Genomic DNA, 57671 nt, shown 5'->3' with positions numbered 1-57671 from the left:
CCGCGTCGCCAATGCCCGCGCCTACGACACCTTCTACCAGGCCCTCATCTCCGAGGTGAAGGTCCACAACGTCACGGCGCTGCTGTCGATGGAGGAGATCAAGTCCACCGTGGCCCTGCCGCTCTGATCCCATTCATCTGGCCAGATAAATTCCCGCCGGAGGCTTTGGCGCAGCCAAAATCAGGCCGCTGCAACCTGCACTGTCAATCGCTCCAATCCGTGGAAATGGTAGACGTCCGCATAGACGGGGCGCGCCACCACTGCCAGCGCCGGGCACCTGTCCCACAGGACCTCCAGTGCAATCTGCAATTCCATCCGCGCCAGCGGCGCGCCGACACAGAAATGTGCGCCGCCGCCAAAGGCCACATGCGCTGGCCCGGTGCGGTCCGGGTTGAAGCGACCGGGACGGTCCCAGACCTGCGGATCGCGGTTCGCGGCCCCCAGCAGGCACGCGATCCGGTCACCGCGCCGGAACGCCCGACCCGCGATGTCGCAATCCTCCAGCACCCAGCGGGTGAACATGTGCAGTGGCGGATCAAGGCGCATGATCTCCTCCACCGCCGCGGGATCGCTGCGCCGCTGGTGCGCCGCCACCATCGCCGCGACCCCGTTGCCCAGCGTGTGCACGGTCGCCTCATGCCCCGCGTTCAGCAGCAGGATGCAGGTCGAGATCAGCTCCGCCTCCGACATCTCGGCCCCGATCAGGGTCGAGATCAGGTCGTTTCCCGGGCTCCGTCGCTTTGCCGCCAGATGATCCTTCAGAAAGGCGGTGAAATCGGCGGTCGCCCGTTCCGCGTCCGCCATGATCGCGGGCGTCAGCCGGGCCTGATACATGGCCACCATCGCGTTCGACCAGCGCAGCAGGTCATTCGCCGCATCGGTCGGCACCCCAAGCAGGCGCGCGATGGTGATGACCGGCACCGGACGCGCATAGGCATCCAGCATGTCGAAATTGCCGGTTGGAAAGCCATCGATCAGCTCGTGGCACAGCGCTCTCAGATCCTCTGCCAGCACGGCGATGGCGCGGCTGGTAAAGGCGCGCAGGACTGACCCGCGCAGCCGCGCGTGGACCGCCCCGTCCAGTTCCAGCATCGAATGCGCCTCTACCGCATCGAACCCGGCCCGCGCGGGGACCGGCTGCGGTGCCAGCTCTGCCGGCACCTGTCGTACCATCCGTCTGTCCCGCAGGACCGCACTGACCGTCGCGTGACTGACCGCACAGGCCATTGCATAGTCGTCCCACCAGACCAGCGGTCCCAGGGCGCGCATCCGGTCGTAGAACGGATAGGGATTCTGCACGAAGGCGGGGTCGGTCGGGGACTGGCTGATCTGCTTCATGGGCGCACCTTTCACGCTTTGCTGCGGTGCCGCAAGACGGGTTGCGACATTCTGACGCACCACGGTCCCCGGATGAAGTGCTAGCTTGGGCATACAACCGGATACCGAGGGGCAGCTTCCCTCTACCCGCAAGGGGTTATCCAGTTGAAGGGGGAACACGACAAACGGGGGTGAGTCCTGATGGCCAGCCAGCAACGGGACGACGACGACCTTGATCGGCACGCCTGGGCGCAGGCCCATGACCAGTTCCAGCGCCTTCAGACGCACCTGCCAGAGGCGGCTGTCGGCAACGTCGCCCGAGAGGTGGTGCGCCGCCTTGCCTTTCGGATGCCGCGCTTCGGTGCTGGCACCGAAGCACCCGAGCAGACCGATATCGCCCGATTCTGCGCAACCCTGACTGCTACCCACGAGGAGGAGGCCGAACGCTTCGTGCGAAAGCTGCGGCGCAGCGGTAATTCGGTGCAGACCATCTACCTGTCCTACATCGCCGCCGCGGCCCGCGAACTGGGTCGCCAGTGGGACGAGGACGAGCTTTCCTTTGCCGACGTCACGATGGCGTCCGGCAGGCTCTACAGGATCATCCGGGGCCTGCGGCACGTCCTCGACCGCGATGGGCCGCAGACCGCCGAACAGGACCGGGTGCTGCTGACGCTCATCCCGGGCGACAACCATACGCTGGCCAGCGAAATGGCGGCCGACCTCTTCCGCCGCGAAGGCTGGGACATCGACCTGTCGGTGGGCGAGGATCACGACGCCGTCGTGACGCGCGCCGATGTCACGCGGTTCGCCGCCATAGTCCTGGTGGCCAACGGAGTGCACGCGCTGCCGCAGTTGACCCGCCTTGTGATCGGGCTGCGCATCGTGGCCCCGATGACCCCCCTGACGCTCGCCGGAAAGATCCTCGACACCCCGGGCGTGGCGGAATTGTGCGGCGTCGATGCCGTGATCACGACGCTGGAATCCGCGCCGCAGCGTCTGCGTGAAATTGCGCGCCAGCCCGCCGGGCCGGGATCGCAACCACCGGTGCCGCAGCGCGACACGGTGCCGCGCCGCAGCTAGGCCCCTGAAATGCAGGTCCATTAGTTCTTGTCAGGTCCCGTCAATCGTGTAGGAATGACCGACCATTTCGGCAAAAGACCGAAGATTTCATATCCGATCTCTGGGAGGAGACACCATGACGTTCCTGAAAACTGCCGCTTTCGCGGCCGCGATGTCCGTTGCGGCAACTGCCACATTGGCACAATCCGCAGGCTGCGATGCCGGTGAAACCGTCGTGAAGTTCAGCCACGTCACCAACACCGACAAGCACCCCAAGGGCATCGCCGCCCAGCTTCTGATGGAGCGTGTGAATGCCGAGATGGACGGCACCATGTGCATGGAGGTGTTCCCGAATTCCACGCTCTACACCGACGAACAGGTGATCGAGGCGCTGCTGCGCGGCGACGTGCAACTGGCCGCCCCGTCCCTGTCGCTGTTCGAATCCATCACCAAGGCCTATCGCCTGTTCGACTTGCCGTTCATGTTCAAGAACATCGAGGCCGTGGACGCCTTCCAGGCCTCCGATACGGGCAAGGGCATGCTGGACATGATGCAGCGCCGCGGCCTGCAGGGTCTGGGCTACTGGCACAACGGGATGAAGCAGTTCTCGGCCAACAAGCCGCTGATCGTCCCCGCCGACGCCAACGGCCTGAAGTTCCGCGTGCAGCCGTCCGACGTGCTGGTCGCGCAGATGAACGCACTGGGGGCCAGCCCGCAGCCGATGGCCTTTGCCGAAGTCTATGGTGCCCTGCAGACCGGCGTTGTGGACGGTCAGGAGAACTCCTGGTCGAACATCTACGGCCAGAAGTTCTTCGAGGTGCAGGACGGCATCACCGAGACCAACCACGGCATCATCGACTACATGGTCGTGTCGTCCACCGATTTCCTCGACAGCCTTGACCCGGCGGTGCGCGATCAGTTCCTGACCATCCTGAACGAGGTCACGACCGAACGGAACGCCGCCGTGGCCGAAGTCGACATGGAAGCCCGCCAGGCGATCCTCGACGCCGGCGGCACCATCGTGGAGCTGACGCCGGAACAGCGTCAGGCCTGGGTCGATGTCATGATGCCGGTCTGGACCCAGTTCGCCGAAGAGGTGGGTCAGGAAAACATCGACGCCGCACAGGCGATCAACGAAAGCATGTAAGTCGCGCGCCGGGCGGTTCGACCGCCCGCCACGGCATGCACAGGCACGGCCCGGACCTGCGTTCGGGCCGTTTCATGATCGTATAGGGCAGAAAGCAGGGGGGCGGGATGAGCCAGCACTATCAGGCCAGGGGCATCGTCGGTGCTGCCGTCAACGGCTTCGAAGAAGGCGTGATAGCCGCCCTTCTGGGCCTCATGACCCTTCTGACCTTCACCAACGTCGTGTTGCGCTATACCGCCGGCACATGGTTCGAATACCTGACCGACGGAATCTTCTGGGGCGTCAGTCGCCTGTTGCACCCGATCTTCGGCACTGCAGTCGTGGATGCCGCGCCTGCGATGATCATCTGGAGCCTCGAAGTCGTGCTCGTGATGTTCGCCTGGCTCGTGCTGTTCGGCATCGCCTATTGCTTCAAGGTGACGGCGCATCTGGGCGTGGATGCCGTCACCAACCTGCTGTCGCCGCGCCCGCGCAAGATCGCGGCGCTGATCGCAGGCGGGCTGTGCATCGTCTATGCGCTGCTGTTCCTGAAAGGGGCCTACGACTACTGGGCCCCCTTCGCGGACCTGCCGCCGACGGCCGGGCGCTGGTTTCCGCTTGGCTTCGACACCTCCGTCCGGTCCGGGTCCTTCTTCGAGACGGACCAGATTCCCATGCCCGACTGGCTGCGGTTTCTTGAACCGATGATCAACTACGATGAACGCTACTCGAAACTGCCGCGCATGATCCCCTATACCATGCTGCCCATCGCGGGGGTGCTGATCCTGTTCCGCGTCTGTCAGGCGGTCTGGCGGGTCTGGACCGATCAGTCGCCCAGCCTGATCGTCTCTCACGAAGCGACAGACGCCGTGGCCGAGGCCTCCCTTCTGAACAAGGACCGCTGATCCATGGAAGTCCTGCTGCTTTTCGTCATGATCATGGGTCTGCTGCTGATCGGCGTGCCGATCGCCGTATCGCTGGGCCTCGCCTCGATCCTGTTCCAACTCTGGTTCTCGGATACTTCGCTTGGCGCTGTCGCCCAGGCGATCTTTCAGGCGATGGCCGGGCACTATACGCTGCTGGCGATCCCGTTCTTCATCCTCGCCTCCAGCTTCATGTCGACGGGGGGCGTGGCAAAACGCATCATCCGTTTTGCCATCGCCTGCGTCGGCCACCTGCAAGGCGGCCTTGCCATTGCGGGCGTCATGGCCTGCATGATCTTTGCAGCGCTTTCGGGATCGTCCCCCGCGACCGTGGTCGCCATCGGGTCCATCGTCATCGCCGCCATGACCAAGGTGGGCTACACCAAGGACTTCGCCGCTGGCGTGATCTGCAATGCCGGCACGCTGGGCATCCTGATCCCGCCCTCCATCGTGATGGTCGTCTACGCCAGTGCCACCGACGTCAGCGTCGGGCGGATGTTCCTCGCGGGTGTGATCCCGGGCCTGCTGGCGGGCGTCATGCTGATGATCACGATCTACGTCATGGCGCGGATCAAGAACATGCCGCGCGGCGAATGGCTTGGCTGGGGCGAGATCACGGATTCCTTCCGCGACGCGCTTTGGGGACTGGGACTGATCCTGATCATCATGGGCGGCATCTACGGCCACCCCTGGATCACGCTGGACCCGCCGGGCCTCTACTGGAAATCCGGGGCCTTCACCCCGACCGAGGCCGCCGCCGTTGCCGCGATCTACGCCTTCTTCGTCGCCAGCTTCATCTACCGCGACATGGGCCCGCTGCATGTCGGCCCCGGCCAGCGCCCGCTGCCGCTCTGGCGCAAGCCTGTGGCCATCGTCACCGCCTTCTTTCATCGCGACACCCGTGCGACGCTGTTCGAATCCGGCAAGCTGACGGTCACGCTGATGTTCATCATCGCCAACGCGCTGATCCTGAAACACGTGCTGACCGACGAACAGGTGCCGCAGCACATCGCGAACATGATGCTGACCGCCGGCCTCGGCCCCATCGCCTTCCTGATCGTCGTGAACGTGATCCTGCTGATCGGCGGTCAGTTCATGGAACCCTCGGGCCTGATCGTGATCGTGGCCCCGCTGGTGTTTCCCATCGCGATCCAGCTTGGCATCGACCCGATCCACCTTGGCATCATCATGGTCGTCAACATGGAGATCGGGATGATCACGCCGCCGGTCGGCCTGAACCTCTTCGTGACGTCGGGCGTTGCAAACATGTCGATGATGGCCGTCGTCCGCGCCGCCCTGCCGTTTCTGGCGGTGCTCTTCGTCTTCCTGATCATCATCACCTACATCCCGATCATCTCGACCTACCTGCCCAATTCCGTCATGGGGCCAGAAACGATCATCAACTGATGAAAAGGGCGCGGCACCGCCACCCGGTGCCGCGCCCCTCGTTCATCTGGCCGGTAAACTCCCGCCGGAGGTTCCTGCGGCAGCCACCAATACGTGATATCCGAATCAGGCGACCCGGCGCCTGCTCCATGTCTTGAGGGATTTGCGACAGGCTCGCGAGATCAGGCGTTTTCCAGCGCCGTCACGATGGGCGAGAAGTCGGCCGCCGTCAGACTGGCCCCACCGACCAGCGCCCCGTCCACGTCCGGCACACTGAAGATTTCCGCGGCATTCGCCCCCTTCACCGATCCGCCATAAAGCAGCCGCACCCCCGACGCTTCGCGCATCAGGTCGCGCAGGGCGGCGCGCAGCGTGCCATGCACCTCGCCGATCTGGTCCAGCGTCGGCACGCGGCCGGTGCCGATCGCCCAGACGGGCTCGTAGGCAATGACGGTATTGGCCGCCGTGGCACCCTCGGGCAGAGACCCCTGCAACTGTGCCGTCACCACCGCCAACGCATGGCCCGCCTCGCGCTGGTCCAGCGTCTCGCCGATGCAGATGACCGCGATCAGTCCCGCCGCATGGGCGGCTGCCGCCTTGGCGGCCACATCGGCGTCCGTCTCTGCGTGATCCGCGCGACGTTCCGAATGGCCGACGATGACATGGGATGCGCCTGCGTCCTTCAGCATGGCCGCGGCGATGTCGCCGGTATGCGCCCCGGCCTGTTCCGCATGGCAGTCCTGCCCGCCGATCTGAAGCGCGTGGGTCCCGCGCGCCCAGGCCATCTGCGCGATCAGCGTCGCGGGCGGACACAGCAGCAGGTCGACGTCAGGGTCCGGATGCGCGTCGGTCAGCGCCTTCACCTCGGCCAGCGCATCCGTCAGCCCGTGCATCTTCCAGTTCCCGGCGGCAAGTTTGCGGCGCATGATCGATCCTTTGCGGTTGCGTGACACCTTGGTAGCAACTGCGCCCACGGATCGGAAGGGCTCACCGCGCCGTTACGCAGGCATCCAGAGCGCCGCGACGCTCGCAGGATACGGCACACCACCACACCGCAAGCGGTCGGTCACTGGGCTTTCAGCGTCTCGTCGAACTTGATCGACTCGCCGCAGCCGCAGGCGTCCACGACATTGGGATTGCGGAACTTGAAGCCGCTTTCCAGCAACGACGTCTCGTAGTCGATTTCCGTGCCGAACAGGAACATCTGCGCCATCGGCGCGATCATCACGCGGGCTCCCTCGACCTCGACCACCTCGTCCAGCGGGTTCACATCGGTCACGTAGTCCATGGTGTATTCCATGCCGGCACAGCCGCCCTTCTTTACGCCGACGCGCAGCCCCTGGTGCCCGTCGCGGGCCATCAGTTTCGCGATCTGGGTTGCGGCCTTCGGCGTGATCGAGACGGCTTGTTTTCCGGGGATACCGAACATGGCATGTCCTTTCAGGTCACCCCCAATGTAGGGTCTGCGGCCGCAAGCCTCAAGGGGGTCATCCGGGGTTGCCTTCGCCTGTCGCAGGACTGCCGATGCCCATCCGGGGCAGATAGGGGATATCGTCCTCCCTCTCCATACCGGCGGCAAAGCCCAGCATTTCCTCGCGTATGTCGCATTCAAAGTCCCAGCCGACCGTCGGGTCCTTGATAGGTGCTGCGAACCGGACGTGCATTCCGCTGTCGCCCTGACCTACGACCACGCAGGAGATGTCCTCCGGGTCGCCGTCGACCCGGTCGTCGACCTCGCACCAGTCGCGGAAATGGTCGCGCAGTCGTGTGACGTCGATCTGGGGCGCAAGGATCAATGTCGCATTGCGCAGCATGCCATAGGTCCTGGTGCTGCGGTTGATGAAAGCATCCGAGATGAACTTCGATACCGGCACGATCAGCCGCGTATCGTCCCAGACCTTCAACTGCACATAGGTGAAATGGATGCGCTCCACCGTGCACAGATAATCGTCGTAGACCAGTTGATCGCCCACCTTGGCCGACCGGTTGAGCGAGATCTGCAGCGACGCCATGATGTTGCCGAGGACCTCGCGCGCCGCGAAGCCAAGCACGAGGGCAAGACCGCCGGCACTGACAAGCACCGACAACCCGGCACCGCTGAAGGCCGGTGTCGCGGTCAGCACGAGGGCCGCGCCGACGATGATCGCGAGCACGATCGCCATCCGCCGCAGCGCGGCCACGGTCGTCGCCTGCGCCCGCTGATCGCCATACTCCGGCGAGGCGAGGTCATCCACGTCCAGCGCGACCGTCAGGCGCTGCAGCGTCGCGTCGATCACGTTGATGGCCAGGATCATGATCGCGACGACGTAGAGGATCACGGTCAACGGCTCGGTGATGGCGTCGACGATGCCGGAGACCGCGAAAACCCGCGACGTCGTGAGCGAGACGGTCAACGCGAGAATCGTGAGTGTGCCGGGCAGGCGCGTGGCACGGATCAGTTCGCTGACCAGCGGTGACGGCTGATGCCGCGCGATCATGTTCAATCCTCGCCAGGTCGAAAGTGCCACCGACGCCGCGATCAACACGATGATCGGCAGGCCGATGACCTCCCACCACTGCATGCCCCAGAATGCAGGCTGACGCAGGATGGCGGGCAGCGCCTCCTCCATCCGGCTTGGACCATAGAGGGCATAGAGGGCGGGAATGTTGTCGACGCTGTCGCGCGAAAAGACCCACACCGGGTCGGCTTCCCCGGCTTGCAGCCGGTTCAGGCGCAGGGCCACCATGCGATCGTCCCGTTCCAGGATGCCGATCAGGATGCTTTTCTGCGCCTGTCCCACCATGGCACCGTCGCCCGTTGTCATCATGGCGTCCGGACGTTCCAGCAGGTCGGCCCAGTCGATGACGACCTTGCGGTCGATGATAGTGGCGAGTCTGTCGGCAAGCAGCGGCCCGGTCAGGGCCTGTTGGTCGGCCGGAATGTCATTGAGGTTCAGAACATGCGCGGCACCCGACAGATCGCCGCTCTTGACCAGATCGAGAAAGCTTTCCAGCGCCGCCTGGGGGGTGTCCCGGTCCACGGACGCGGCCGGTGCGGGCAAGCCGCTGTTCAGCCGATCGACCGGAAAGATCGCGTCCTGCGCGCCAAGCGACAGGGGCCAGAGCAGCAGCAGAAGAATCAGGCGGGGCAGGGCGCGGTGTGTCGACATGACGCGGGACATAAGGTGCCCCGCGCAAAAGGCTACATGAAACCGAGTTCCAGACGTGCCTCGTCGCTCATCATGTCCATGCCCCACTGCGGCTCGAATGTCATTTCGACATCGACGTGCTTCACGCCGGCCAACGGCTCGACGGCATCCGCGACCCAGCCCGGCATCTCGCCCGCGACAGGGCAGCCGGGTGCCGTCAGCGTCATCACGATCCGCACGGCAGAGTCCGCGTCGATCTGGATGGTGTAGATCAGGCCCAGGTCATAGATGTTAACGGGGATTTCCGGGTCATAGACCGAGCGGCAAGCCTCGACCACCTTCTCATGCAGCGGATGTTCCGTGCTGGACGGCGCGATCAGCGGCGTTCCCTCTAGTGGCGCAGTCTGGGCGGTCTGGTCGGTCATGGTGCGTTCCCGTCTATTCCTGACGGAACATATAGGGATTGTGGCCGCCGGGGTAAAGGGCCGCCCCGTCTAGCGACCGTCACCCGGACGCGGTGCGGTCAGCAGCCGGGCCAGCGCCGTCAGAGCCGCGCGGATCGGCGGGTCGTCGCGGGCGGCGTGATGGCTGACCAGCCATTCCTCGTGCGCAAGTTCAGGCACAGGGTCGCCCACCTGCACCAGCCCGGTGTTGTCGGCCCCGGCAAAGGTCGGTAGCACCAGCCGCCCGATCCCCGCCCGCGCCAGATCGAGGGCGAGGCTTTCGTGGTTCGCCGTCGTCACGATCTCTTCCGCGTGGGTCGCCCGCAGCCAGCGCTCAGCCGGCGTGCTGGGCGCGCCCGACGGCAGCGCGATGTAGCCCTGCACGTCGCTGTCGCGGGCGAAGGCGGCATGACGCACCGTGCCTGTCTGGCGGCCTGCCAGCCAGCTTTGCGTCGGGCGGCTGGACCGAATGCCGATGTCCGCCGCCCGCCGCGCGATATCCAGCAATGCGTTGGCCGACAAAAAAGCCGGCGTCCAGACCGCCCCCGGCTGCCAGACCTGCCCGATATGCCGCGCCAGAAAGCGGCTGGTCCAGCTGCCTGCCGTGATCCGCACGGGCAGGGGGCCGCTGTCCGCCGTGACCCATCGCGCAATACGATCCTGCAATTCCGTCAACGGCGCGGCCGTTGCGGCCAGATCGCGGCCCCGCGCCGTCAGCGCAAAGCCCGTGACGCCCCGATGGAACAGCCGTCCCGTCTGCGTTTCCAACGCCGTCATTCGGCGGCTCAGCGTCGGGGCGCTGACGCCTGTCGTGGCAACAGCCCCCTGCAACCCGCCGGCGGCTATCACCGCCAGGAACAGGGCAAGATCGTCAAGGCGCAGGTCGTCTTTCATAAATGAAACTCTGGTTGCCGAAACGCGCGTAGATTGCGCGCAAGATATGAAACAACATGGTCTCATTCCATCATAAATGAAAGGAATGACCATGTCGTCGTTCATCTTCCCCGGCGCCCTGCCGCGCCCCGTCCGCCCTTCGACCGAGGCTGACATCATCACGGGCCGCGTTGCCAGTCGCGCCCGCTGGGAACGCCGCAGGTTCTGGCTGCGCCTGCGCAGATCGCTTCTGTCCGGCCCCGGCACAGCCTGCCGCTCGGTGTGGTCACTGATCCTCAACCAATTGAAAACGCGCCAAGATCATATGACATAATACGTATCGCATGCGAAACATTCGGTTTTTGATATGTAGTCGGGCGGCTCTTTCCATCCGGGCCGCTGGGGGGCAAAAGGGGGCGATCCCAGCAGGACCGATCCCATGACCACGCCCTTTTCATTCGACCTGACCGCCACCGACGGCGCGGCGCGCACCGGCGTCATCCACACGGCCCGCGGCGACATCCGCACGCCGGCCTTCATGCCGGTCGGCACGGCGGCCACGGTCAAGGCGATGCTGCCCGAAAGCGTCGCGGCCACCGGAGCCGACATCCTGCTGGGCAATACCTATCACCTGATGCTGCGTCCGACGGCGGAACGCATCGCGGCCTTGGGCGGTCTGCACCGCTTCATGAACTGGGACAAGCCGATCCTGACCGACTCCGGCGGCTTTCAGGTCATGTCGCTGGCCGACCTGCGCAAGCTGACCGAAGCCGGCGTGACCTTCAGATCCCACATCGACGGCAGCAAGCACATGCTCTCGCCTGAACGGTCGATGGAAATTCAAAAGTTGCTCGGCTCCGACATCGTGATGTGTTTCGACGAATGTCCCGCCTTGCCTGCCGACCGTGACCGCATCGCTGAATCGATGCGCCTGTCGATGCGGTGGGCGCAGCGGTCGCGCGATGCCTTCGGCGATCGTCCCGGACATGCGCTGTTCGGCATCCAGCAAGGCGGATTGGAACGGGACTTCCGCGAGGAATCCGCCAAGGCGCTTATCGACGTCGGCTTCGATGGCTATGCCGTCGGTGGCCTTGCGGTCGGCGAGGGACAGGCGGCGATGTTCGGCTGCCTCGATTTCACGACCGACATGCTACCGCGCGACAAGCCGCGCTACCTGATGGGCGTGGGCAAGCCGGACGACATCGTCGGCGCGGTGAAGCGTGGCATCGACATGATGGACTGCGTGCTACCCAGTCGCTCTGGGCGAACCGGGCAGGGGTTCACGCGTCACGGCGTCGTCAACATGAAGAACGCGCGCCACGCCGACGATCCGCGGCCCTTGGACGAGGCCTGCACCTGTCCCGCCTGTCGCAACTACTCGCGCGCCTACCTGCACCATGTGTTCAAATCGCAGGAGATGATCTCGGGGATGTTGCTGACCTGGCACAACCTGCATTATTTTCAGCAGATCATGGCTGAGATGCGCGGTGCAGTTGCAGCAGGCACGTTCGCCGCCTGGGAGGCCGATTTTCACGCCAACCGTGCGGCGGGGGACATCGCGCCATTGTGAAATCACCAAAGAGTCTTGCGGTTTACGTCGAATTGACAAAAAGCGGATGAATATGTCGGTCAGCAAAAGGGCCGACCACATGACCGACATCCTGTTTCTGGGAAATTGCCAGATCAACGTCATGCGTGGTATCGCGCGGGGCATGTTTCCGAAGATGCCGTGCGACTTCCGCACCATCACACCCTATTGGGGCACCTTCGACGAGGATGAAATCCGGGCGCGACTGGCCAAGGCCGATCTGGTGATCGCTCAGGCCATCGCGAATCGCGACACGCCCTTCAATGTCGACGACGTGCGACAGGCAACACGCGGGCAAATCGTGTTCATGCCCTACATCTACATCGACGGGATCGCCGGGCTCGAGATCGTGGCGTCCAAAGGGCGTTCGGTGGTGAAGGGCGCGGAAGCGATCCTGCGGGCCGCGGTCGGTCGCACGCCGCTGAAGGTGTTCGAGGAGTATTGTGCGGGACGGATCGACCTGCACAAAGCCGACCGGGTCGCCACATCCATGCGCAAGCTGAGGGAGAAGGAGGCTGCGGACTGCGACATCGTCCTGTCCGACTACATCGAGGCGACCTGGCGGGGTGAACCTGCGCTCTGGGCGATCAATCACCCGACGCAGCATATCCTGTTCGAGGCGTTCCGCCGCCTGTGTCACCACGTCGGCTGGACCTATGACCCCCGGTTCCGCGACAACGCCGTGGCCTGGGACCAGCGGGCGTTGCCGCGCGCGACGCGGGCGTTGTCGCCGCACGACGTGGCAGCCCTCAACCTGTCCTATGCCCACGACAGTCACTGGTATGGGCAGGCGCACAAGCTCATCATCAAGGCGATCAAGTCCGCGGAACAGGCGGCTGGTACCCATTTGCCGGTGGGCGGTCACCCGGGACACGCCGAGGCACTTGGCCTTGGGGAGCCTTGGACCGACCTGGCGCAGACGACCCATGCGGCAGCCAACAAGGCAAGTGGCATGTGGTCCGAGACGCGGCCGGCAACCTGACAATCGAAACATGTCCTGAGGCGGGACAGCGACGAAGGCAGATCGGCTGACGAAGCCAGAGGCGTTACGGCACCCGCTCTGGCACGGGACCCGTCAAAGCGAACCGCCATGTATCGCGATATGTGGGACCGACCGCAAAACCGTGCCGGTTTCACCGATTGTTCTCGACTCTGGTGCCATGGTCGCAAGAAGCGGGATGCATCGATGCCGCAACGGACAGGGTTTTACACAAATGTCATCTTGCAGCCCGTGGTCTGCGGGTTCACCATCGGATGCAAATCTTGCGGATTGTCGGCACCCCCGGGTCATCACACGCAAGATGTTGAAAAGGGGTCCGGGTTGCCCCACATGTCTGATACGGAAACGCCCCAAGGGTCGCCAATGCGGGACCGGGACGTTTTGCCACTGAAAAGGAAGAAACGCATGCAAGAGCCTCTTGCCACATCCTACCCCGTCCTGCCGCTGCGCGACATCGTGGTCTTTCCTCACATGATCGTGCCGCTGTTCGTCGGACGGGAGAAATCCGTGCGTGCGCTTGAAGAAGTCATGCGCGACGACAAGCAGATCCTGCTGTCCAGCCAGATCGACCCCGGTGAGGACGATCCCGCACAGGACGGCATCTACAAGGCCGGCGTGCTGGCCAACGTGCTGCAACTGCTCAAGCTGCCGGACGGCACCGTGAAGGTGCTGGTCGAAGGCCGCGCGCGGGTGCGCATCGTGGACTTCGTCGAGAACGCCAGCTTTTTCGAGGCGTCGGCCGAATACCTGACCGAAATGCCCGGCAACGAGGACGAGATCGAGGCGCTGGTGCGCACGGTCGCGGCCGAGTTCGAGCGTTACGCCAAGATCAAGAAGAACATCCCAGAGGAAGCGATGGCCGCCGTCAGCGAGACGACGGAACCGGCGAAACTTGCCGATCTGGTCGCTGGCCATCTTGGCATCGAGGTCGCGCAGAAGCAGGGCCTGCTGGAAACGCTGTCGGTCTCTGAGCGGCTGGAGAAGGTCTATGGCCTGATGCAGGGCGAAATGTCCGTGCTGCAGGTCGAGAAGAAGATCAAGACCCGCGTAAAGACCCAGATGGAGCGCACGCAGCGCGAATACTATCTGAACGAACAGATGAAGGCGATCCAGAAGGAACTGGGCGACGGCGAGGACGGTGCCAGCGAGGTTGCCGAACTGGAAGCGCGGATCAACGCGACGAAACTGTCGAAGGAAGCCCGCGAGAAGGTCGATGCGGAGCTGAAGAAGCTCAAGAACATGAGCCCGATGAGCGCCGAGGCGACGGTGGTGCGCAACTACCTCGACTGGATCCTGTCCGTGCCGTGGGGGACGAAGTCCCGCACGAAGAAGAACCTCGTCCACGCACAGAAGGTGCTCGACGACGACCACTTCGGGCTGGATAAGGTCAAGGAACGCATCGTCGAATACCTTGCCGTTCAAAGCCGCAGCGCCAAGCTGAAGGGCCCGATCATGTGCCTTGTCGGCCCGCCGGGTGTAGGCAAGACGTCGCTGGGCAAGTCGGTGGCACGGGCCACGGGGCGCGAGTTCATCCGCATTTCCCTTGGCGGCGTGCGTGACGAAAGCGAAATTCGCGGCCACCGTCGGACCTATATCGGATCGATGCCGGGCAAGATCATCCAGGCGCTGAAGAAGGCGAAGACCACCAACCCACTGATCCTTCTGGATGAAATCGACAAGATGGGGCAGGATTTCCGGGGCGATCCCGCGTCTGCGATGCTGGAGGTGCTGGACCCGGAACAGAACGCGAGCTTCGTGGACCACTACCTCGAGGTGGAATACGACCTGTCGAACGTGATGTTCCTGACGACGGCGAACTCCTACAACATGCCGGGGCCGCTCTTGGACCGGATGGAGATCATCAACCTGTCTGGCTATACCGAGGACGAAAAGCGCGAGATTGCCAAGGGCCATCTGCTGCCCAAGGTCATGCGCAATCACGGCCTGAAGGCCAAGGAGTTCAGCGTCGACGACGCGGCGCTGACCGACATCGCACGGTATTATACCCGAGAGGCCGGCGTGCGGAACTTCGAGCGTGAGCTGGCCAAGATTGCCCGCAAGGCGGTGACGAAGATCGTGAAGAAGGACGTCGATGCGGTGCATGTGACGGCCGATAACCTGTCCGACTACCTTGGCGTGCGCAAGCATCGCTACGGTCTGGCGGAAAAGGACGATCAGATCGGCGTCGTCACGGGCCTGGCCTGGACCAGTGTGGGGGGTGAATTGCTGTCGATCGAGGCACTGCGCCTGCCGGGCAAGGGCCGGATGAAGACGACGGGCAAGTTGGGCGATGTGATGAAGGAATCCATCGACGCGGCAAGCTCTTACGTCCGGTCCATCAGCCCCAGCATCGGGGTGAAGCCGACGAAGTTCGACACGACGGACATCCACGTCCACGTCCCCGACGGGGCAACGCCGAAAGACGGGCCGAGTGCCGGTCTGGCGATGGTCACTTCGATCGTGTCCGTGCTGACGCAGATCCCGGTCCGCAAGGACATCGCCATGACGGGCGAGGTGTCGTTGCGCGGCAACGCCATGCCGATCGGGGGGCTGAAGGAAAAACTGCTCGCCGCGCTGCGCGGTGGCATCAAGACGGTGCTGATCCCCGAGGAGAACGAAAAGGACCTCGTCGATATCCCGGACAACGTGAAGCAGGGTCTGACGATCATCCCTGTGTCGCACGTCTCTGAGGTGCTGGAGCACGCGCTGGTCCGCAAGCCGGAGCCCATCGAATGGGACGAAGCGGCGGAAGAGGCCCGTGTCGCTGCCGCCCTCGCGGCCCGGACCGAGAATGTCGGCGCCGGCATCCACTAAACGATACTGAAAGGCGCGCCCCCGTGGCGCGCCTTTTTCCTGTCATGGCCTGGCATTGCCATGATATGCGGACAGGGTCTTTCAACGGCGCTTTTTGCACGCCACGCAGGCTGCGCCCGATGAGAAGCTGCCGCCGCCGAGATCCCAGGGAAGGAAGCCATCATGACCGCGAAACCCGAGACTCCTGCAGACGGGACCGTCCGTCTGAAGGTGGCGACACCCAAGGTCCAGGTCACGGCACCCGGCGGCGCCAGCAAGACACCGGCACCGCGCGTCGTGGGCGCGGCAGTCGACGTGCCCGCCGGCGAGGCGATGAAGAAGGCCGAATTCATCGACCGCGTGATCGCCCGCGCCAACCTGAAGAAGAAGGACGCCAAACCCGCGATCGAAGCGGCGCTGGCGGAACTGGCCGACATCCTGGCCGCTGGCAAGGAACTGATCCTGCCGCCGATGGGCAAGATCAAGACCGTGAAGGTCAAGGACCTGGGGATGGGCGCGCAGATGCTGACGCTGAAGCTGCGCACGCAGAAGGATGGCGCAGGGCAGGGCGACGGTGCGGGACGAAATGCGAAATCCGGGGTTGCGGTGGCCGACGACGACAGCTAAATGAGCGCCCAAGGGTGATTAGCTCAGTGGTAGAGCGCTTCGTTCACATCGAAGATGTCAGGAGTTCAAATCTCTTATCACCCACCAGACTTCAGGGGTGTCGCCGCAGGGCGGCACCCTTTTTCATGGGGAGTGTCGCATGACGCCTGACCTCTACATCCTGCGCCACGGAGAGACGGTCTGGAACCGCGAAGGCCGGATGCAGGGGCGATTGAACGCGCCGCTGACGGACCTGGGCCGCGCGCAGGCCGCGCGTCAGAGCCGGCTGCTGGCGGGGCGCGATCTGGCAGGGTTTGCATTTTTCACCTCTCCCATGGGGCGTGCGGTGCAGACGGCGGGCATCGCCCTGGCAGAGGTTGCGACCGAAATCCGCACCGACGACCGCCTCCGCGAGATTGACGTGGGTGCCTGGTCCGGTCTGCTGCGCCGCGACTTTGCGCCCGATGCCTCCAGCGAAGGCCCCGACGGCGATCTTTCGGTCTATGCCCGTGCGCCCGGTGAGGGGCTGGCCCGGGTCGCTGCACGCGCACGGTCTTTCGTCGCCGGTCTGGACGGGCCTGCGGTGATCGTCTGCCACGGGATCATCAGCCGCTTTCTGCGCTGTGCGGCACTGGGACTGGACGACTCTGCTTGGACCGACCTTAAGGGCGGGCAGGGCAATGTCTTCTATCTGTCGCAGGGGCGGATGGAGGAGTTGCGCTGAGGCGCAAACTTGCGTAAATCGGCGCGGCGGGTGGTTAGCTCAGTTGGTAGAGCGTTTCGTTTACACCGAAAATGTCGGGGGTTCGAGCCCCTCACCACCCACCATAAATCAATCACTTAACGACTCCTTGCCCGGTCGCGTTCCCTCGCTCTGCATGAGCACGACGCCCGGCAGGGGCTCCCGTCGATGACGCCGCGGGTGATGCCTCAGCCAAGGATCGCGCCGATCGTGGCCTTCCATCGTCTTTTCATCCAGCAGCGACCGAAGCCGGTAGATCATGCCGTTCCGTGGCGCGCGGAACTTTCGTCGCGTGCAGTGGGTCGGTCGATTGCGGTGATGTGGTGCTGGTCGACGCCTGCAGGGGTCTGGTCGGCGAGGGCCGAGTGCAGCCGCGCGGCGTAGCAGTCGATGACCCGAGTCTTGGTCAGATCGCGAGTATGGGCCACGTTGCGGCAGCGTCTCGTACAGAAGCGCGCCCCCGACCATGCCGTTGGAGCACTCTGCAAAGCCCTTATGCATCGGCTTGCCTGGCGCGATGTCGTGCCATTCGATCTTGTGCTCGGCGCGCCCATTCAAGCTGGCGTTCGACGTCAGTTCCGTCCGATAGTCGCCGACGATCATTCCGGGCTTACGACACAGTGCGATCAGTGTCGTCAATCCCCACGCCATGCGGCGGTCCGAAATCCAGTTGCTTGTCAGCGCGGGTTTCAGGAACTCACCAACGCGCTCATCGATGAGACGCCGCCATCCCGGGTGTACTGAAGCGAGACCTTGTTCGCCATTGATGCAAGATTAACGGTCAGGCGCGATCAGCATCTGCTCAGAGGTTTGCACGCTTTGCGAACTTCCGGGATATAACTGCCTTACCGTGAGGTTCAGGTTCGTCGATGAACAGCGCGGCACCTTCTTGATCGACCGATTGTTGCGGGTCATGAACGACGGCCCGCGCGAGACGGGCTAACCGACGGGACCAATGCCGCCACGCTGGAGATGGGCAGACGCGTCAGTACTCCCGCAGCCGTGCGAGGACGTACCGACGCGAATTCGGGTCGGGCCGATCCCACAGCAGAACCTGCAGCCCGGCCGGGTCGAGATTGACCTCGCGCTGGGATGCCGTTGCGGCGATCAAGCAATTTTCGACCGAATGGGCACGTCGCCATCGGTCGCTGGCCGACGGCCGCACGGACGTGACCGAAATCGTTAACTGCGCTGGCGCATATCTGAGGCAACAGCTGCCGATCGCGATGAAAGCAGTCCACTGACGTGGTCCGCACCAACGCTGCCGCACAATTCGCCACGACGGTCAGAGTTGCTGACGGCGGCCCTCTGCCGCCGCACGACGCCCCAATGTGAACCTTGCCCCGTGCAGTCCCGCTGCGCGCCAGTCCCGATGTCAGGGCTGTTTTCCTTCTCTTTATCCCTTCAGCCAGAGGATCAATGCCATGCCCGCCAAGAACCCGTTTGCCGCCAATATGCCCACGCCGACCGGTCTCGGCTTGGGGTTCGCGATTGTCGTTCCGGCCGATGCTGACCTTGAGACGCAACTGCGCGAGATTCGTGTCGGGACTGCCCCGGACGGTGGGGGCAGTCTGAGGGTCACTGGCGTGAATGGCGTCGTTGCCAATCTGCTGAACGTTCAGGCCGGAGAACTGGTCACAGGACCGTTTATCCGGATTCATGCAGGCGGCACGACCGTTTCCGAAATCGTCGGGTGGATCTGATGGTCGGCCAGGTCGGCGGCCTCCGCCGGGTCGGCCAACGTGGCGAGCGAAGGGTCAAGATCGGCATCCCGCTGTTATCGACGCCGAACCCAATCACGATTGACACCGTGACGTTCAGCAACCCCGGCAGTGGTTTGGCTGCTTCCTTCGGTATCGACGCGCACTACACCGGGGCTGGCACGCTGACCCTGACGCTCGCGTTTCGCGATGCTGGTGGTGTCACTTTGGATTCGCTGACACGTACTCCGTTCGCCAATGACGGGACGCCCGTATCGTTCAGTGGCCTTGAGGCGGCGGCAGAAAATGCCGTCGATGTCGTGGTTACGGTCACGGATGGCACGTTCATACGCACCGCAACGGTCGCTGTGTCCGGTATCGACGCGACCCCGCCCTATGTCGTGTCCTATGCCCCGGACGATGCAGCGGTCGATGTACCGACAACGGGCAATTTCGTGGTCATGTTCGATACCCCGATTTTCGAAGGCGAAGGGTCCATCACGTTCGGCGGCGTGTCGGTGGCCATCGGTGCCTGCACCATCAGCGGTGCGGTCCTGACGATCCCCTACAGCGGGCTTGCGGCTGCGACAGCCATTACACCAGCATGGCCTGCCGGTCTGGTCGTGGACGATTCCGGCAACCAGTGTGGAGTGCTGACGGACGAAGTGACATTCATGACGGCAGCGGAGATAGCACCGACTGCAACTGCGACTTGCACCTTCGTCGGCAACACGCCTGTCGCGTCTCTTGCGTCCACGCATACCATCGGCAACGGCTATGTCACGGGAGACGAGTTCATCATATTCGCCACGCGCGGCGGTGGCGACACGACGCCGGACGGTTCGATGATCTTCGCTGGCGCGACCGTGACTCGACCGACAGGCACCGTTGGCATCAACGGTGGAGCGGGTATGATTACAGAGGTATTTCGCGCCGTCCTGACCGCCGACGCTCCGGGTGGCATCACCATCGGCTTCACCGATCCCGGCGGATCATCGTCCGAGACATTGGAAGTATTCAAGGTCGTGATCCCGGCCGGTTCGACTGTCGAGGCGGTGGCCGCGGCGAAAGGCAACGTCTCAGGTGACGTCGCATTGAGTGTCGCTATAGGTCAAAACGGCTTTGTGGTCGCGGCTGCGCAATCGTTGCAGTCCAGCGGCACCCTGACATGGACCGGGCTGACCAAAAATTCAGACATTGTTGGGGTGGCTTCGCGAAAAGCCAGCGTGGCAAGCGGTACGACGACAATAGCCGGAATGCTCGCGGTCAAGCTGGCAACGGGGGACTCCGCCGCGACTTCCGTGATCGCCGTTTCAGTCATTCCCACGTAAGGACCCATCATGCTCACATCAATCTCGGTATTTGCGCGGGCGGCCAGTCTCACAGCACCCGACATTCCCGACCCGGAGCCTTTGCCGGTGCCGGAGACAATCGACATCGAGACCCGCAGGGACGGGACGCAGGTTGCGACGGTTGTGGACGGTGCCGATGTGACCGTGACGGGTGCGGCGGGGTCGAAGTATGCAGGGCTGTCGCGCAGGTTCGATCCGGCGCTGCTGGCATCCGGTCCCGTCGATATCGGGCTGTTGGCACCTACGCCTGCCGGACCCTACAGCATCGGCAACAAGATCACCTTCGACCTGGGGCTGTGGGCGCACGACCCAGACCTTGGCCTTGTGACCTTCGCCAGTGTCATCACGCTCGTCAGCACCGGTGCCGTCTTGACCGCTGATCTGAAACTGACGCTGCCCATTGCCAGTGGAACCATCCGCCAGACCGTGACCGCAACGCAGGGGGCCAACGTCGTGGCGGCCACCCGCGACACCGTCCTTTAAGGAGCAAGACATGCCCAAACTTTCCCTGTCCGGTGGCGTCTACGGCAAGACCGGCACCGCAGTCTCACTGGCGCAAGCGACCGACACCGGCACCCTTGCAGCACCGGCCCTCGGCTGGAACGTCGCGCGGGGCAACATCGCCGTCACGATATCGGAGGCTCCGACACATCTGCCGAAGTATGCACCCTATTTCTGCGAGTTTGACATCGTGGCTGACGGCGTGACCGACCAGATGGTTTCCGTCGATGCCTGGAACAAGCGTTACCAGTCCATCTTCTTCAAGACGACATTCGGCGATCCGGGCAGCCTGCACCGCACGACGAAGATCCTCAACCAGCACCGTGACCGTAACGTCAGCTTTACCCCCGGCAAACCGGCGCATGTCTACGAGGCCCCCGGCACCTACACGGTGACGAGCGAGCTGTGCGACCTCTCGGGGAACACCGGCAGCGCCACGTATTCCTTCACCGTGATCGACCCGGAAGACCCGGTTCTAGGCTATCCGGCCAACCGCACCATCGTTGTCGATACGGCCGGCAACTTCACCGGCGCGCCCCTGTCCGACGCGAACAACAAGGTGACGACATGGGAGGCGGCGCTTGCGCGGGCTGAAAATATCTACGCCACGACTTCGGGTGCAGCCGTCCGGATCATGCTGCGCGGCGGTCAGACGTTTGCCCATACGATCAACCAGAACGGCTCGCTTCTGCGCGACAACGACCACATCTGGATTGGGCGATGAGGCAGCGCAGAACGTGCGCAGATCAGCTTCCTTGGGCTGACGACTGAAAATTCGTCAGTGTTCTCCGCTGTGGCTGCCAATCAGATGTAGCACACGGACGTTGACATTCTGGGCCCGTGGGACGAGGAGGCGGAAATCTGGACCAGCCACTCCCGGTCGCTGTTCTTCAGCCAGAAACACGCCTGCGAAGTGCTATGCCACAACGTCACGTTCAAAGGCATCAACACCTGTGTTACGCCGTCTTCTGTGAGCGAAGGGTCCGCTCCGGTCACGGGCACCGGCAAGGTGTTCATGAGCAACGTCGTGGCCGACGGCAACAAGGACTTCATCTGCCTTGCAACGGGCAAGGGCTACGGGGTCCACTTCCTCGGGGTTGAGACGATCAAATCCCCGACCGACCGCCCACAACGGGGCCGAAACGCGCTGGAACACCAATATCCCCGGCACTGTGGGGAACCGAATGGCGCTGCCGCACTCGACGACCGCAACCGCTATCCACGTCATGCCCACCAAGGCTATCGTGGCGGTGGCGTCCGGTTCTGCGAGTTCGACGGGTGCGCGATCAGCCAGACCCACGGATGGACGGGCGGCAGTTTCTCGGACAACGCCTGCATGCGGGTCGATACCGCTGCCAGCAAGGATCAGAACATCTACATCTCGCGGTGCAATATCCTCGGGTCCGTCAACTATGCCGATGCCAGCGGGACGACGGCGGTGAAATCTCCGTCCACGAACGCGCTGTTCCAGATGTGCGTCTTCTCGCAGAACCCGACGCTGGGGAACATGATCTACCTCGAAGGGTCCGGGTTCACCCTGCGATCCTGCATGTTCCTTGCGCCGCCGACGACAAGCGGCGGCGACCTGCGCGAGTTTATCAACCTCACCGATGGGGCCGGGTGGGACGCATATTCCAACCTCTATCCCAATGTCCTGAACGGCAACACCGAGGTCATCACCGTGAAGGGGGCGCAGATCGGCTTCTACACACCGATGGACGATCCCGCCAAGCATCCGCTGTAGCCGATCAAGCGCATCACGGACAACATCTGCCTGTGTCCCGAACTATCGATAGACGACGGCCCCTGGACGACGCAGGACAGCGGCAAGCGGTTCGCCTACCCCGGCGTGTCTCGCGGTTGGGAGCAGCTGTCCACCACGCTCTCGGCGTCAGTGGCGTCTGGGGCCAAAGTGTTGTTCCCCTACTGGAATGACTGGTTCGGCGCACCGCTGACGCAGGCCAGCTTTGCAGGACAGGACAACCGCCACGCCATCACCATCGGGTCGGTGCATCACAATTACACTGTTGCGGGTGTCGATGGGTCTGGCGTCACTGTTCCGCAGAACCTCACCGTCTCATTCGGCGCATTGGGTGTCACGGTCACGAACCTGTCCGGCGTGACCTGGGCCTCGGGTGCGGCCGTGAAGCTCTGGGTGTCCCGCGGCACGACCGGCATGGTGAAGGACATGTCCTATGCCTATGACATACCACTGACCCTGCGCGCGCCGACTGTCGGATCACCGGCTTACCAGACCGCAGACGCGGCGACGATCTGGCTGGTCGATCTGCTGGGCAACTACCGCCCCGGCACGAAGCACCCACTGTCGCCAGCCGGCCTGCCGTCGAAAGGTGCGGTCGAGCCTGCATCGCTGGCCTGACCCCCAGCCCACGTCGGGGTGGGCTACCACATCAGCAGATCAGTTGTGCGATATGTCTGTGCATCCCGGTCATATTCGAATGTAGCCTCGAATGATGACGTCCCGGCACGACCCGTCACAGAGAACGTGCAGCCCGGCCCGCGGACAGAAGCCAGGTCGGTGATTTCATCAGTAACGGATACACGGCTGAAGGCCGCTGCCTCGCCATATGGCCCTGCGGCTAATGCATCGCCACAACCTTCAATGTGGGCCGTTTGCGTGCCGTAGACCATGGCCGACAGCATAGCGACGGCAAAGATCAGCGCTGCTAAATTTCCCAAAAAATATAATCCTTAAGCAATGGATCCACTCTCATCAATTACCGGTTGAGGTCAAAGGCGGTAACCCGCGCCTTTTGCCAGCCATCGATACGTCAGAGGCCCGCGTGTCGCCGGTCGATCGACCGGAATGGCCAGCGCAAGCGCCGGGAAGGGGGCGAGGAACCGGGCTGCGTGATCCAGGCTCTGGAAGTGATAGGCGGTGGCGTCGACACCGATGGCCGTCGCAGATGACTTGCCGTGACCATCTCGGCCGAACTCCCGATCCAGCCACATCTCCATCTCGACCAAGTGCCCAGCCCTGTCGGTGGAATCACTACCTTCACGCGGACCGGAAATGGCCGATCGGCTTCGATGGACGAGCTGACGCTCCGACGGGTCATTCTGAAATCACGACGAAATTGCATTTTCAGGATGGGACTCTCGGAAAAAATCGGTCCCGGAATTAGCATTCCAAAAAACGCGATATGTTCCTGATCGATCCTCGATTTTCGGCACAATCGCAGGAAACGATAAGCGACTAAAAACCTGATGTTTGGGAAAGATAGATTTCGTTGACACCGAAAATGTCGGGGGCTCGAGCCCCATACCACCCACCATTTCCGTTCGAGGTGCGCGGCGTCATGTGCGGAACTTCGGGCTGTCCTTTGGCAGGAACAGGACGTCGTAGGCATTGGGCGGTGCAGGTCGCACGACGTTCATCAGGTTGTAGAACAGAAACCCTTTATCGTTCATGATCGATACGATGTCGCTGAAGGTCTTTTCGCCCTTGAAGCGCTGCCGGACGCTGACCTCCATCGAGACGAAGGCGATACGGCCGAGCTCTGACGTCAGGCCTTGCAGGGCGAAATGCTCATAACCCTCGATATCGATCTTCAGCCCGACCTGATCGGCGGTCGTGCGGTCTTGCAGAATGCGGTCAAGAGTCATGACCTCGACCTCGTAGGATACGTCAGCCGGTGTCGCCGCAGCTTCCGTCCGGTCAAGGAATGACGAGCGTTCGTTGCGGGCCTGCAGGGTCAGGCGGCCCGCTTCTGGCCCGACTGCCACGTTGAGACACTCGAAATGGGTGGGCCGCGATTTCAAGCGGTCCTGAAGGTCCCGCTGCGGTTCGACCAGCAGAAACTTCGCATCCGGAAAGGACTGATACAGCCAGGGGGTGCCATCGTGGACGCCGACGTCGACGACCTCATAGACCTTGATGCCGAGATGGCGAAAGACCAGGGTTTCGGTTGCGGCGATGTCGTAACCGTTCCTGCGCGCAAATTCGAAGAACCGTCCCCCGAAATCCGGTGCTGGCATGTCCGTGAAGGCGTTCGGCACGGCAAAGCCGAGGTCCGTGACGAACCGTTCGAAAGCGACTTTCATGGACATGGTGTGGCACTCTTCCCTGTTCTAGGCTGCCGCAACGTCATCGTTTTTCGCATGCCGTCGCAAGCGAAAAGCGATGCGGGCCGCTGCGGCGAACCTTCGGGAAATCACTTGACCCCGGTGACGGTGCCGCCCGACAGTTGGCGGATGTTGACCCTGCACCCGACCATCGACCAGACCCGTGCCGCGTTCCGCTGGGACATCCCCGACCGCTACAACATCGGCGTGGATTGCTGTGATCGGAACGCGGCGCTGACACCGGATGCGCCAGCGATCATCGACGCGACCGACGGGACGGTGACGACATTTGCAGGGTTGCGCAGCCTGTCGAACCGGTTGGCACATGCGCTGTCGACGCTGGTCGGGCCGGGCGACCGGGTTGGCGTGCTGTTGCCGCAACGGGTCGAGACGGCGGCGGCGCATGTTGCCGTGACGAAGATGGGGGCGATCTCGATCCCCCTGTTCAAGCTGTTCGGCCCGGATGCCCTGCGGCACCGGCTGGGAGCGGCAGGGGCGAAGGTGGTGATCACCGACGCTGCTGGGGCGGCGACATTGGTAGGGCTGCGCGACGCACTGCCGGACCTGCTGCGTGTGGTTTCGGTCGATGACGATTTTCCGGATTTCATCGCCGGTCAGAGCCCGGATTTCACGCCGCACGACACCGGCCCCGACGATCCGGCCATCCTGATCTTCACTTCTGGCACGACCGGTCCGCCGAAAGGTGCGCTGCATGGTCACCGCGTGCTGCTGGGTCATCTGCCGGGGGTTGAGATGAGCCACGACGGTTTTCCGCAGGCGGGCGACCGGATCTGGACACCGGCAGACTGGGCCTGGATCGGCGGGCTGCTGGACGTGTTGCTGCCGGCTCTGCATCACGGTGTTCCGGTGGTGGCCAGCCGGTTCGATCGGTTCACCGCGGAATCGGCGTTCAATCTGATCCGCGATCATCATGTGCGCAATGTGTTCTTGCCGCCGACTGCGCTGAAGATTATGCGCCAGCTTGATGATCCGCCCAAGATCAACCTGCGATCCGTCGCTAGTGGAGGCGAGACGCTGGGGGCGTCGCTGATCGCCTGGGGACAGGACGTGCTGGGCTGCACGATCAATGAATTCTACGGCCAGACCGAATGCAACATGATCGTGAGTTCCTGCGCGGCGATTGCCCCGGCAGAGCCGGGGGTCATGGGCTACGCCGTGCCGGGGCATGACTGCCGGGTGATCGATGACTCCGGGGACCCATGCGGGGTGGGGCTGGAAGGCGACATCGCCGTGCGTGCGCCCGATCCGGTGATGTTCCTGCGCTACTGGAACGATGCAGCGGCGACGGCAGAGAAGTTCAGGTGCGACTGGCTGATCACCGGCGACCGCGGGATACTGACCGACACCGGGCGCATCCGCTTTCGCGGGCGTGCCGACGATGTCATCACCAGCGCCGGCTACCGCATCGGCCCGGCCGAGATCGAGGATTGCCTGCTGACCCACCCGGCCGTGCGTATGGCCGGTGTCGTGGGCCAGCCCGACGATCTGCGCGGCGAGGTGATCGTTGCTTTTGTCCAGCTGGCCGAGGGCCAGGCGGCAAGCGACGATCTGGCGCGCGCCTTGTCCGATCACGTCCGCACGCGCCTGGTAGCCCATGAAGCGCCGCGTCACGTCCATTTCATCGACGCCCTGCCGATGACCACGACCGGCAAGCTGATCCGCGCCGATCTGCGAAAGCTGTGCGTCCCGTCCTGATTTCTTTTGGTCAGAAATACTTAGGGGGTGCCGCGGGCCGGGGCAGCGCCCCCTCCAGGCCCGCACAATCGCGGTGCGGCCCTTGTGACTTCACGTCACCGGCCGGCGGGACTACCCTTGTTTCAGCAAAAGGAGACACGCCATGAGCTGGAACCCCGCCCTCGACCCGCATTGCCCCGGTGGGCGACGACATCGACGCGATCGAGACGGTGATCGTGCCGCGCGCGCGCGATCTGGGCGGCTTCGCGGTGCGCCGCGCGTTGCCGGCCCCCCGGCGGCAGATGGTCGGGCCTTTCATCTTCTTCGACCAGATGGGCCCGGCCGAGTTCCTGACCGGCGAAGGCATCGACGTGCGCCCGCATCCGCACTTCGGTCTCGCAACTGTGACCTATCTGCACAAGGGCGCAATCCATCACCGCGATTCGCTGGGCACGGACCAGTGGATCAGGCCGGGGGCTGTGAACCTGATGGTCTCGGGCCACGGCATCACCCATTCGGAACGCATGGACGAGGCAGAGCGGCAGGCACCGCACAGTCTGCTGGGCATCCAGACCTGGGTGGCCTTGCCGGCCGGGGCCGAAGACGGCCCTGCCAGCTTTCGCCATGCGGGCAAGGACGAATTGCCGGTGCTGGACGGTGAAGGCAAATCGGTGCGCGTGATCCTGGGCGAGGTCTATGGCGCGTCGGCCCCGGTCGAGACGACATCGGAGATGTTCTATGCCGACGCGGTCCTGATCGCAGGGGCCGCCATTCCCCTACCGGACAACCACGAGGATCGCGGGGTCTACGTGCTGGAAGGATCGGTGACGGTCGCCGGGCAGGATTTCGACGCAGGCCGCATGATGGTCTTTCGACCGGGTGACCGGATCAGCCTGACGGCCGGGCCGCAGGGCGCGCGGCTGATGTTGCTGGGCGGGGCCACGCTGGAAGGGCCGCGTCGTATCTGGTGGAATTTCGTGGCCTCCAGCAAGGAACGGATCGAGGAGGCGAAGGAGGCCTGGCGGCGCGGTGACTGGGCGAACGGCCGCTTTCGCCTGCCGCCCGGCGATGATGCGGAACATATTCCGCTGCCGTGACGGTTTTTGCGCGCGCCCCGCTTGACGGGGCTGGGGGGCTTGCATAGAAGCGCGACACGTTCGGTGCAGACGCCGGACGGGTCAAGGGCGGTTGTAGCTCAGTTGGTTAGAGTACCGGCCTGTCACGCCGGGGGTCGCGGGTTCGAGCCCCGTCAACCGCGCCATTGACCCCGAAGATGTCTGCCACGTCGTTGAAATGCGCGGTTGTAGCTCAGTTGGTTAGAGTACCGGCCTGTCACGCCGGGGGTCGCGGGTTCGAGCCCCGTCAACCGCGCCATTTCACCATCTTTTCCTGATCTGACCGTTCGATCCGATTTTTCGAGAGAAATCGGAGGGGGACCAGCCCCCCCGGCCGCGGTGCGGACTCCCCCGATATTTTTGACACCCGAAGAGGATGCGGCGCGGCGCGGAACGCCGGGCCGCGCGTTTGTCAGGCGGTCATCGCGTGCAGGATGCGGGCCCAACTGCGTGTGCCCTTGTGGAAGGACGACAGGTCGTATTTCTCGTTCGGGGAATGGATCTGGTCGCCGTCCTTGCCGAAGCCGATCAGCATCGCGTCCATGTCGAGATACTGCTTGAAGTAGGCCGCGATCGGGATCGAGCCGCCGCAGCCGACATAGGCAGCGGCATTGGGCCATTCGTCGGACAGGGCACGGCGGGCCTGATCGAAGGCGGGGTGGGTCGTGGACATCTGGCCGGCGGCAGAGGCACCGTGGCCGTGGAATTCGACCCGGCAATCGGCAGGGATCATGTCGGTGACCATTTGGCGAAAGCTGTTGCGGATCGCGTGGGGGTCCTGTGTGCCGACAAGGCGAAAGCTGATCTTGGCACGGGCCTGCGCGGGCAGGACCGTCTTGAAGCCGTCGCCGGTGTAGCCGGCGGTCATGCCGTTGACCTCGCAGGTGGGGCGGGACCAGATCATTTCCAGAGGGCGACGGCCCTGTTCGCCGGCGGGCAGTTTCAGGCCGACTTCGCCCAGAAACTTCTCGGCGTCGAAGTGCAGGTCGTCCCAGGCGGCGGCCAGTTCGTTCGAAAGCTCTGGCACGCCGTCGTAGAAGCCTGGCACGGTGATGCGGCCGGTGTCATCGTGCAGGCTGGCGATGACGCGGGCCAGCACGCGGGCGGGGTTCATGGCGATGCCGCCATACATGCCTGAATGCAGGTCCTTGGAAGGGCCGTGTATGGTGATTTCCTCGCCCAGCAGGCCGCGCAGTTGCGTGATGATGGCGGGGGTGCTGTCACCGTAGAGGCCGGTGTCGCAGATCAGCGCGATGTCGGCGCGCAGGATGTCGGCGTTGTCCTGAAGGAAGGGGATGAGCGAGGGGGAGCCGGATTCCTCCTCTCCCTCGCAGAAGATGGTGATGTTGGCGGGCAGGGTGCCGTGGACGGCCTTCCACGCGCGGCACGCCTCGAGAAAGGTCATGAGCTGGCCCTTGTCATCGGAAGCGCCGCGGCCGCGGATGACGCGGCCCTTGTCCGTATCCTCGACCTGTGGATCGAAGGGGTCACGGTCCCACAGGTCCAGCGGATCGACGGGCTGCACGTCGTAATGGCCGTAGAACAGGATGTTGGGGCCTGTGCCGCCGGAATGGGCGACGACCATCGGGTGACCCGGGGTCGGGTGTTTGCGGGCATCGAACCCCAGGGATTGCAGATCGTCGACCAGCCAGTCGGCGGCGCGGTCGCAATCGGCCTTGTAGGCGCGGTCGGTCGAGATCGACGGGATGCGCAGAAGATCGAGCAGGCGGTCGGTGGCGGCGTCGAGGTCGGCGTCGATCCGGTCCAGGACGGGGGCGAGGGTGGTGTCGGTCATGGGGTCATTGCCTTGAAGGATGAGGTTCGTTCAAGACTCTGCGTCTTTGCGAGCGAGGTCAAGGCGAGCGACGCGCGGGGGCGGTGCGATGCCCTGCCGCCGTTTGACCTGGATCAACGTCCGGGGTGCGTTTCTGCAATACGCAGGTGACAACTGGTCGCGTGTTGAACGAATCCTCATCACTCTATATGCAAGATCACATCAAGATGCGTCTGAGCCCGCTGGTTGCCGAACGTGTCGCACTTTCGAAAGGACAACCGGTGAACTACGACGCAGCCCTCGGAACAGCCATTCAACGTCTGCACGACGAGGGACGTTATCGCACCTTCATCGATATCGAACGCACGCGCGGCCAGTATCCCCATGCGGTCTGGAACAAGCCCGACGGGTCGCAGACCCCGGTGACGGTGTGGTGCGGCAACGATTATCTGGGCATGGGTCAGCACCCAGCCGTTCTTGCGGCTATGCACGAGGCGCTGGAGGCCACCGGTGCCGGTTCGGGCGGCACACGCAACATTTCCGGCACCACCGTCTATCACAAACGGCTGGAGGCGGAACTGGCCGACCTGCACCGCAAGGAAGCGGCGTTGCTGTTCACCTCCGCCTACATCGCCAACGACGCGACGCTGAGCACGCTGCCGAAGCTGTTTCCGGGGCTGATCATCTATTCCGACGCGCTGAACCACGCCAGCATGATCGAAGGCGTGCGGCGCAATGGCGGGCAGAAGCGCATCTTTCGCCATAACGACGTGGCGCATCTGCGCGAATTGCTGGCGGCCGACGATGCGGAGATCCCAAAGCTGATCGCCTTCGAATCGATCTATTCGATGGACGGCGACTTCGGCCCCATCGAGGCGATCTGCGATCTGGCCGAGGAATTCGGCGCACTGACCTATATCGACGAGGTGCATGCGGTCGGCATGTACGGCCCGCGCGGGGCTGGTGTGGCAGAGCGTGACGGCTTGATGGGGCGGATCGACATCATCAACGGAACCTTGGCCAAGGCTTACGGCGTCATGGGCGGCTATATCGCGGCAAGCGCGCGGATGTGTGACGCCGTGCGGTCCTATGCACCGGGGTTCATCTTCACGACCTCGTTGCCGCCGGCGGTCGCTGCCGGGGCCGCAGCCAGCGTGAGGCATCTGAAGACCGACCAGGCCCTGCGCGACAGCCACCAGACGCAAGCGAAGATCCTGAAGCTGCGGCTGAAGGGGCTGGGCCTGCCGATCATCGACCACGGCAGCCACATCGTGCCACTGATGGTCGGCGATCCCAAGCATACCAAGCTGATGTCGGACATGCTGCTGGACCAGTTCGGAATCTACGTCCAGCCGATCAACTTTCCCACCGTCCCGCGCGGCACCGAACGGCTGCGGTTCACGCCGTCGCCGGTGCATGGTCCGCGCGAGATGGACAGCCTCGTGGCGGCGCTGGACGACCTCTGGTCGCACTGTGCGCTGAATCGCGCCGAATTGGCTGGCTGACCTTTCTGCATGTGCATCACACGTTACCGTGTGCTAGATGTAGTAGTAATAAGTCTTTAATTCATGATTCGACTATCATTGAACCATGATCTAGATTGAAACCGGGGCAGGCACACGGCGGAACGACGATGATCGTAAAAGGCTTTCGACGCGCAAAGGCGGTTGATGACGTTGAGACCAAGGGTTTCGACGCCTTTGACATGCGCTTGGGTGACATGATGCGCGGCGAGCGGGCGACCATGGGCAAGAGCCTGTTGGACGTCCAGCGCGAATTGAAGATCAAGGCCGCCTACATCGCCGCCATCGAGAACGCCGACCCCTCTGCCTTTGATACGCCGGGTTTCATCGCAGGCTATGTGCGGTCCTATGCCCGCTATCTGCAGATGGACCCCGATTCCGCGTTCGAGACGTTCTGCCGCGAAAGCGGCTTCAGCACGGCGCATGGCATGTCCGCCGCCGCGTCGTCGACCAAACCTGCCCGCTTCGACGCTCAGCGCAGTCCGATGGGGAAGGACATCTTTTCGGCCTCGGCGACGCCGTTCATCCCGCGGGGCGAGGCGATGTTTTCCGGGATCGAGCCCGGTGCCGTCGGATCGCTGCTGGTGCTGGTCGCACTGATCGGCGGGATCGGCTATGGCGGCTGGACCGTCTTGCAAGAGGTGCAGAAGGTCCGTCTCGCCCCGGTGGATCAGACGCCGGTGGTGCTGTCCGACCTCGACCCGCTGGCCGGTGCGGCGCAGATCGCGAACGCGGGAGATGCCGCGCCGGATTTCGCATCCCCCACACCCGAGGCGCTGGATCGTCTCTACCGTCCGCAAGCGCTGGACGTGCCGGTGCTGGTGGCACGGGATGCCCCGATCTCGACCCTGCTGCCTGGAACGTCCGGCACGCTGGACCTGACCGGCGTGGATTACGCCCTGCGTCAGGCGCTGATCGAGACGCCGCAGGCCTCGCCGCTGCCCGATGACGTGGCACCGATGACGGTCGCGTCGGCCATCCAGGTCAGCGAAGGTCCGGTGCCCGATGTTCAGATTGTCGCTGTGCGACCGGCCTGGGTGCGTGTGCGGTCCGCCGACGATTCGATCATCTTCGAAGGCATCATGGACGCCGGCGACACCTTTGCCCTGCCGCCGACCGAGGAACCCGCGACCCTGCGCGTCGGCGAAAGCGGCGCTGTCTATTTTGCGGTGAACGGCCAGCATTACGGGCCTGCCGGCCCGAACGGTCAGGTGACGTCGAACCTTGCGCTGTCGGTCGACAATCTGACGCAGACCTATGACGTGGCCGACCTGAACAGCGACGGCGATCTGCGCGCGATCGTGAACGTGGCCGAGGTCGTGGTTCCCGAATAACGACTGCGCGGGCGGTTGCTGGTGTCGTTGCAAAGTCTTAGGTTGCAGTAAATCCCTGTTCCGAAAGACTGTCATGTCGCAGCTTCATTCCATCCGTCCCTGGCGCCAGATCGACCGCCGCAAGAGCCGTCAGATCATGGTCGGCAACGTGCCCGTGGGTGGCGACGCGCCGATCACGGTGCAGACCATGACCAACACGCTGACGACCGACGTGAAGGCGACCATCGCACAAATTCAGGCGGCCGTGGATGCGGGCTGCGACATCGTCCGCGTCTCGGTGCCGGATGAAGCCTCGGCACGGGCGCTGAAGCTGATCGTGCCAGAGGTCAGCGTGCCGATCGTGGCCGACATCCATTTTCATTACAAACGCGGAATCGAGGCGGCAGAGGCGGGTGCGGCCTGCCTGCGGATCAACCCCGGCAACATCGGCGACGAAAAGCGGGTCAAGGAAGTCATCAAGGCGGCGCGGGACAACAATTGCTCGATCCGTATCGGCGTGAACGCCGGATCGCTGGAACGGCATCTGCTGGACAAATACGGCGAACCGACGCCGGACGCGATGGTCGAAAGCGGCATGGATCACATCAAGATCCTGCAGGACAACGATTTTCATGAATTCAAGATCAGCTGCAAGGCCTCTGACGTGTTCATGGCCGCCAGTGCCTATCAGAAACTGGCAGAGCTGACAGACGCGCCGATCCACCTTGGCATCACCGAGGCGGGCGGCCTCACCACCGGCACGATCAAGTCGGCCATCGGGTTGGGCAACCTGCTGTGGATGGGCATCGGCGACACGATCCGCGTCAGCCTGTCCGCCGATCCGGTGCAGGAGGTGAAGGTCGGTTACGAAATCCTCAAGAGCCTGGGCCTGCGGCACCGGGGCGTCAACATCATCTCTTGCCCGTCCTGCGCGCGGCAGGGGTTCGACGTCATCAAGACGGTCGAGGCGCTGGAGGCGCGGCTGGAGCATATCAAGACACCGATGAGCCTGTCGATCATCGGCTGCGTCGTGAACGGTCCCGGCGAGGCGTTGATGACCGACGTGGGCTTTACCGGGGGCGGCAACGGGTCCGGCATGGTCTATCTGGCGGGCAAGCAAAGCCACAAGCTGGGCAATGACGCAATGATCGACCACATCGTCGAACAGGTCGAACGCAAGGCGGCGGAACTGGATGCGGCGGAGGTCGCACGGGCGGCCGAATGACACTCGCGCGGAGGGTCAGGTCCGTGATGACCGCGCGCTTGACCTTCCTCGATTTCAACCGTCACTGGACCCATGACATCGGGCCGCTCAAGCAGGTCGATTCCTTCGGCGGTTCCAATACCACGCTGCGGGTCGGAGTCGTCGCTGTCGTGATCTATGTGCTGCTGAACCAGCAGGCACCGGTTGCGTTGGCCCGCGACTTTACGCTCTACGCCGGATTGACCATCCTGCAGACCATCGTCGTGACGCGGCTGCCTGTGGTCATCGGGCGTCGGGGGGCGACGCTGCTGTTCCTGACCTGCTTCGGCATCGGGATGGCATGGACGGTCGGTCTGCTACATCTGTGGATGCAGGAGGATGAGATCCTGCGCATGATGGGCCTGCTGGGGTTGCTGTGGTGGCTGATCCACGCGGTGACGGCCCGCCGCAACGATTCCGTCATGATGGCCGCAACCCTGTTGGCCATGTCGGTCGCCCTCTCGGCCTTGCCTCTGGTATCCTGGCTTGTGCTGGGCGATCCGCGCGAGGCGTTGCTGCTGTCAGTGACGAACCTCGGCGGCTTTTTTTCGTTCTACGTGACAGGTATCCGCGATGTGCGCATCATGCGCCGGTCGTTGCTTCAAGCGCAGACCTTGGCGTTCGAGCAGTCCAAGACCGAAGCCCTGGGCCGGCTGACCGGCGGGGTGGCGCATGATTTCAACAATCTGCTCACGGTGATTTCCGGCAATGTGGAGTTGATGCGCCACATCGATGACCCGGTCGAACGCGTGACCCTGCTGGAAGAGGCGGCGGCCGCAGCGACGCGGGCTGCAATTGTGACGGCGCAGTTGCTGGCCTATTCCAGACGCGCACCGATGCACCCGACGCGGGTCGTCGTGGACGAGAGTCTGGCCGAGCTGGATATGCTGCTGAAGCGTCTGCTGTCCGCGCGGATCGCGTATCGCACTGTGTTGCATTCGCCCTCGCCGTTGTTGCAGGTCGACAAGAGCCAGTTCGACACGGTCCTTCTGAACCTTGTGATCAACGCGCGGGATGCGATGCCGTCGGGCGGGAACATCACCCTGCGCGCCATGCCGGAACACGTCACGGGTCCGGTGTATCGTACCTCTGCCGGTGTCCTGTCCGAGGGTGTGTATCTGCGGATCGAGGTCGATGACGACGGCCTCGGCATGTCGCCGGAGGTGCTTGCGCGGGTCTTCGAGCCTTATTTCACCACCAAGCCCAAGGGGCAGGGCACGGGAATGGGTCTTTCGATGGCGTTCGGGTTTGCGGCGCAAAGCGGGGGGCTGCTGACCCTTCAATCGGCAGAGGGTCTGGGCACAATTGCGACTTTGCTGCTGCCTGCGGCAGAGGTGGCGGCGGCCTGACCGGCAGTATGCCACACGGGGAGCGGTCTGACCCGGCCCCCGTGCGAATTTTTGGATCAGGTCGGCATGACGTCGTCGCCATACCAGTTGGCGATGATGACCTCGACATCCTCTCCGACCAATGCGGCGAACTCTTCGGGGTTCTGGGTGCCGCCGTCCTGGCCGCGATAATGGTAGGGATAGACGTAGCTCGGCATGAAGTCGGCCACGGCCGAGGCGGCGGCCTCCTTGTCCATCGTGAAGGGCAAGTTCATGCACAGGAATGCCACGTCGATGTTTTCGAGGGCGCGCATTTCGGGCGTGTCTTCGGTATCGCCCGAAATGTAGACGCGCAGCCCATCGAAGGTCAGCACATAGCCGTTGTCGCGGCCCTGCGGGTGAAACTGCGCGCGGTCGGCGGTGGTGTTGTAGGCGGGGACGGCGTCGATGCCCATGCCGTTGTAATCGGCGGTCGCACCGTTCGCCATCTCGCTCGCCTTGGCCTTCATGTCTTCTGAAAGCATGGCATAGACGGCGGGGTTCGCGATGATCTGCGTGTTTTCGCCCACGAGGGCAGCGAGCGTGTCGGCATTGTAGTGGTCGCCATGTTCATGGGTGATCAGGATCAGGTCCGGCGTGCCGTGATCGGCGTAAAGCGCCGCATCGCCGACCGGATCGACGAAAATCGTGCCAACGGGCGTCGTCAGAACGATGGACGCATGTTCGATCGGATGGACCGTTACATCACCCGCGTTGGTGGCGAAGGTGTTGGCGGCATGGGCCTCGGCCATCGCGGCAAAGGGCAGCAGTGTGACTGCGCTCGCAGCGGCGGCGGAGGTGGCAAGGAAATGGCGGCGCGTGGTCGACATGGGTCTCTCCCGTTCTGGATCACTTCGGAATTGATCTAGCGCAGGGCGGCACGGCGGCCAGTCAAGGTCGACCCCTCACGGAAATGTCAGCCGCGCAACTGATCGATGATCTGCTTCAACTGGTCTTCGGGGACATAGCCGCGCACCATCTGGTTCTGCACCACGAAGGTCGGCGTGCCGGAAATGTCCAGCGCCTGACCCAGTTCGCGGTTCGCCGTGATGCGGCGCATCACCTCGGGATCGTCGAGCCTTGCCAAAATCGCATCGCCGTCGATGTCGAGCGTTTCGGCGAGTTGGCGCAGCGTGTCGGTCGTGATCTCTCCGTTGTAGGCCATCAAGGTGTCGTGGACCGCCTTGTAGGCATCGTCGCCGGCGACGATCTGGGTCGCGATGGCGAATTGAGAACCAAGCACCGACTGTTCGCCAAGGATCGGGAACTCCTTGACGATGAAGCGGATGTTGCCGTCCGTGGCGAGGAGGCTTTCGACTTCGGCGAAGGCCTTCTTGCAGTAGCCGCAGCGGTAATCCATGAACTCGACGACGGTGATGTCGCCGTCGGGGTTGCCGCCGACCCAGGAAAAGCCGTCGTTCGTCAGCGCATCGTTCTGGGCTGCGACCATCGCCTGATCGGCTTCGACGGCCGCCGCCTCTTCACGCTGTTGCAGGATGCCGACGGCTTCCATGATGACCTCGGGGTTGTCCAGCAGGTAGGCCCGCACGCGTTCGCCGAAGGCCGCGTCATCCGCAGCCGATTGCGCCAGCGCGGGCAGGGCGGCGGAGAGGCAAAATGCGGTGGCGGTCAGGGTGCGGAACATCGGGTCACTTTCACGTTTGGTTGCGCCGATCATGCGCAGATCGGGGCCTGCGTGCCAAGGTGTGGCGGCAGGGGAGGTTGACGCACCCCTGCCGGGACAGGCACAAGTTGCCCAAAAGCAGTAAGGGCAGACCATGCGCAGCTCAACCCGGGGAGACGTCGATCCCTTCATCGTGATGGATGTGATGGAGGCTGCCCGCGTGGCCGAGGCGGCAGGCCGATCGATCATCCACATGGAGGTGGGCCAGCCCGGCACCGGTGCCCCGCAGGCGGCGCTTGACGCGCTGCGCGACGATCTTTCGGAGCCGCTGGGCTATACCGTGGGGCTGGGCTTGCCAGAGTTGCGGCGCAGGATCGCGCAGCATTACGGCGACGTCTATGACGTGGACCTCGACCCCGGACGGGTCGTCATCACGGCGGGCGCGTCAGGGGCATTCGTGCTGGCATTTTCGGCATTGTTCGACAATGGCGAACGGGTCGGGCTGGGGTTGCCCTGCTATCCGAGCTACCGCCAGATCCTGCGGGCCGTGGGTCTGCAACCGGTCGAGATCGAGACGCAGGCACGTGGACGCTTTCAGCCGCAGCCGCAGGACGTGGCGGCGCACGATCTGGCGGGGCTGATCGTCGCGTCTCCGGCCAATCCGACGGGCACCATGCTGAACGCCGGAGAGTTGATGGCGCTGGCGGATGCCTGCGACGCGACGGGGGCGGCATTGATCAGCGACGAGATCTATCACGGGATCGGCTATGGCACCCGCGCGGTTTCGGCGCTGGAAGTGACGCAGGATGCCTATGTCATCAACAGCTTCTCCAAGTATTTCAGCATGACAGGCTGGCGGTGCGGCTGGATGGTCGTGCCCGAGGATCACGTTCGCCGGCTGGAGCGGCTGGCGCAGAACCTGTTCATCTGCCCTTCCCACGCCAGCCAGCGGCTGGCACTGCATGCGATGGACTGTCGTGACGTGCTGGATGCGAACCTGGCCGTCTATCAGGCGAACCGGACGTTGCTGCTGGACGGTCTGGCCAGCGCGGGGTTTGAGACGATGGCACCCCCCGACGGCGCGTTCTACATCTATGCGGACGTGTCGCGACATACCGACGACAGCCGCGTCCTTGCCGCCGACATTCTGGACAAGGCCGGGGTCGCAGTGACGCCGGGGCTGGATTTCGACCCCATCGCGGGACACCGGTGGCTGCGCTTTTCCTATGCAGGTCGCACGGTGGACATGGCCGAGGGGCTGGAGCGCCTGCGGCGCTACATGGCGGACCGGGCATGATCCGGGCGCTGGTGCTGTGCCTGGCCTTGGCCGGGCCTGCCGCGGCGCAGGACTTTTCCGCGCTGGCACGGATCGACCCGGCAACCAGTGCCATCACCGACGACGGCGAGGGTCTGCGTGTGGTGCTGTCCCTCAGCCAGACGGTGCCTTACCGCGTATTCACGCTGACCGATCCGATGCGGGTGATCGTGGACTTCCGCGAGGTCGATTTCAGCGGCCTGATCCCCGAGGATGTGTGGCAGGCCGGCATCGCGGCAGAGGTGACCTTTGGTCCGCTGCGGCCTGGCTGGTCGCGGCTGGCGATCACGCTGGCAAAGCCGATGCAGGTCGCCCAGGCCGGGCTGGACGTGATTGCCACGTCCGGGGCGGCCCGGTTGACCTTGCGGCTGGACCCCGTCGATGCGGCGGGTTTTGCGGCACTGGCGGGGCCACCCGAAGCGCCCGTCATGCCCGACGCCAGCCTTGCGGCCCCAGCCCCCCGCTCGGGTCCGCTGGTCGTGGCAATCGACCCCGGTCACGGCGGCATCGATCCCGGTGCCACGCGCGGCACGGTGCTGGAGGCGGACCTGATGCTGCAGCTGGGGATCGAACTGGCGGACGCGATCAACCGGGGCGGCATCATGCGGGCGGTGCTGACGCGCGACAGCGACATCTTCGTGTCGCTGGAGGATCGCATGACCATTGCACGCGCAGCCGGGGCGGAGGCGATGCTGTCATTGCACGCGGATGCGCTGGACGGTGACGACGTGACGCGCGGCGCATCGACCTACACGCTGAATGCCGAGGGTCAGGACCGCGCGGCGCAGCGCATGGCGGAACGGCACGAGCGGGGCGATCTGTTGGCGGGCCTCGATCTGACGGGACAGGATGACCGGGTCGCCACGGTCCTGATGGAGATGGCGCGGGTCGAGACGGGACCGGCGGCGACCCGGCTGGCGGATGCACTGATCGCGGGGTTGCGCGCCACCGGCGCCGAGGTCAACAGTCGCCCCCGGCGCGAAGGGCGGCTGGCGGTACTGAACGCCGCCGACTTCCCCTCTGTCCTGCTGGAGGCCGGGTTCCTGTCGAGTGCGGCGGACCGGGCTGCCTTGTCCTCGGCGAAAGGCAGGGCAGTCATCGTGAACGGCATCGTGCTGGCCTTGCAGGACTGGGCGGCGGCGGAAGCTGCGCGGGCGCCGCTGAAACGGCACTAGGCGGCCAACTGCCGCAATTGTGACCGCGAAACCGCGTCCGAAATCATCCGGACTGGGTGATCTGCTTTTGACGGCGGCGGGGGGTCGCCCTATAAGCGGCCCAATCCGACAAGAGGTCACCGCCCATGCTGCGCTTCATCATGTCATTCTTCGGCACGATCTTTTCGATGCTGTGCCTTGGCCTTATCATGCTGGCGCTGGGGCTGGGCGGCGTCTTCTACATGTTCGGCCGCGATCTGCCGACCTATGACACGCTGGCGCAATATACCCCCAAGACGATCAGCCGCATCTATTCCGGCGAAGGGCAGATCATCGACGAATTCGCCGTGGAACGCCGCCTGTTCACCCCGGCCGAGGACATTCCCGATCTGGTGAAACAGGCGTTCATCAGCGCCGAGGACAAGAACTTCTACACCCACGGCGGCTATGACGCCGAGGGCATGGCCTCGGCGTTGATCGACGCGGTGAAATCGCGTGGCGAGGACGTGCGCGGCGCGTCCACCATCACGCAGCAGGTGATGAAGAACTTCCTTCTGGACGGATCGCGTTCGGTGGAGCGCAAGATCAAGGAGATCATCCTTGCCACCCGCATCGAAGGTGCGATGCCGAAGGAAAAGATCCTCGAACTTTATCTGAACGAGATCTTTCTGGGCAAGAACAGCTACGGCGTGACCGCCGCGGCGCTGACCTATTTCAACAAGTCGCTGTCGGACCTGACGGTCGAGGAAGCCGCCTATCTGGCCGTGCTGCCCAAGGCGCCGTCGGACTATGACCCCGTGCGCCAATACGACAGGTCCATCGCGCGGCGCGATTTCGTCCTGCGCGAGATGTGGGAAAACGGCTACATCGAGGATGCGGCCTACGAGACGGCCAAGGCCATGCCGCTGCGCACGGTGCAGTCCGGCGACTACGAGAGTTTCCGGAGCGAACTTCCGCCGCGCGATTACTTCACCGACGAGATCCGCCGTCAGTTGTCGCAGAACTTCGGCGAGGACGAATTCTTCTCGGGCGGTCTGGCCATCCGGGCAACGGTGGATGCCGATTTGCAGGTCGAGGCGGCGCATGCCTTGCAGCGGGCGCTGGAAACCTACGACCGGGGGCAGGGCCAATGGCGCGGCACCGGCAAGACCATTGACCCAGCACAACTGGCTACCGAAGAGGCTTGGCGCGCCGCCCTGGCCGCAACGGAAGTGCCGCGCGACGTCACGCTGGAAAACACCTGGCATCCGGCTGTGGTGCTGGAGGTCGGTGACGCACAAATGCGCGTCGGGATCGAGGGCGTGCAGGAGACGGAGGCCGAGCCCTTTGTCGTGCCGCGCGATGACATTTCCTGGATCAAGGGCAGCTTTGCGGACAACTTTGCCGTGGGCGACGTGGTGCTGGTCCGGCGCATGACGCAGGACACCGACGGCGCGTTCATCCGCTGGACGCTGCGGCAGGTGCCACAGGTGCAGGGCGCCTTCATGGCAATGGACGTGAATACCGGCCGCGTGCTGGCGATGCAGGGCGGGTTCAGCTATCAGGCGTCGGTGTTCAACCGCGCGACGCAGGCGATGCGTCAGCCGGGGTCCAGCTTCAAGCCGTTCGTCTATGCGGCGGCGCTGGATTCGGGCTATTCGCCCGCCACCATCGTCGTCGACGCCCCGATCGAGATCGACACGCCGCAGGGCGTCTGGCGGCCGCAGAACTATTCCAACAAGTTCTACGGCCCGACGCCGCTGCGCACCGGGATCGAGCAGTCGCGCAACCTGATGACCGTCCGTCTGGCACAGGAGGTCGGCATCGACACGGTGGCAAACTACGCCGAGAAATTCGGTGTCTACGACCGCATGAACCGGGTGCTGGCCACCTCGCTGGGGTCCGATGAGACGACGCTGTTCCGAATGGTCGCCGCCTATGCGATGTTCGCCAATGGTGGAGAGCGGGTGGAACCGACGCTGGTAGACCGGGTGCAGGACCGCTACGGCAATACCGTCTATCGCCACGACCAGCGCATCTGCGAGGATTGCAGCCTGGCCAGTCTGCCTAGCGGTGAGGCACCGACCATCATCTCGAACCGCCAGCGCGTCATGAACGAGATCACGGCCTATCAGCTGACCTCGATGATGGAAGGCGTGGTGCTGCGCGGCACGGCCAAGAATGCAATCAACCTGTCCGTGCCGATCGCGGGCAAGACCGGCACGACCAACGACGAAAAGGACGCCTGGTTCGTAGGCTTTTCCAGCAACATCGTCGCGGGCTGCTACATCGGTTTCGACAATCCGCGCCCGATGGGCAAGTCAGCGTCGGGCGGCGGCATCTGCGCGCCAGTCTTCAACGCCTTCATGGAGAAGGCGATCCAGAAATACGGCGGCTCCGCCTTTCATGTGCCGGGCGATTGCCAGTTCATCAACATCGACCGTTTTTCCGGCGCGCGCCTGCCGCCCGGTGCCTCTGGTGACAACGTGATCGCGGAATGTTTCCGTCCGGGTGAAGAGCCGGTCTTCGGCATTACCTTCGACGGTGGTTTCGCGATGGCGGCCGACCTGCCGCTGGTGGACGAAGTGCCGCGTGCCGCCCGTCAGGTGCAGACCAGCACCGGCGGCACGGCGACGGTGGGACCGAAGGCGACCTTTGGCACCCTGTCGTCGGGCGGGCTTTACTAGCCGTTCCCTTGCCGTGTTGGCGGTGGCGGGGTAAGACCTGCCCCTGCCGCCGCCCGCATGTCCGGGCGTTGCCATTGTCGTTGAAGGATAGACCCATGCGCGCCGAAACCCAGAACACCATCGACGCGATCGAGAAATCGCTGGCCCTTCTGGCGCAGCGTTTGGATTACGACACGGCCCCGCATCGGCTGGAGGAATTCAACGCGCGGGTCGAGGACCCGACCCTTTGGGACGACCCCGCGCATGCGCAGAAACTGATGCGCGAACGCCAGATGCTGGTGGATGCGGTCGACAGTTACGAGGGCATCCGTCAGGAATTGGCGGATAATGTCGAGCTGATTGCGATGGGCGAGACGGAGGGTGATGCCGAGATCGTCACCGAGGCCGAGGCTGCCCTGACCGCGCTGAAGAAGAAGGCCGCCGAGAAGGAGCTTGAGGCGTTGCTGAACGGCGAAGCCGATGGCAACGACACGTTCCTCGAGATCAATGCGGGTGCTGGCGGCACGGAATCCTGCGATTGGGCGAACATGCTGGCGCGGATGTATGTCCGCTGGGCGGAAAAGAAGGGCTACAAGGTCGAACTTCAGTCCGAAAGCGCCGGCGAAGAGGTCGGCATCAAATCCGCCGCCTACAAGATCACCGGACCGAACGCCTACGGCTGGCTCAAGTCCGAAAGCGGCGTGCACCGTCTGGTGCGGATCAGCCCCTACGATTCAGCGGCCAAGCGGCATACGTCGTTCGGATCGGTCTGGGTCTATCCGGTGGTGGACGACAATATCGAGATCGAGGTGCAGGACAAGGATATCCGCATCGACACCTATCGGTCGTCGGGGGCGGGCGGTCAGCATGTGAACACGACCGACTCTGCCGTGCGGATCACGCACCATCCCACGGGGATCGTGGTCACGAGCTCCGAGAAGTCGCAGCACCAGAACCGCGACATCGCCATGAAGGCGCTGAAAAGCCGTCTCTATCAGATGGAACTGGACAAGCGGAACGCGGCCATCAACGAGGCGCACGACAACAAGGGCGACGCGGGCTGGGGCAACCAGATCCGGTCTTACGTGCTGCAACCTTACCAGATGGTGAAGGACCTGCGCACGCGGCACGAAACCTCGGATACGCAGGGCGTGCTGGACGGCGACCTCGATGCCTTCATGGCCGCGACGCTGGCGATGGACGTCAGCGGCAAGAGCCGGGCCGAAGCGAACCTGGAAGACTGACGCCCGCTTGTCTTTTCGCGCGCGTCGGGATTTGCTGCGCGGATGGATGAATACCTTGACCGACCCGCCCATGTGATCTCGGACGCGCTGGCGTCCGGCGATCTGACCGCCACGGCGCTGATGCAGGCGACGCTGGACCGCATCGCCGCGCGCAATCCGGGCCTGAACGCAATCGTGTCGCTGCGGGATGCGGATGCGCTGATGGCCGATGCGGCAGCGGCGGATGCGAGCCCGCGCCGGGGTTGGCTGCACGGCATGCCGCTGGCGGTAAAGGACCTGGCCAATGTCGCGGGCCTGCCGACGACGATGGGTTCGCCCGCGTTGCGGGACAACGTGGCGAAAACCTCTGACATCATGGTGCGGCGGTTGCAGGACGCGGGTGCCATCGTCATCGGCAAGACCAACACGCCGGAATTCGGGCTGGGCAGCCATACCTTCAACCCGGTCTTCGGTGCCACGCAAAATGCGATCATGGCGGGACGCACGGCGGGCGGGTCGTCGGGCGGGGCTGCTGTGGCGCTGGCGGCGGGGATGGTTGCCGTGGCGGACGGGTCCGACATGATGGGCAGCCTGCGCAATCCGGCGGGCTGGAACGGGGTTTACGGGATGCGGCCGACATGGGGGCGTGTCCCGTCGGAACCGCTGGGCGAGATGATGCTGCATCCGCTGTCCACGAACGGGCCAATGGCGCGTCATCCGCGCGACCTGGCGCTGCTGCTCGACACGATGGCGGGGCCCGACCCGCGCCAACCCTTCGGATTGGATCACGTCGCGACCGCACCGGGGATCGATGCGGACCTGACTGACCGCCGGATCGGCTGGCTGGGCGACTGGGGCGGCGCCTATGCGATGGACGATGGCGTGTTGGCGCACTCCGCGGCACAGGTCGCGCGGTTCGCTGACCTTGGCTGCGTGGTGGAGGATGCCCCGGCCCCCTTCAGCGCTGCGGCGCTGTGGGAGAGCTGGACGACCCTGCGCAGCTTTGCCGTCGCGGCGTCACTGGGGCCGCTTTACGATCAACCCGCCATGCGTGGCGCGCTGAAGGACACCGCGATCTGGGAGATCGAGCGGGGCCGGGCGCTGACCGGCGGGCAGGTGCAACGCGCAAGCCTGATCCGGTCGGACTGGTTCAGGGCGGCCGCACGGCTTTTCGACAGGTACGATGCGCTGGTCCTGCCGACCGCCCAGTGCTGGCCGTTTCCCATCGCCTGGGCTTGGCCGCGTGAAATCGCGGGCCACGCGATGGACAGCTATCACCGCTGGATGGAGGTCGTCGTCCCGGCCAGCCTGATCGGCCTGCCCGCGGCCGCCGTGCCGCTGCCCTTGTCGCACGGTCGCCCGATGGGGCTGCAACTGATGGGGCGGTCGCGGGACGATGTCGGCGTGCTGCAACTCGCCGCCGGCTGGCACCGGATCAACGCCGCCTGATCCCGAAGGCTGCGGCCAGTGCCGCGATGGCGGCCATTGCTGCCGCGATCCAGACGATCGTGGCGAAGGCGTTGCCCATCGCGCCGATGTGCAGGTCGCCGGGTGCCCGCTCTCCGAAGGTGGCGGGACCGTCGGACAGGTTGTAGGCGATGGTGGCCACCGAACTCATCGCGGCGACGGCGACGAGGCCGCCGATCCGGCTGATCGCGTTGTTGATGCCAGAGGCGATGCCGGACTGCCCGTCATGGGCCGCGACCATGACGGCGGTCGACAGGGGGGCGATGACCATGCTCATCCCGAAGCCGACGACGCCCATTGCCGGCAGCACGCCATACCAGAAGTCGCGCCCGTCCACGACCAGCGCCAGCACGGCGTAGCCAAGGGCCACGACGCAGGCCCCGACGGCGATGACCGGCCCAGGCCCGCGCCTGTCCGCCAGCCGGCCGAACCGCGTGGACAGCAGGGCGATGAAGACGGACAGGGGGCCGAAGGCGAAGATCGTCTTGAACTCCGACATGCCCCAGCCCGCGACGGTCAGCATCGGCAGGAAGAACAGGATCGCGCTCATCCCGAAATACAGCAGGAAAGTCGCGAGGTTGGCGGCGCTGAAGGTGGGGTTGGCGAACATGCCCGGTGGCATCATCGGATGGGTCGTGCGGCGTTCATGCAGCACGAAGAGCGTCAGCGCCACGGTGCCCGTCAGACCCGTCGCCAGCGTGACGCGTATGTCGTTAGAGGCCTCGAGATGCGTCAGCGTCCACGCCAGCAGCCCCAGGCCCGCGACCGCGAGTGCCGCGCCAAGAAGGTCGATGGGTTCTCCGCTCCGGCGATGGTCGTTGGCGACGCCGCGGCGGATCAGCAGCAGGGCGATCAGGCCCAGCGGCAGGTTGATGGCGAAGATCCAGCGCCAGGCGTCCTGTCCGAAGGTCGAGAGCAGCAGACCGCCGATCAGCGGTCCCGCCGCGGTGGTCAGGCCAGAGGCCGCGGCCCAGATGCCGATCGCCGTGCCTCTGACGTTGCGCGGATAGGCGCGGCTGATCATCGCCAGCGCACCGGGGATCATCAACGCGGCACCGGCCCCCTGTGCCAGTCGCGCGAGGATCAAGGCATCCGGCGTGGGAGCGAGGGCAGAGGCGAGCGAGGTCAGCAGGAACAGGCCGACGCCCAGCCCGAAGACTCGCGCCAGCCCGAAGCGGTCGCCAAAGGCGCCGCCTGTCAGGATCAGCGCGGAAAGGGTGACCATGTAGGCATTGTTGATCCAGGTCGCCTGATCGAGCGTGGCGCCAAGCGATCCGCGGATCGCCGGGATCGCGATACCGACGACAGTGCCGTCGATGAATCCCATCGAAGACGCCAGCACCGCAGCCATCAGAACCAGCGGGCGGTGATGTTCAGTGCAGAAATCCGGCACGAAAACGGGCCGCGCCGCAGTCGACGTGGCCCGTGGGGCTGTATCCGTGGAGCGCAAACCTAGTCTTTGGCAGGCTCTGCGACGGGCGTGTTGCCGCTGCCTGTTGGCATCTTTGCCTTGCCACCAGTGGTCAGGGGATCGTCCTGGCGCTGCACGGAGCCTTCGAAATGTGCACCCGACTCGATGGCGATGGTCTTGTGGATGATGTCACCCTCGACGCGCGCTGTCGAAGCCAGGCGCACTTTGAGCCCCCGCACGCGGCCAATGACCCGACCGTGTATCACGACGTCGTCGGCCATGACCTCACCCTTGACGGTGGCACCTTCGCCGACGGTCAGCAGGTGAGCGCGGATGTCGCCGTCGACCTGACCTTCGATCTGGATGTCGCCGGTCGTCTTCATGTTGCCGGTGACCAGCAGATCGGACGACAGGATCGATGCGGGCGGCTTTGCCTTCGGTGGCGTGGCCTTGAAATCGCTGCTTCCGCTGTACGCCGGAGCGGGCGATGTGGCGGGCTGGGCAGGCGTTTCGCTGGCCTTGGGACCGGGGTCATTGATCTTGGATTTAGAAAACATCTTGTCCAGCTCTTATGTAATTCATCGGGTTGACGGCAGAGCCACCGACTCGGACCTCATAGTGCAGATGCGGTCCGGTCGAGCGGCCAGAATTTCCCATATCACCGATCCGTTCCCCGCGCGAGACCCTTTGGCCGACGTTGACCTTCATCGCGTTCAAGTGAGCGTAGCGGGTTTCGATTCCGAATTCGTGCTGGACCTTGATCAGCCGGCCGTAACCCGACGACCAGCCGGCGTGGACGACGACACCATCGGCGGTGGCATAGACCGGCGTGCCGATCGGGGCCGCGAAATCAGTGCCTTCGTGCATCCGGCCCCATCGCGAGCCAAACCCGGAGGTAAAGCGGTACGCGGCTTTCACGGGTACGTCGAAGGGAGCCTTCTCGGCGGCGATCCGGTATAGATTGATCTCGTCCAGGCGGTTGAGGATGCCGTTTGCGCGCGCGGTGTCTGGATCGGGTCCACCGCCCATGGTCGAGAACGACAGCGGCGTCAGCGGGCCGCCGTTGCCCGTGTAGCCCCGGCGCACCTGCGCCAGCATGTTGTCGGGGTTCATGCCGGCAGCGCGGAACATCTTTTCCAGCGGTTCGACCGAGACGGTCATCGCCTCTTCGAGCTGGCGGAAGATGTCGTCGTTGCGTTCATGCAGCAGGCGCAGTTCGTTTTCGGTCTCGGCGGCGTGGTCGAGCGCGAATTGCGCGTCGGTGGCGATCTGGTCACGCTCGGCCGCGGTTTCGGCCAGCGCCGTGGCCAGCAGATCGACGGTGCCTTCCTGAACGGCGGTCTGGGCGGCGGGGGTCGCGGCCGCCTCGCCGTCGGCGTTCAAGGCGGCCAGTTCAGTGGTCGCGGCCTTGCGCTGCTGCATGGTGTTGCGCAGCGTGGCCTGCACGACCTCGAGCCCGGTTTCCAGCTCGCGGCGCTGATCCTCGGTGGACAGCAGATCGGACTGCATGGTGGAAATCTGCGCCAATGCGGCACTGAAGCGTTCCTGTGCCGCGATCGCCTCGGCGGCGCGGGCATCGCGTTCCGTGGACAGGGCGTTCAGGCGCGCTTCGTAGATCATCTGGTCGCGTTGGGCCTGGGCGCGGAAGTTGTCGGACCCGATGCTGTCCATCAGCAAGATGGCCGTCGAGATGATGGTCCAGCCGACAAGGGCGGTGGCGACGGTCCAGCCGACGAGTTGATGAGAGGGACGCAGACGAATGAAACGTGTTTCGGCGTCGGAGCGGATGAAGAGTCGCTTTTCGGAGAAACGGGATTCAAGGCGTGTATGGATGGCCTGCGTCAGTCGTGATCTCACAAGTATCTTCCCTGTTCCGTCCCGGTCACATGCGACAGGGTCCCACCCCTTTTGCGCCGCATTCCCTGTCGTCTAGACAGGCTGCGGCGTCTTCGCAACAATTTTGAAAAATCATGGAGCAATTCACGCGCATCTGGGCGGGTTCACGCCGAAGGCACCTGATTCGCTTCACACCCCTTCGCTGAGCGGCCAGTAGAAGTCTGGCGGAAGGCCCGCTTCGGCCCTTTTTTCCTCATTGAATGGCGGCTTCAGGGTGCTGTGAAAGTAGCGACGCACGAGGTCGTGGAAGGCAACGACAGGGTCCAGATCGTGGCGGCCGCACAGGAAATGGAACCACTTGGAGCCGTAGGCGACGTGGTGCACCTCTTCGGCGTAGATGACATCCAGTGCCGCAACGACCTGCGAATCGCCCGCCTTGCGGAAGATCTCGATCATGCCCGGCGTCACGTCGAGCCCGCGGGCCTCCAGCACCATCGGCACGACGGCGAGGCGGCCCATCAGGTCGTGGGCGGTGTCCTCGGCCGCGCGCCACATGCCGGCATGGGCGGGCAAAGCTCCGTAATGGCTGCCCTGCGCCTCAAGACAGTCGCACATGAGGTTGAAATGCTTCGATTCCTCGTCCGCAGCCTTGACCCAGTCATCGAAGAACCCGACCGGCAGTGGCGTGTCGGCAAAGCGCGCGATGATGTCCCAGTGCAGGTCGACGGCGTTCAGTTCGATATGCGCGACGGCATGCAGCAGTGCGATCCGGCCTTCCGGACTGCCCGGCTTGCGGCGCGGCACCTCGCGCCGGTCCAGAAGATCGGGTCGGACGGGCCGCGCCGGACGCTGCGGCGGGGCGGCTGTGCCGATCTCGGGCCGTTCCCCCTTCGCCCGCGCCGCCCGCCACGCGGCGGCATGAGCGTGAGACAGCGCTGTCTTGGCGCGACCGTCCGCGGTGGTCAGCACCTCGACCGCCATCTGCGCAAGAGGGATCACGTCCTGCTCTTCTTCTGGTGGGAATTATCCCGGGGGTGCGGGGGCCGGCCCCCGTCTGATCTGCCATCCATTACCCGGATCACGCGCGCACGGCGTCCAGCACCGCATCGACGTGGCCCGGTACCTTCACCTTGCGCCAGACCCGCGCGATCCGACCGTCGGGACCAATCAGAAAGGTCATGCGTTCGATGCCCATGTAGCTTTTGCCATACATCTGCTTTTCGCCCCAGACACCGTAGCGTTCGCAGACATCGCCCTGTTCGTCCGACAGCAAGGGGATGCCAAGGCCGCGCTTGGCCACGAACTTGTCGTGCTTTGTGACGGAGTCCTTGGAAATGCCCAGCACGACGGCCCCGGCAGCGGCGAAGGCGTCCATAGCCGCGGTGAAATCCAGCGCCTCGGTCGTGCAACCGGGGGTGTCATCCTTGGGATAGAAATACAGCACCACATGCCGGCCCGCAAAATCCGACAGACTCACGAGCGCTCCGCCGTCGCGCGGCAGGCTGAAGGCGGGGGCGGTGTCGCCCTCTTGCGGCGGGGTGGCGGTGTCTGACGGCATGGTGATCCTCCCGGCGATGGTGCATCGCGTTTACCGGTTCCGTTTTAGCCTGTGACGGGCAAAGATAAAGGCCAAGAGGCAAGGCGCAGCAGATGACCGCAACCGATCCGACACCACCGGCCCCGCGGCAGCGGCGCAGGCGCGGCACCCCGCGGGGTCGCGGCTGGCATGCGGCGCGCGTGGGGCTTTGGCTGCTGGCCTTGCCACTTGTCTTCGCAATCATCGCCGTCGTCATGATGTTCGACCGCGACATCACCGCGCCTACCTGGGTGACGGAAGAGGTCGCCGCCCGCGCCAGCGGGATGCTGGGCGGCGGCGACATCGCGTTCGGCGCGATCACGGTCCGCCTTGGCCCGGACCTGCATCCGCGCGTCCGGCTGCGCGACACCGTGCTGTCGGACGCGGCAGGGCGGCCGCTGGCGCATGTGGAAGAGGTCGACGCCACGATCAGCCCGCGCGGGCTGCTGTTCGACCGCACGGCCCTGGTGCAGCGGGTCGCGCTGCACGGCACCGCAGTCGATCTGACCCGCGATGCCGAAGGACGGATGCGGCTGGCCTTCGATCTGCCACGGACGGGCGGCGGCAGGCTCTTGGACGACGGCGTGGCGGGCCTCGTGCGCCAGATCGACGGGTTGCGCGACCGTCCGGCACTGGCGGCGCTGGAGAGTCTGACGCTGAACGGGATCGACCTGACCTATACGGACGACCGGGCGGGCCGGGTCTGGACGGCGACGGACGGAGCCTTTGCGCTGGGGATCGACCGGAACACAACCGAGGCCACGGCGCGGCTGGAGGTCGCGGGCGACGACGGCGTCACGCGCCTTGGCCTGCGCCTCGAGTCGCCCCGCGACAGCAACGCGGCGCGTCTGGCTGTCGAGGTCACAGACGCTCCGGCGCGCGATCTGGCCAGCCAGTCGGCGGCGCTGCGGTTTCTGGATGCACTGGACGCCCCGCTGTCCGCGACCCTGCGCACCGCCCTGTCGGAAGACGGCGTGCTTGGCCCGCTGGAGGCGACGCTGGCGATCGGCGCGGGTGCCGTGCAACCCGGCCCGCGCACGGAACCGCTGCGGTTCGACAGCGTCACGGCGGCGCTGACCTATGATCCGCAGGCCCGGCGTCTGACCTTTCGGGACGTGGCGATCGCGTCAGAGTGGGGGCAGCTGCAAGCGCGGGGTCAGGCGCTGGCGCAGGCGTTCGCGCGTGGTCTGCCGGGCGCGCTGGTTGGCCAGTTCACCCTGACCGACATCGCGTTGAACCCGGCGGGCCTTTACCCTGCACCGGTGACGCTGGATCAGGCGGATATCGACCTGCGCCTGCGGCTGGACCCGTTCCGGCTGGAGATCGGCCAGATCAGCCTGAGCGATCCGGCGCTGACCCTGCAGGCCAGCGGCGCGCTGGAGGCGTCGCCGGAGGGATGGATGGCCGCTGTGGATGTCGCAGGGTCGGATATGACGCCCGCGGCGCTGTTGCGGCTGTGGCCCGACCGGGTGCGTCCAGGCACACGGGCCTGGTTTGCGCGAAATCTGGTCGCCGGGAACCTGTCCGATATCACGCTTGGCTGGCGCAAACGGCCGGGGGCGCCCGCGCTGCTGGCCGGTGGGTTCGGCTTTGACGCGGCCACCGTGCGGTACATGCGGGACCTGCCGCCGATCACCGGCGGGGCTGGTTATGCGACGCTGGGCGACGGGGCGTTCGTGCTGCGGCTGGACCGGGGGCAGGTGGTGGCGGCACAGGGCGGGGCGCTGGACGTGTCGGGGTCGGTTCTGCAGATCCCCGACATCGCCGTGCGTCAGGCACCGCTGGTTCTGGATCTTGCGACGGCCGGCAGCATCACGGCGACGCTTTCGGTGCTGGACCAACCGCCGTTCCGGTTCCTGACCAAGGCCAATCTGCCGGTGACGCTGGCGGACGGCCGCGCGGTCGCGCAGGCGCATGTGGAGATGCCCTTGAAGAACCCGCTGGCCCCCGGCGACGTGCAGTTCATGGCCGAGGCACAATTGACCCGCGTGCGCAGCGATGTGCTGGTCAAGGGGCGGCGGCTGGCGGGCAGCGATCTATCGGTCACGGTCGACCGCGCCGGGATGCAGGTCGCCGGGACCGCCACGCTGGACGGCGTGCCGGTGACGGGACGCTTTACCCAAGGGTTCGGACCGGAGGCTGCGCCGTCGCAGGTCGCGGGCACCGTGACGATCACGCCGCAGGCCCTGGATGCCTTCGGGATCGCCTTGCCGCCGGGGTCGGTCAGCGGGTCGGGGCCGGGGCAACTGACGGTGACGCTGCCCAAGGGGGCGGCACCGCGCTTTGCCCTGACCTCGGGACTGGAGGGTCTGGGTCTGTCGGTGCCGGCGCTGGGGTGGTCCAAGGCGCGCGGCACATCCGGCACGCTGGAGGTCGCAGGCACGCTGGGCGCGCGCCCGGCGGTGGACCGATTGCGCCTGCGCGCGCCGGGACTGATGGCCGCGGGGGCCGTCACGCTGACCGATGGTGGCCAGCTGGAGGCGGCGCGGTTCACGGATGTCGCGGTCGGCGACTGGTTCGACGGGCCTGTCACCCTGCGCGGGCGCGGTCGGGGCCGCGCAGTTGGCGTCGAGGTGCAGGGTGGCACGCTGGACCTGTCGCGCGCCACGCTGGGCGGTGGCGGCGGTGGCGGCGGTGGCGGACAGGGCGGGCCGATCGCCGTGCGGCTGGACCGGCTGAGCATCGCGAGCGGGTTGCACCTGACGGAGTTTCAGGGCGATTTCGACACCACGGGCGGGTTCAACGGCACCTTCACCGGCCTTTTCAATGGCCGGGCCGGGCTGGCGGGGGCCGTGTCGCCGTCGCGCGGCCGCACGGCGGTGCGCATCCGGTCCGACGATGCGGGTGCTGTCCTGCGGGCGGGCAACTTTGTCGACGGGGCGTCGGGCGGGGCGCTGAACCTGACGCTTGTGCCGGCAGGGACAGGGGCGGGAACCTTTGACGGCACTCTTGCGCTACGGCAATTGCGGGTGCGCGACGCGCCGGCCATCGCGGAACTGCTGGACGCGATCAGCGTCGTGGGGCTTTTGCAACAGCTGGACGGGCAGGGGCTGGCCTTCGACGCCGTCGATGCCAGCTTCCGCTTGAACCCGCAGCAGATTATCGTCACGGAATCGAGCGCGGTCGGTCCGGGCCTTGGCATTTCGCTGGACGGCATCTACACGCTGGCGACGCGCGCGGTGGATTTCCAGGGGGTCGTGTCACCCTTCTATCTGCTGAACGGGATCGGCAGTTTCCTGACCCGTCGGGGCGAGGGGCTGATCGGCTTCAACTTCACCCTGCGTGGGACACCGGGCAACCCGCAGGTCGGGGTAAACCCGCTGTCCGTCTTCACGCCCGGCATGTTCCGGGACATCTTTCGCCGTCCGCCGCCGCAGGTGGGCCAGTAACGGGGCCTCGCGATGAAGCTGTCCGATTTCGACTTCGACCTGCCGGAAGGGCTGATTGCCACGCGGCCCGCGCGGCCGCGCACCTCCGCACGGCTGCTGGTCGCGGGGCCGGACACGATCACAGACGCGACCGTCGCCGATCTGGGAGGCTGGCTTCGGCCCGGCGACAGGCTGGTGTTGAACGATACCAAGGTCATTCCGGCGCGGCTGTCCGGTGTGCGTCACCGCAGCGGCGATGCGGGCGAGACGGTGGCGCGGATCGAGGTGACGTTGCTGCAACCGACGCCGGACGCGCATTGGATGGCCTTGCTGAAACCGCTAAAGAAGGTCCGGGACGGCGAGGAGATCGTCTTTGGCGACGCCCTGCGCGCGACCGTGGTGGGCCGGTCCGAGGGGCAGGCGGAACTGGCGTTCAACTTGACCGGCGATGCCTTCGATGCCGCGCTGCTGCGGGTCGGCGCAATGCCCTTGCCGCCCTATATCGCGGCGCTGCGGCCTGCGGACGAGGCGGACAAGACCGACTACCAGACCGCCTGGGCGCGGCATCGGGGGGCGGTCGCGGCCCCGACAGCTTCGCTGCATTTCGACGATGACCTGCTGGCGCAGCTTGCGGCGATGGGCGTCCAATTCACCCATGTCACCCTGCATGTGGGGGCTGGGTCATTCCTGCCGATCAAGGTGGATGATGTCAGCCAGCACCGGATGCACAGCGAGTGGGGGCAGGTCACGGCACAGGCGGCGGCAGAGATCAACGCGACGAAGGCCGCAGGCGGGCGCGTCATTCCGGTCGGCACCACGGCGCTGCGGCTGGTCGAGACGGCGGCGACGGATGCAGGCGTGCAGCCCTGGGAAGGGCCGACAGACATCTTCATTGTGCCCGGGTTTCGGTTCCGGGCGGCGGACGGTCTGATGACCAACTTCCACCTGCCGAAATCCACGCTGATGATGCTGGTCAGCGCGCTGATGGGCCAGCAGCGGATACGCGACGTTTACAATCACGCGATATCCAGCCGATACCGGTTCTTTTCCTATGGCGATGCGTCGCTTTTGCTGCCAGAGGGCGCGCACTGACGAAAGCCGACAGGGCATGTCGTTTCCGAACCTTCCTAACGGCGCGGTGCGCCCTTAAACCAAGTTGAACCCGGCCCCGAAAGGCGAACCGCATGATACAGGTCTTTGGCGCATCCTGGGCATTGTTCCTGGGCATGTTCATGCTGATGATCGGCAACGGTCTTCAGGGCACGTTGCTGGGCCTGCGCGGAGAGCTCGAGGGCTTTTCCACGCTGGAACTCTCCGTCGTGATGTCCGGCTATTTCGTGGGCTTCCTGTTCGCGTCGAAGATGGCACCCGAGATGATCCGCAGGGTCGGTCACGTGCGGGTCTTCGCCGCCCTCGGCTCCACCATCTCTGCGGTGTTGATCATGTATCCGGTGCTGACGGACCCGATCGCCTGGACACTGGGGCGGGTCGTGATCGGGTTCTGTTTCTGCGGCGTCTATGTCACGGCGGAAAGCTGGCTGAACGACGCGTCGACCAACGAGACGCGGGGGCAGGCGCTGTCGCTTTACATGATCGTGCAGATGGCCGGGATCGTGACGGCGCAATTCATCATCACGCAGGGCGACGTCAGCGGGTTCACGCTGTTCATCGTGCCATCGATGCTGGTCTCGATGGCCTTTGCGCCGATCCTGCTGTCGATCAAGCCAACGCCGGCCTTTGGCCGCACCAAGCCGATGAAGGTCGTGCAACTGATCCGCACCTCGCCGCTGGCGGCGGTCGGCATGTTCCTGTTGGGCGGCGTCTTTTCGGCACAGTTCGGGATGTCCGCCGTCTACGGCGCACGGGCGGGATTCACCGTGGCCGAAATCTCGCTGTTCGTCTCGGCTATCTATATGGCCGCACTGGTGGCGCAATATCCCATCGGCTGGGCCTCGGACCGGATCGACAGGCGCATCCTCATCATCGCCGTCGCGTTGGTCGGCGGGCTCGGTTGCCTTGCGGGCGCGTTCTTTCCTGCCTCCTACACGCTGGCCGTGGTGTCGGGCGCGCTGGTCGGTGGCACGTCGAACCCGCTGTATGCGCTGCTGATCGCCTACACCAACGACTACCTTGAAAAAGAGGACATGGCCGCGGCGTCGGGCGGGTTGCTGTTCATCAACGGGGTCGGCGCGATCATGGGGCCGATCACGCTGGGCTACCTGCTGGATGGCATGGGGCCGCGCGGATATTGGGTGTTTCTGGCAGTGCTTATGTTCGCCGTCGGCATCTACGGCACCTACCGCATGACCCGGCGCAGCCGCGCCGACATCGCGCAGGACAACACGAGTTACGCGAACCTGCCGATGACGACGACGCCCGTGTTGGCCGAATGGGCGCAGGAGGTCTATATCGAGGCCGCGGAGGCTGCCGAGGGCGAAGCGGCCACTTCGCCGCCGGGTGCCGCAAAAGTTGCGCAATAGCGCTTGTCTTAAGGGCAACCGTCTGTTTGTCTGATCGAAATCAGGCCAGCCGGGGAGGGCACTGCCATGAAAACCGCTCAGGATGTGCTGACCTTCTGGCTGGACGACTGTGTGCCGGAAGATTGGTACAAACAGGACGACGCGCTGGATGCCCGCATCCGGGACGGCTTCCTTGCAACGTGGGAGCGGGCGGCCGAGGGTCATCTGGGTCTTTGGCTGACCTGTCCGAGCGAGGCGCTGGCCTATGTCATCCTGTCGGACCAATTCCCCCGCAACATGTTTCGTGGCCGGGCCGAGGCGTTTTCCACGGACACGTTGGCGATGGCGGCCGCCAAGATGGCGATCGACCGGGACTGGGACCTGCGGATCGACCCGCCGGCACGGCAATTCTTCTACTTGCCGCTGATGCATTCCGAAAACCTCGCCGATCAGGACCGCGCGGTGCGGCTGTTTCACACAAGGATGCCCGATGCCGGTGGGGGCAACCTTGACCATGCCCGCGCGCACCGGGCGATCATCCGCAATTTCGGCCGGTTCCCCTATCGCAACGACGCGCTGGACCGCGCCACGACGGAAGCTGAAGCGGTCTTCATGGCCGAAGGCGGGTATGGCGCGATGTTGCGGCAGATCCAGGCCATGGATGCCTGACCACGGCCTCTGGCCATTCCGCGTGAGATGGTTCAGTGTTAAACCAGTTTTCAACGGACCCGCAGGAGAGACCTCATGGCCGCACAGAACTTCGACGTGATCGTGATCGGTGCCGGTCCCGGTGGCTATGTCGCGGCCATCCGTGCAGCGCAACTTGGACAGAAGGTCGTCATCGTCGAGCGTGAGCATCTGGGCGGCATCTGCCTGAACTGGGGTTGCATCCCGACCAAGGCGCTGCTGCGGTCGTCAGAGGTGTTCCACCTAATGCACCGTGCCAAGGAATTCGGCCTGTCGGTGGACAAGGTCGATTTCGACCTGTCCGCCGTCGTCGCGCGGTCGCGCAAGGTGGCGGGGCAACTGTCCGGCGGCATCGGCCACCTGATGAAGAAAAACAAGATCACCGTCGTCATGGGCGAGGCAAAGATAACTTCCAAGGGCAAGGTCTCGGTCAAGACCGAGAAGGGAACCGAGGAGTTGACGGCGAAGAACATCGTGCTGGCCACCGGTGCGCGCGCCCGCAACCTGCCGGGGCTGGAGGCGGACGGCGAGCTGGTCTGGGCCTACAAGGATGCGCTGAAGGCGTCGCGGATGCCCAAGGACCTGCTGGTCATCGGGTCCGGTGCGATTGGCATCGAATTTGCAAGCTTTTTCAACACGATGGGTTCCAAGACCACGGTCGTCGAGGTGATGGACCGCATTCTGCCTGTGGAAGACGCGGAAATCTCGGCCTTTGCGAAGAAGCAGTTCATCAAGCAGGGCATGACGATCATGGAAAAGGCTGTGGTCAAGAAGCTGGACCGCGACACCAAGGCGGGCCGCGTCACGGCGCATATCGAGGTCGGCGGCAAGGTCGAGAAGAAGGTATTCGACACCGTGATTTCCGCCGTGGGGATCGTCGGCAACGTCGAAAACCTCGGGCTGGAGGAGTTGGGCGTTAAGATCGACCGCACCCATGTCGTGACGGACGAATACTGCCGCACCGGGGTCGAAGGGCTTTATGCCATCGGTGACATCGCGGGCGCCCCCTGGCTGGCGCACAAGGCCAGCCACGAGGGCGTCATGGTGGCCGAACTGATCGCGGGCGGCCATCCGCATGCCGTGAAGCCCGAAAGCATCGCCGGCTGCACCTACTGTTATCCGCAGGTCGCCTCTGTCGGCTATTCCGAGGCGAAGGCCAAGGAACTGGGATTTGAGGTGAAGGTCGGCAGATTCCCCTTCATCGGAAACGGCAAGGCCATCGCGCTTGGTGAATCCGAAGGGATGATCAAGACGGTGTTCGACGCCAAAACCGGCGAGTTGCTGGGCGCACATATGGTCGGGGCCGAAGTCACCGAACTGATCCAGGGTTATGTGGTCGGGCGTCAGCTTGAAACGACGGAAGAGGACCTGATGAACACCGTCTTTCCACACCCGACGCTGTCCGAGATGATGCACGAAAGCGTACTGGACGCCTACGGCCGCGTCATCCACATGTGACGCCGCCTATCTTCGAGGTCGGATCAGGGCATCGGTCAGACGGGGTGCGTCGGCAATGGCATACTGGCAATTGCCGATCCGCCAGGTGCCCTCGATGTAATGAAGCTCTGTCAGGGGCAGGGATCGGACGAAGGACCAGTTGCGTTCCGGCCAGCGCGCGGCTTTCGAAATGCGCATCCACCCGGTTCGGCCCGACATGCGTGGCCTCTGTGCAGCAACGTTCCAGCGTCGTCACGCCAAGATTCGCATAGAGGCTTCGCACATCGTTGAAGATGTCGGTCAGGGCCGCGACATCGGGAACGTCCCGTTCGCCTTCGAACAACGCAATGCGGTGGGGTAGCGTGTAGCAGGACAGATACAGCGGCAGATCGCCCGTCAGGATCGCATGACCTGTCCTGTCCAGCAAAGACTGGGAAATCAGTTTGGGATCAGCGAACCGGTCGGTTATCTGTTCCATGATCGTGCTCTTGTCATTGGTCATATCCAGTCCCGTCCCCCATCAACGTGCGACGCGTGCGGGTGCGGCGGCTTCTCGCCGACAAGTGGTTGGAAAATCCGATCGAGGCACGCGCCGCGTTGCCGGTCGGGACGGCATGGATCGATCATCAGCGGTTGGACCGATTCGACTGCATTGACCCTGAGGACCCCGAAACCGGACCGCAGGTCGGATGGAATGGCGACCTCGATGATCGTTTCGCGGGTTCGCCTGAAATTCATAACGTCAATGCACGCCGCACAAGTGTCGGGCGAGGATCGCTTAAAATCCTTCGAAACTGAATATGACTTTTCGTCTAG

Annotated in this window: 52 protein-coding genes, 4 tRNA genes and 1 pseudogene (1 of these 57 running past the window's edge); 38 read left to right on the top strand and 19 right to left on the bottom strand. The window is 64.5% G+C overall.

The window, feature by feature from the left end; all coding sequences use genetic code 11:
* A protein-coding gene (locus ACOI1H_RS07405) for an Lrp/AsnC family transcriptional regulator (RefSeq protein WP_422436290.1) crosses the window boundary here: on the top strand, positions 1-127 show its 3' end. Its footprint begins 335 nt before the window's first position; 127 of the gene's 462 nt are visible here — the last part of the coding sequence; its start codon lies off the left edge, out of view; it ends in the stop codon at positions 125-127.
* A gap of 53 nt (positions 128-180) precedes the next feature.
* On the opposite strand, the gene ACOI1H_RS07400 is transcribed toward ACOI1H_RS07405, so the two are convergent.
* Positions 181-1338 carry a cytochrome P450 gene (locus ACOI1H_RS07400; protein WP_422436288.1) on the bottom strand — a complete coding sequence of 386 codons (1158 nt, stop codon included), beginning with the start codon at positions 1336-1338 and terminating at the stop codon, positions 181-183.
* A gap of 180 nt (positions 1339-1518) precedes the next feature.
* On the opposite strand from ACOI1H_RS07400, the gene ACOI1H_RS07395 reads away from it, so the two are divergent.
* From ACOI1H_RS07395 to ACOI1H_RS07380, 4 genes are all read left to right on the top strand, one after another.
* Positions 1519-2397, top strand: a complete 879-nt coding sequence (locus tag ACOI1H_RS07395) for a cobalamin B12-binding domain-containing protein (RefSeq protein ID WP_422436286.1) — start codon at positions 1519-1521, stop codon at positions 2395-2397.
* Positions 2398-2512: 115 nt separating this feature from the next.
* Positions 2513-3523 carry a DctP family TRAP transporter solute-binding subunit gene (locus tag ACOI1H_RS07390; protein WP_422436284.1) on the top strand — a complete coding sequence of 337 codons (1011 nt, stop codon included), beginning with the start codon at positions 2513-2515 and terminating at the stop codon, positions 3521-3523.
* Positions 3524-3630: 107 nt separating this feature from the next.
* Positions 3631-4407, top strand: coding sequence for a TRAP transporter small permease (locus ACOI1H_RS07385; RefSeq protein WP_422436282.1), 777 nt, complete (start codon positions 3631-3633; stop codon positions 4405-4407).
* A 3-nt stretch (positions 4408-4410) separates the two neighbouring features.
* Positions 4411-5832, top strand: a complete 1422-nt coding sequence (locus tag ACOI1H_RS07380; RefSeq protein ID WP_422436280.1) for a TRAP transporter large permease — start codon at positions 4411-4413, stop codon at positions 5830-5832.
* Positions 5833-5993: 161 nt separating this feature from the next.
* Here ACOI1H_RS07380 and tpiA read toward each other — a convergent pair whose 3' ends face one another.
* The 5 genes from tpiA to ACOI1H_RS07355 form a co-directional block, all read right to left on the bottom strand.
* Entirely contained in the window at positions 5994-6737 is a 744-nt protein-coding gene (gene tpiA, locus ACOI1H_RS07375; RefSeq protein ID WP_422436279.1) for a triose-phosphate isomerase, read from the bottom strand.
* Between the two features lie 140 nt (positions 6738-6877).
* Positions 6878-7240: a HesB/IscA family protein gene (locus ACOI1H_RS07370; protein WP_422436277.1), complete on the bottom strand. Its 363-nt coding sequence runs from the start codon at positions 7238-7240 to the stop codon at positions 6878-6880.
* Positions 7241-7298: 58 nt separating this feature from the next.
* Entirely contained in the window at positions 7299-8960 is a 1662-nt protein-coding gene (locus ACOI1H_RS07365; RefSeq protein WP_422436275.1) for a mechanosensitive ion channel family protein, read from the bottom strand.
* A 32-nt stretch (positions 8961-8992) separates the two neighbouring features.
* Positions 8993-9364 carry an SUF system Fe-S cluster assembly protein gene (locus tag ACOI1H_RS07360; RefSeq protein WP_422436273.1) on the bottom strand — a complete coding sequence of 124 codons (372 nt, stop codon included), beginning with the start codon at positions 9362-9364 and terminating at the stop codon, positions 8993-8995.
* A 69-nt stretch (positions 9365-9433) separates the two neighbouring features.
* Positions 9434-10276, bottom strand: coding sequence for a LysR family transcriptional regulator (locus tag ACOI1H_RS07355; RefSeq protein WP_422436271.1), 843 nt, complete (start codon positions 10274-10276; stop codon positions 9434-9436).
* A 91-nt stretch (positions 10277-10367) separates the two neighbouring features.
* Here ACOI1H_RS07355 and ACOI1H_RS07350 point away from each other — a divergent pair, with 91 nt between their 5' ends.
* The 8 genes from ACOI1H_RS07350 (at position 10368) to ACOI1H_RS07315 (ending at position 17070) form a co-directional block, all read left to right on the top strand.
* On the top strand, positions 10368-10589 hold the full coding sequence (locus ACOI1H_RS07350) for a hypothetical protein (RefSeq protein ID WP_422436269.1): 222 nt from the start codon (positions 10368-10370) through the stop codon (positions 10587-10589).
* 105 nt (positions 10590-10694) lie between these two features.
* Positions 10695-11825 (top strand): tRNA guanosine(34) transglycosylase Tgt, encoded by a 1131-nt coding sequence (gene tgt, locus ACOI1H_RS07345; RefSeq protein WP_422436268.1) that lies wholly within the window; start codon positions 10695-10697, stop codon positions 11823-11825.
* Between the two features lie 79 nt (positions 11826-11904).
* Positions 11905-12825 (top strand): WcbI family polysaccharide biosynthesis putative acetyltransferase, encoded by a 921-nt coding sequence (locus ACOI1H_RS07340; protein WP_422436266.1) that lies wholly within the window; start codon positions 11905-11907, stop codon positions 12823-12825.
* Between the two features lie 423 nt (positions 12826-13248).
* Positions 13249-15657 carry an endopeptidase La gene (gene lon / locus ACOI1H_RS07335; RefSeq protein WP_422436264.1) on the top strand — a complete coding sequence of 803 codons (2409 nt, stop codon included), beginning with the start codon at positions 13249-13251 and terminating at the stop codon, positions 15655-15657.
* 162 nt (positions 15658-15819) lie between these two features.
* Positions 15820-16263 carry an HU family DNA-binding protein gene (locus tag ACOI1H_RS07330; protein ID WP_422436262.1) on the top strand — a complete coding sequence of 148 codons (444 nt, stop codon included), beginning with the start codon at positions 15820-15822 and terminating at the stop codon, positions 16261-16263.
* Between the two features lie 12 nt (positions 16264-16275).
* A tRNA-Val gene (locus ACOI1H_RS07325) sits at positions 16276-16350 on the top strand.
* A gap of 52 nt (positions 16351-16402) precedes the next feature.
* Entirely contained in the window at positions 16403-16966 is a 564-nt protein-coding gene (locus ACOI1H_RS07320; protein ID WP_422436261.1) for a histidine phosphatase family protein, read from the top strand.
* Positions 16967-16994: 28 nt separating this feature from the next.
* Positions 16995-17070 (top strand) — tRNA-Val (locus tag ACOI1H_RS07315).
* A 171-nt stretch (positions 17071-17241) separates the two neighbouring features.
* On the opposite strand, the gene ACOI1H_RS07310 is transcribed toward ACOI1H_RS07315, so the two are convergent.
* A complete protein-coding gene (locus ACOI1H_RS07310) occupies positions 17242-17412 on the bottom strand; it encodes a hypothetical protein (RefSeq protein WP_422436260.1) in 171 nt (56 codons plus the stop codon).
* A gap of 648 nt (positions 17413-18060) precedes the next feature.
* Here ACOI1H_RS07310 and ACOI1H_RS07305 point away from each other — a divergent pair.
* The 7 genes from ACOI1H_RS07305 (at position 18061) to ACOI1H_RS07275 (ending at position 22917) form a co-directional block, all read left to right on the top strand.
* Positions 18061-18228, top strand: a complete 168-nt coding sequence (locus ACOI1H_RS07305; protein WP_422436259.1) for a hypothetical protein — start codon at positions 18061-18063, stop codon at positions 18226-18228.
* A gap of 180 nt (positions 18229-18408) precedes the next feature.
* Positions 18409-18687, top strand: a complete 279-nt coding sequence (locus tag ACOI1H_RS07300; RefSeq protein ID WP_422436258.1) for a spike base protein, RCAP_Rcc01079 family — start codon at positions 18409-18411, stop codon at positions 18685-18687.
* Complete coding sequence (locus ACOI1H_RS07295) at positions 18687-20015, top strand: Ig-like domain-containing protein (protein WP_422436256.1); 1329 nt, start codon at positions 18687-18689, stop codon at positions 20013-20015. The genes ACOI1H_RS07300 and ACOI1H_RS07295 overlap by 1 nt, the downstream gene beginning before the upstream one ends.
* Before the next feature lie 9 nt (positions 20016-20024).
* Positions 20025-20519: a hypothetical protein gene (locus tag ACOI1H_RS07290; RefSeq protein ID WP_422436255.1), complete on the top strand. Its 495-nt coding sequence runs from the start codon at positions 20025-20027 to the stop codon at positions 20517-20519.
* A 10-nt stretch (positions 20520-20529) separates the two neighbouring features.
* Positions 20530-21261: a hypothetical protein gene (locus ACOI1H_RS07285; RefSeq protein WP_422436253.1), complete on the top strand. Its 732-nt coding sequence runs from the start codon at positions 20530-20532 to the stop codon at positions 21259-21261.
* Positions 21262-21552: 291 nt separating this feature from the next.
* A complete protein-coding gene (locus ACOI1H_RS07280; RefSeq protein WP_422436252.1) occupies positions 21553-22281 on the top strand; it encodes a hypothetical protein in 729 nt (242 codons plus the stop codon).
* Between the two features lie 171 nt (positions 22282-22452).
* Positions 22453-22917 (top strand): hypothetical protein, encoded by a 465-nt coding sequence (locus tag ACOI1H_RS07275; RefSeq protein ID WP_422436250.1) that lies wholly within the window; start codon positions 22453-22455, stop codon positions 22915-22917.
* Positions 22918-22940: 23 nt separating this feature from the next.
* Here ACOI1H_RS07275 and ACOI1H_RS07270 read toward each other — a convergent pair whose 3' ends face one another.
* The 3 genes from ACOI1H_RS07270 to ACOI1H_RS07260 form a co-directional block, all read right to left on the bottom strand.
* Positions 22941-23237: a hypothetical protein gene (locus tag ACOI1H_RS07270; RefSeq protein WP_422436248.1), complete on the bottom strand. Its 297-nt coding sequence runs from the start codon at positions 23235-23237 to the stop codon at positions 22941-22943.
* A 51-nt stretch (positions 23238-23288) separates the two neighbouring features.
* Positions 23289-23525, bottom strand: coding sequence for a hypothetical protein (locus ACOI1H_RS07265; protein ID WP_422436246.1), 237 nt, complete (start codon positions 23523-23525; stop codon positions 23289-23291).
* A gap of 330 nt (positions 23526-23855) precedes the next feature.
* On the bottom strand, positions 23856-24608 hold the full coding sequence (locus ACOI1H_RS07260; protein ID WP_422436245.1) for an FkbM family methyltransferase: 753 nt from the start codon (positions 24606-24608) through the stop codon (positions 23856-23858).
* A gap of 144 nt (positions 24609-24752) precedes the next feature.
* On the opposite strand from ACOI1H_RS07260, the gene ACOI1H_RS07255 reads away from it, so the two are divergent.
* From ACOI1H_RS07255 to ACOI1H_RS07240, 4 genes and pseudogenes are all read left to right on the top strand, one after another.
* The gene (locus ACOI1H_RS07255) at positions 24753-26339 is read left to right on the top strand and encodes an AMP-binding protein (protein WP_422436314.1); all 1587 of its coding nucleotides are present in this window, start codon (positions 24753-24755) and stop codon (positions 26337-26339) included.
* A gap of 142 nt (positions 26340-26481) precedes the next feature.
* A pseudogene (locus tag ACOI1H_RS07250) lies at positions 26482-27415 on the top strand (pirin family protein).
* An 87-nt stretch (positions 27416-27502) separates the two neighbouring features.
* Positions 27503-27579 (top strand) — tRNA-Asp (locus tag ACOI1H_RS07245).
* Between the two features lie 36 nt (positions 27580-27615).
* Positions 27616-27692 (top strand) — tRNA-Asp (locus ACOI1H_RS07240).
* A gap of 153 nt (positions 27693-27845) precedes the next feature.
* Here ACOI1H_RS07240 and ACOI1H_RS07235 read toward each other — a convergent pair.
* Positions 27846-29228: a M20/M25/M40 family metallo-hydrolase gene (locus ACOI1H_RS07235; protein ID WP_422436244.1), complete on the bottom strand. Its 1383-nt coding sequence runs from the start codon at positions 29226-29228 to the stop codon at positions 27846-27848.
* A 260-nt stretch (positions 29229-29488) separates the two neighbouring features.
* Between ACOI1H_RS07235 and hemA the strand changes: the two genes are divergently transcribed.
* From hemA to ACOI1H_RS07215, 4 genes are all read left to right on the top strand, one after another.
* Complete coding sequence (hemA, locus tag ACOI1H_RS07230) at positions 29489-30712, top strand: 5-aminolevulinate synthase (protein WP_422436243.1); 1224 nt, start codon at positions 29489-29491, stop codon at positions 30710-30712.
* Positions 30713-30840: 128 nt separating this feature from the next.
* Positions 30841-32064, top strand: a complete 1224-nt coding sequence (locus ACOI1H_RS07225) for a helix-turn-helix domain-containing protein (protein ID WP_422436241.1) — start codon at positions 30841-30843, stop codon at positions 32062-32064.
* A gap of 73 nt (positions 32065-32137) precedes the next feature.
* On the top strand, positions 32138-33268 hold the full coding sequence (ispG, locus tag ACOI1H_RS07220) for a flavodoxin-dependent (E)-4-hydroxy-3-methylbut-2-enyl-diphosphate synthase (RefSeq protein WP_422436239.1): 1131 nt from the start codon (positions 32138-32140) through the stop codon (positions 33266-33268).
* 26 nt (positions 33269-33294) lie between these two features.
* Positions 33295-34635, top strand: a complete 1341-nt coding sequence (locus ACOI1H_RS07215) for a sensor histidine kinase (RefSeq protein WP_422436313.1) — start codon at positions 33295-33297, stop codon at positions 34633-34635.
* Positions 34636-34691: 56 nt separating this feature from the next.
* Here ACOI1H_RS07215 and ACOI1H_RS07210 read toward each other — a convergent pair whose 3' ends face one another.
* Positions 34692-35483: an MBL fold metallo-hydrolase gene (locus tag ACOI1H_RS07210; protein ID WP_422436237.1), complete on the bottom strand. Its 792-nt coding sequence runs from the start codon at positions 35481-35483 to the stop codon at positions 34692-34694.
* Between the two features lie 86 nt (positions 35484-35569).
* Positions 35570-36298 (bottom strand): DsbA family protein, encoded by a 729-nt coding sequence (locus ACOI1H_RS07205; RefSeq protein WP_422436236.1) that lies wholly within the window; start codon positions 36296-36298, stop codon positions 35570-35572.
* Between the two features lie 133 nt (positions 36299-36431).
* Between ACOI1H_RS07205 and ACOI1H_RS07200 the strand changes: the two genes are divergently transcribed.
* From ACOI1H_RS07200 to ACOI1H_RS07180, 5 genes are all read left to right on the top strand, one after another.
* Positions 36432-37574, top strand: coding sequence for a pyridoxal phosphate-dependent aminotransferase (locus ACOI1H_RS07200; protein ID WP_422436234.1), 1143 nt, complete (start codon positions 36432-36434; stop codon positions 37572-37574).
* Positions 37571-38767 carry an N-acetylmuramoyl-L-alanine amidase gene (locus ACOI1H_RS07195; RefSeq protein ID WP_422436233.1) on the top strand — a complete coding sequence of 399 codons (1197 nt, stop codon included), beginning with the start codon at positions 37571-37573 and terminating at the stop codon, positions 38765-38767. The genes ACOI1H_RS07200 and ACOI1H_RS07195 overlap by 4 nt, the downstream gene beginning before the upstream one ends.
* A gap of 125 nt (positions 38768-38892) precedes the next feature.
* Entirely contained in the window at positions 38893-41412 is a 2520-nt protein-coding gene (locus ACOI1H_RS07190) for a penicillin-binding protein 1A (protein WP_422436231.1), read from the top strand.
* Positions 41413-41507: 95 nt separating this feature from the next.
* Positions 41508-42635, top strand: coding sequence for a peptide chain release factor 2 (gene prfB, locus ACOI1H_RS07185; protein WP_422436229.1), 1128 nt, complete (start codon positions 41508-41510; stop codon positions 42633-42635).
* A gap of 42 nt (positions 42636-42677) precedes the next feature.
* Complete coding sequence (locus ACOI1H_RS07180; protein WP_422436227.1) at positions 42678-44063, top strand: amidase; 1386 nt, start codon at positions 42678-42680, stop codon at positions 44061-44063.
* Here ACOI1H_RS07180 and ACOI1H_RS07175 read toward each other — a convergent pair.
* The 5 genes from ACOI1H_RS07175 to bcp all read right to left on the bottom strand — a co-directional run bounded on the left by ACOI1H_RS07175 (position 44050) and on the right by bcp (position 48886).
* A complete protein-coding gene (locus ACOI1H_RS07175) occupies positions 44050-45531 on the bottom strand; it encodes an MFS transporter (RefSeq protein ID WP_422436225.1) in 1482 nt (493 codons plus the stop codon). The genes ACOI1H_RS07180 and ACOI1H_RS07175 overlap by 14 nt on opposite strands.
* Before the next feature lie 2 nt (positions 45532-45533).
* On the bottom strand, positions 45534-46049 hold the full coding sequence (locus tag ACOI1H_RS07170) for a bactofilin family protein (protein WP_422436224.1): 516 nt from the start codon (positions 46047-46049) through the stop codon (positions 45534-45536).
* A complete protein-coding gene (locus ACOI1H_RS07165; RefSeq protein WP_422436223.1) occupies positions 46039-47349 on the bottom strand; it encodes a DUF5930 domain-containing protein in 1311 nt (436 codons plus the stop codon). The genes ACOI1H_RS07170 and ACOI1H_RS07165 overlap by 11 nt, the downstream gene beginning before the upstream one ends.
* A gap of 168 nt (positions 47350-47517) precedes the next feature.
* A complete protein-coding gene (locus ACOI1H_RS07160) occupies positions 47518-48309 on the bottom strand; it encodes a ferritin-like domain-containing protein (RefSeq protein WP_422436311.1) in 792 nt (263 codons plus the stop codon).
* Positions 48310-48406: 97 nt separating this feature from the next.
* On the bottom strand, positions 48407-48886 hold the full coding sequence (gene bcp / locus ACOI1H_RS07155; protein ID WP_422436221.1) for a thioredoxin-dependent thiol peroxidase: 480 nt from the start codon (positions 48884-48886) through the stop codon (positions 48407-48409).
* A gap of 92 nt (positions 48887-48978) precedes the next feature.
* On the opposite strand from bcp, the gene ACOI1H_RS07150 reads away from it, so the two are divergent.
* From ACOI1H_RS07150 to lpdA, 5 genes are all read left to right on the top strand, one after another.
* Entirely contained in the window at positions 48979-52293 is a 3315-nt protein-coding gene (locus tag ACOI1H_RS07150) for a DUF3971 domain-containing protein (RefSeq protein WP_422436219.1), read from the top strand.
* 12 nt (positions 52294-52305) lie between these two features.
* Complete coding sequence (queA, locus tag ACOI1H_RS07145; protein WP_422436217.1) at positions 52306-53364, top strand: tRNA preQ1(34) S-adenosylmethionine ribosyltransferase-isomerase QueA; 1059 nt, start codon at positions 52306-52308, stop codon at positions 53362-53364.
* A 92-nt stretch (positions 53365-53456) separates the two neighbouring features.
* Positions 53457-54752, top strand: coding sequence for an MFS transporter (locus tag ACOI1H_RS07140; RefSeq protein ID WP_422436215.1), 1296 nt, complete (start codon positions 53457-53459; stop codon positions 54750-54752).
* Between the two features lie 66 nt (positions 54753-54818).
* Positions 54819-55400: a DUF924 family protein gene (locus tag ACOI1H_RS07135; protein WP_422436213.1), complete on the top strand. Its 582-nt coding sequence runs from the start codon at positions 54819-54821 to the stop codon at positions 55398-55400.
* A 75-nt stretch (positions 55401-55475) separates the two neighbouring features.
* The gene (gene lpdA, locus ACOI1H_RS07130) at positions 55476-56876 is read left to right on the top strand and encodes a dihydrolipoyl dehydrogenase (RefSeq protein WP_422436212.1); all 1401 of its coding nucleotides are present in this window, start codon (positions 55476-55478) and stop codon (positions 56874-56876) included.
* Here lpdA and ACOI1H_RS07125 read toward each other — a convergent pair.
* Entirely contained in the window at positions 56863-57357 is a 495-nt protein-coding gene (locus ACOI1H_RS07125) for a hypothetical protein (protein ID WP_422436210.1), read from the bottom strand. The two genes, lpdA and ACOI1H_RS07125, sit on opposite strands and share 14 nt — an antisense overlap.
* Positions 57358-57671: the final 314 nt, after the last annotated feature.

This window comes from Loktanella sp. DJP18 (assembly GCF_049310965.1).
In the GTDB taxonomy this organism is placed as follows: Bacteria; Pseudomonadota; Alphaproteobacteria; order Rhodobacterales; family Rhodobacteraceae; genus Loktanella.
This window is presented reverse-complemented; position numbering and strand designations above follow the sequence as displayed.

Bases quoted from the DNA above. Each gene is read 5' to 3' on its own strand.
- ACOI1H_RS07190 (WP_422436231.1), top strand. From the start codon at position 38,893: ATGCTGCGCTTCATCATGTCATTCTTCGGCACGATCTTTTCGATGCTG.
- ACOI1H_RS07140 (WP_422436215.1), top strand. From the start codon at position 53,457: ATGATACAGGTCTTTGGCGCATCCTGGGCATTGTTCCTGGGCATGTTC.
- ACOI1H_RS07170 (WP_422436224.1), bottom strand. From the start codon at position 46,049: ATGTTTTCTAAATCCAAGATCAATGACCCCGGTCCCAAGGCCAGCGAA.
- ACOI1H_RS07150 (WP_422436219.1), top strand. From the start codon at position 48,979: ATGACCGCAACCGATCCGACACCACCGGCCCCGCGGCAGCGGCGCAGG.
- tpiA (WP_422436279.1), bottom strand. From the start codon at position 6,737: ATGCGCCGCAAACTTGCCGCCGGGAACTGGAAGATGCACGGGCTGACG.
- ACOI1H_RS07210 (WP_422436237.1), bottom strand. From the start codon at position 35,483: ATGTCGACCACGCGCCGCCATTTCCTTGCCACCTCCGCCGCCGCTGCG.
- ACOI1H_RS07330 (WP_422436262.1), top strand. From the start codon at position 15,820: ATGACCGCGAAACCCGAGACTCCTGCAGACGGGACCGTCCGTCTGAAG.
- ACOI1H_RS07350 (WP_422436269.1), top strand. From the start codon at position 10,368: ATGTCGTCGTTCATCTTCCCCGGCGCCCTGCCGCGCCCCGTCCGCCCT.
- ACOI1H_RS07195 (WP_422436233.1), top strand. From the start codon at position 37,571: ATGATCCGGGCGCTGGTGCTGTGCCTGGCCTTGGCCGGGCCTGCCGCG.
- tgt (WP_422436268.1), top strand. From the start codon at position 10,695: ATGACCACGCCCTTTTCATTCGACCTGACCGCCACCGACGGCGCGGCG.
- ACOI1H_RS07255 (WP_422436314.1), top strand. From the start codon at position 24,753: ATGTTGACCCTGCACCCGACCATCGACCAGACCCGTGCCGCGTTCCGC.
- ACOI1H_RS07260 (WP_422436245.1), bottom strand. From the start codon at position 24,608: ATGTCCATGAAAGTCGCTTTCGAACGGTTCGTCACGGACCTCGGCTTT.
- ACOI1H_RS07285 (WP_422436253.1), top strand. From the start codon at position 20,530: ATGCCCAAACTTTCCCTGTCCGGTGGCGTCTACGGCAAGACCGGCACC.
- ACOI1H_RS07395 (WP_422436286.1), top strand. From the start codon at position 1,519: ATGGCCAGCCAGCAACGGGACGACGACGACCTTGATCGGCACGCCTGG.
- ACOI1H_RS07390 (WP_422436284.1), top strand. From the start codon at position 2,513: ATGACGTTCCTGAAAACTGCCGCTTTCGCGGCCGCGATGTCCGTTGCG.
- ACOI1H_RS07290 (WP_422436255.1), top strand. From the start codon at position 20,025: ATGCTCACATCAATCTCGGTATTTGCGCGGGCGGCCAGTCTCACAGCA.
- ACOI1H_RS07355 (WP_422436271.1), bottom strand. From the start codon at position 10,276: ATGAAAGACGACCTGCGCCTTGACGATCTTGCCCTGTTCCTGGCGGTG.
- ACOI1H_RS07180 (WP_422436227.1), top strand. From the start codon at position 42,678: ATGGATGAATACCTTGACCGACCCGCCCATGTGATCTCGGACGCGCTG.
- ACOI1H_RS07235 (WP_422436244.1), bottom strand. From the start codon at position 29,228: ATGACCGACACCACCCTCGCCCCCGTCCTGGACCGGATCGACGCCGAC.
- ACOI1H_RS07215 (WP_422436313.1), top strand. From the start codon at position 33,295: ATGACCGCGCGCTTGACCTTCCTCGATTTCAACCGTCACTGGACCCAT.
- ACOI1H_RS07385 (WP_422436282.1), top strand. From the start codon at position 3,631: ATGAGCCAGCACTATCAGGCCAGGGGCATCGTCGGTGCTGCCGTCAAC.
- lon (WP_422436264.1), top strand. From the start codon at position 13,249: ATGCAAGAGCCTCTTGCCACATCCTACCCCGTCCTGCCGCTGCGCGAC.
- ACOI1H_RS07300 (WP_422436258.1), top strand. From the start codon at position 18,409: ATGCCCGCCAAGAACCCGTTTGCCGCCAATATGCCCACGCCGACCGGT.
- ACOI1H_RS07135 (WP_422436213.1), top strand. From the start codon at position 54,819: ATGAAAACCGCTCAGGATGTGCTGACCTTCTGGCTGGACGACTGTGTG.
- ACOI1H_RS07200 (WP_422436234.1), top strand. From the start codon at position 36,432: ATGCGCAGCTCAACCCGGGGAGACGTCGATCCCTTCATCGTGATGGAT.
- ACOI1H_RS07370 (WP_422436277.1), bottom strand. From the start codon at position 7,240: ATGTTCGGTATCCCCGGAAAACAAGCCGTCTCGATCACGCCGAAGGCC.
- ACOI1H_RS07365 (WP_422436275.1), bottom strand. From the start codon at position 8,960: ATGTCGACACACCGCGCCCTGCCCCGCCTGATTCTTCTGCTGCTGCTC.
- lpdA (WP_422436212.1), top strand. From the start codon at position 55,476: ATGGCCGCACAGAACTTCGACGTGATCGTGATCGGTGCCGGTCCCGGT.
- queA (WP_422436217.1), top strand. From the start codon at position 52,306: ATGAAGCTGTCCGATTTCGACTTCGACCTGCCGGAAGGGCTGATTGCC.
- ACOI1H_RS07295 (WP_422436256.1), top strand. From the start codon at position 18,687: ATGGTCGGCCAGGTCGGCGGCCTCCGCCGGGTCGGCCAACGTGGCGAG.
- ACOI1H_RS07280 (WP_422436252.1), top strand. From the start codon at position 21,553: ATGAGCAACGTCGTGGCCGACGGCAACAAGGACTTCATCTGCCTTGCA.
- bcp (WP_422436221.1), bottom strand. From the start codon at position 48,886: ATGCCGTCAGACACCGCCACCCCGCCGCAAGAGGGCGACACCGCCCCC.
- ACOI1H_RS07320 (WP_422436261.1), top strand. From the start codon at position 16,403: ATGACGCCTGACCTCTACATCCTGCGCCACGGAGAGACGGTCTGGAAC.
- ACOI1H_RS07225 (WP_422436241.1), top strand. From the start codon at position 30,841: ATGATCGTAAAAGGCTTTCGACGCGCAAAGGCGGTTGATGACGTTGAG.
- ACOI1H_RS07160 (WP_422436311.1), bottom strand. From the start codon at position 48,309: ATGGCGGTCGAGGTGCTGACCACCGCGGACGGTCGCGCCAAGACAGCG.
- ACOI1H_RS07205 (WP_422436236.1), bottom strand. From the start codon at position 36,298: ATGTTCCGCACCCTGACCGCCACCGCATTTTGCCTCTCCGCCGCCCTG.
- ACOI1H_RS07125 (WP_422436210.1), bottom strand. From the start codon at position 57,357: ATGACCAATGACAAGAGCACGATCATGGAACAGATAACCGACCGGTTC.
- prfB (WP_422436229.1), top strand. From the start codon at position 41,508: ATGCGCGCCGAAACCCAGAACACCATCGACGCGATCGAGAAATCGCTG.
- ACOI1H_RS07400 (WP_422436288.1), bottom strand. From the start codon at position 1,338: ATGAAGCAGATCAGCCAGTCCCCGACCGACCCCGCCTTCGTGCAGAAT.
- ACOI1H_RS07380 (WP_422436280.1), top strand. From the start codon at position 4,411: ATGGAAGTCCTGCTGCTTTTCGTCATGATCATGGGTCTGCTGCTGATC.
- ACOI1H_RS07340 (WP_422436266.1), top strand. From the start codon at position 11,905: ATGACCGACATCCTGTTTCTGGGAAATTGCCAGATCAACGTCATGCGT.
- ACOI1H_RS07360 (WP_422436273.1), bottom strand. From the start codon at position 9,364: ATGACCGACCAGACCGCCCAGACTGCGCCACTAGAGGGAACGCCGCTG.
- ispG (WP_422436239.1), top strand. From the start codon at position 32,138: ATGTCGCAGCTTCATTCCATCCGTCCCTGGCGCCAGATCGACCGCCGC.